The organism is Rhodococcus sp. G6(2025), from assembly GCF_058628105.1.
This window is the reverse complement of the sequence record NZ_CP179750.1, coordinates 6,325,805-6,383,475: the sequence shown is the minus strand read 5'-3', so window position 1 is coordinate 6,383,475 and position 57,671 is coordinate 6,325,805. Positions and strand designations below refer to the sequence as shown.

53 protein-coding genes (2 of these 53 running past the window's edge) are annotated in these 57,671 nt (G+C 67.4%); 20 read left to right on the top strand and 33 right to left on the bottom strand.

The genetic code is table 11. The annotated features are described in order from the left end of the window. From ACLIVD_RS29620 to ACLIVD_RS29595, 6 genes are all read right to left on the bottom strand, one after another. Positions 1-1,935, bottom strand: partial view of an AAA family ATPase gene (locus ACLIVD_RS29620; protein WP_283336518.1) — the 5' portion only. It extends 249 nt beyond the left edge of the window; only the first 1,935 of its 2,184 coding nucleotides appear in the window; it begins with the start codon at positions 1,933-1,935; its stop codon lies off the left edge, out of view. Between the two features lie 27 nt (positions 1,936-1,962). Next, the gene (gene pssA / locus ACLIVD_RS29615; protein ID WP_005251763.1) at positions 1,963-2,826 is read right to left on the bottom strand and encodes a CDP-diacylglycerol--serine O-phosphatidyltransferase; all 864 of its coding nucleotides are present in this window, start codon (positions 2,824-2,826) and stop codon (positions 1,963-1,965) included. After that, entirely contained in the window at positions 2,823-3,536 is a 714-nt protein-coding gene (locus tag ACLIVD_RS29610; protein WP_005251765.1) for a phosphatidylserine decarboxylase, read from the bottom strand. The genes pssA and ACLIVD_RS29610 overlap by 4 nt, the downstream gene beginning before the upstream one ends. 62 nt (positions 3,537-3,598) lie before the next feature. After that, positions 3,599-4,636, bottom strand: a complete 1,038-nt coding sequence (locus tag ACLIVD_RS29605) for a DNA polymerase III subunit beta family protein (RefSeq protein ID WP_283336520.1) — start codon at positions 4,634-4,636, stop codon at positions 3,599-3,601. Then, positions 4,611-5,135 (bottom strand): hypothetical protein, encoded by a 525-nt coding sequence (locus ACLIVD_RS29600; RefSeq protein WP_283336521.1) that lies wholly within the window; start codon positions 5,133-5,135, stop codon positions 4,611-4,613. The genes ACLIVD_RS29605 and ACLIVD_RS29600 overlap by 26 nt, the downstream gene beginning before the upstream one ends. A gap of 34 nt (positions 5,136-5,169) precedes the next feature. Then, positions 5,170-5,625, bottom strand: a complete 456-nt coding sequence (locus ACLIVD_RS29595) for an SRPBCC family protein (RefSeq protein WP_283336522.1) — start codon at positions 5,623-5,625, stop codon at positions 5,170-5,172. 476 nt (positions 5,626-6,101) lie between these two features. Between ACLIVD_RS29595 and hutH the strand changes: the two genes are divergently transcribed. After that, entirely contained in the window at positions 6,102-7,649 is a 1,548-nt protein-coding gene (gene hutH, locus ACLIVD_RS29590; RefSeq protein WP_283336523.1) for a histidine ammonia-lyase, read from the top strand. A gap of 71 nt (positions 7,650-7,720) precedes the next feature. After that, the gene (locus tag ACLIVD_RS29585) at positions 7,721-8,584 is read left to right on the top strand and encodes an alpha/beta fold hydrolase (RefSeq protein ID WP_283336524.1); all 864 of its coding nucleotides are present in this window, start codon (positions 7,721-7,723) and stop codon (positions 8,582-8,584) included. 7 nt (positions 8,585-8,591) lie between these two features. Here the strand turns inward: ACLIVD_RS29585 and ACLIVD_RS29580 are convergent, their stop codons facing one another. Beyond that, entirely contained in the window at positions 8,592-9,848 is a 1,257-nt protein-coding gene (locus ACLIVD_RS29580; protein ID WP_491931072.1) for an NAD(P)/FAD-dependent oxidoreductase, read from the bottom strand. 85 nt (positions 9,849-9,933) lie between these two features. Then, positions 9,934-11,097 carry a helix-turn-helix domain-containing protein gene (locus ACLIVD_RS29575; protein WP_280779828.1) on the bottom strand — a complete coding sequence of 388 codons (1,164 nt, stop codon included), beginning with the start codon at positions 11,095-11,097 and terminating at the stop codon, positions 9,934-9,936. Positions 11,098-11,245: 148 nt separating this feature from the next. Between ACLIVD_RS29575 and ACLIVD_RS29570 the strand changes: the two genes are divergently transcribed. The 5 genes from ACLIVD_RS29570 to groL all read left to right on the top strand — a co-directional run bounded on the left by ACLIVD_RS29570 (position 11,246) and on the right by groL (position 16,482). Beyond that, positions 11,246-12,247 carry a zinc-binding alcohol dehydrogenase family protein gene (locus ACLIVD_RS29570; RefSeq protein WP_317568362.1) on the top strand — a complete coding sequence of 334 codons (1,002 nt, stop codon included), beginning with the start codon at positions 11,246-11,248 and terminating at the stop codon, positions 12,245-12,247. A gap of 12 nt (positions 12,248-12,259) precedes the next feature. Further along, positions 12,260-13,153, top strand: a complete 894-nt coding sequence (locus ACLIVD_RS29565) for a universal stress protein (protein ID WP_317568345.1) — start codon at positions 12,260-12,262, stop codon at positions 13,151-13,153. Between the two features lie 59 nt (positions 13,154-13,212). Next, positions 13,213-13,992: an HAD-IIA family hydrolase gene (locus ACLIVD_RS29560; RefSeq protein WP_317568346.1), complete on the top strand. Its 780-nt coding sequence runs from the start codon at positions 13,213-13,215 to the stop codon at positions 13,990-13,992. An 80-nt stretch (positions 13,993-14,072) separates the two neighbouring features. Further along, complete coding sequence (locus ACLIVD_RS29555; RefSeq protein WP_283336529.1) at positions 14,073-14,627, top strand: DUF6764 family protein; 555 nt, start codon at positions 14,073-14,075, stop codon at positions 14,625-14,627. A gap of 229 nt (positions 14,628-14,856) precedes the next feature. Beyond that, positions 14,857-16,482 carry a chaperonin GroEL gene (groL, locus tag ACLIVD_RS29550; protein ID WP_005251801.1) on the top strand — a complete coding sequence of 542 codons (1,626 nt, stop codon included), beginning with the start codon at positions 14,857-14,859 and terminating at the stop codon, positions 16,480-16,482. Positions 16,483-16,699: 217 nt separating this feature from the next. Here groL and ACLIVD_RS29545 read toward each other — a convergent pair whose 3' ends face one another. Next, positions 16,700-16,906, bottom strand: a complete 207-nt coding sequence (locus ACLIVD_RS29545; protein ID WP_005251806.1) for a PspC domain-containing protein — start codon at positions 16,904-16,906, stop codon at positions 16,700-16,702. A gap of 778 nt (positions 16,907-17,684) precedes the next feature. Between ACLIVD_RS29545 and ACLIVD_RS29540 the strand changes: the two genes are divergently transcribed. Together ACLIVD_RS29540 and ACLIVD_RS29535 are read left to right on the top strand one after the other, a co-directional pair. After that, the gene (locus ACLIVD_RS29540) at positions 17,685-18,728 is read left to right on the top strand and encodes an alpha/beta hydrolase (protein ID WP_283336530.1); all 1,044 of its coding nucleotides are present in this window, start codon (positions 17,685-17,687) and stop codon (positions 18,726-18,728) included. A 73-nt stretch (positions 18,729-18,801) separates the two neighbouring features. Further along, a complete protein-coding gene (locus ACLIVD_RS29535) occupies positions 18,802-19,635 on the top strand; it encodes an alpha/beta hydrolase family protein (RefSeq protein WP_241962240.1) in 834 nt (277 codons plus the stop codon). Positions 19,636-19,674: 39 nt separating this feature from the next. Here the strand turns inward: ACLIVD_RS29535 and ACLIVD_RS29530 are convergent, their stop codons facing one another. Beyond that, complete coding sequence (locus ACLIVD_RS29530; protein ID WP_491932932.1) at positions 19,675-21,753, bottom strand: prolyl oligopeptidase family serine peptidase; 2,079 nt, start codon at positions 21,751-21,753, stop codon at positions 19,675-19,677. A 67-nt stretch (positions 21,754-21,820) separates the two neighbouring features. Between ACLIVD_RS29530 and lpdA the strand changes: the two genes are divergently transcribed. Next, on the top strand, positions 21,821-23,221 hold the full coding sequence (lpdA, locus tag ACLIVD_RS29525; protein ID WP_005251816.1) for a dihydrolipoyl dehydrogenase: 1,401 nt from the start codon (positions 21,821-21,823) through the stop codon (positions 23,219-23,221). 112 nt (positions 23,222-23,333) lie between these two features. After that, positions 23,334-23,783: a DUF5709 domain-containing protein gene (locus tag ACLIVD_RS29520; protein WP_016882725.1), complete on the top strand. Its 450-nt coding sequence runs from the start codon at positions 23,334-23,336 to the stop codon at positions 23,781-23,783. Here the strand turns inward: ACLIVD_RS29520 and ACLIVD_RS29515 are convergent. After that, on the bottom strand, positions 23,776-24,186 hold the full coding sequence (locus ACLIVD_RS29515) for a winged helix-turn-helix transcriptional regulator (RefSeq protein ID WP_280779834.1): 411 nt from the start codon (positions 24,184-24,186) through the stop codon (positions 23,776-23,778). The two genes, ACLIVD_RS29520 and ACLIVD_RS29515, sit on opposite strands and share 8 nt — an antisense overlap. A gap of 123 nt (positions 24,187-24,309) precedes the next feature. On the opposite strand from ACLIVD_RS29515, the gene ACLIVD_RS29510 reads away from it, so the two are divergent. Next, the gene (locus ACLIVD_RS29510; RefSeq protein WP_477954912.1) at positions 24,310-25,167 is read left to right on the top strand and encodes an SDR family oxidoreductase; all 858 of its coding nucleotides are present in this window, start codon (positions 24,310-24,312) and stop codon (positions 25,165-25,167) included. Here ACLIVD_RS29510 and atzF read toward each other — a convergent pair. The 14 genes from atzF to ACLIVD_RS29440 form a co-directional block, all read right to left on the bottom strand. Further along, a complete protein-coding gene (atzF, locus tag ACLIVD_RS29505; protein WP_283330977.1) occupies positions 25,164-26,909 on the bottom strand; it encodes an allophanate hydrolase in 1,746 nt (581 codons plus the stop codon). The genes ACLIVD_RS29510 and atzF overlap by 4 nt on opposite strands. Next, positions 26,909-30,559, bottom strand: coding sequence for an urea carboxylase (uca, locus tag ACLIVD_RS29500; protein WP_283330978.1), 3,651 nt, complete (start codon positions 30,557-30,559; stop codon positions 26,909-26,911). The genes atzF and uca overlap by 1 nt, the downstream gene beginning before the upstream one ends. 92 nt (positions 30,560-30,651) lie before the next feature. Next, a complete protein-coding gene (locus tag ACLIVD_RS29495) occupies positions 30,652-32,091 on the bottom strand; it encodes a short-chain fatty acid transporter (protein WP_317570178.1) in 1,440 nt (479 codons plus the stop codon). A 33-nt stretch (positions 32,092-32,124) separates the two neighbouring features. Beyond that, positions 32,125-32,658 (bottom strand): carboxymuconolactone decarboxylase family protein, encoded by a 534-nt coding sequence (locus ACLIVD_RS29490; RefSeq protein WP_283330980.1) that lies wholly within the window; start codon positions 32,656-32,658, stop codon positions 32,125-32,127. Continuing rightward, positions 32,655-33,491 carry an SDR family NAD(P)-dependent oxidoreductase gene (locus ACLIVD_RS29485; RefSeq protein WP_283330981.1) on the bottom strand — a complete coding sequence of 279 codons (837 nt, stop codon included), beginning with the start codon at positions 33,489-33,491 and terminating at the stop codon, positions 32,655-32,657. The genes ACLIVD_RS29490 and ACLIVD_RS29485 overlap by 4 nt, the downstream gene beginning before the upstream one ends. Positions 33,492-33,590: 99 nt before the next feature. Next, on the bottom strand, positions 33,591-34,289 hold the full coding sequence (locus tag ACLIVD_RS29480; RefSeq protein WP_011594949.1) for a GntR family transcriptional regulator: 699 nt from the start codon (positions 34,287-34,289) through the stop codon (positions 33,591-33,593). Then, complete coding sequence (urtE, locus tag ACLIVD_RS29475) at positions 34,289-35,002, bottom strand: urea ABC transporter ATP-binding subunit UrtE (RefSeq protein WP_491931071.1); 714 nt, start codon at positions 35,000-35,002, stop codon at positions 34,289-34,291. Before urtE ends, ACLIVD_RS29480 begins: the two co-directional genes overlap by 1 nt. Next, positions 34,989-35,834, bottom strand: coding sequence for an urea ABC transporter ATP-binding protein UrtD (gene urtD / locus ACLIVD_RS29470; protein ID WP_005261083.1), 846 nt, complete (start codon positions 35,832-35,834; stop codon positions 34,989-34,991). Before urtD ends, urtE begins: the two co-directional genes overlap by 14 nt. Continuing rightward, on the bottom strand, positions 35,831-36,949 hold the full coding sequence (urtC, locus tag ACLIVD_RS29465) for an urea ABC transporter permease subunit UrtC (RefSeq protein ID WP_491931070.1): 1,119 nt from the start codon (positions 36,947-36,949) through the stop codon (positions 35,831-35,833). The genes urtD and urtC overlap by 4 nt, the downstream gene beginning before the upstream one ends. Further along, positions 36,946-37,830, bottom strand: coding sequence for an urea ABC transporter permease subunit UrtB (urtB, locus tag ACLIVD_RS29460; RefSeq protein WP_005251836.1), 885 nt, complete (start codon positions 37,828-37,830; stop codon positions 36,946-36,948). The genes urtC and urtB overlap by 4 nt, the downstream gene beginning before the upstream one ends. Positions 37,831-37,874: 44 nt before the next feature. Further along, entirely contained in the window at positions 37,875-39,128 is a 1,254-nt protein-coding gene (gene urtA / locus ACLIVD_RS29455) for an urea ABC transporter substrate-binding protein (protein WP_280779843.1), read from the bottom strand. 262 nt (positions 39,129-39,390) lie between these two features. Then, positions 39,391-40,803 (bottom strand): acetate metabolism transcriptional regulator RamB, encoded by a 1,413-nt coding sequence (gene ramB / locus ACLIVD_RS29450; protein ID WP_007301354.1) that lies wholly within the window; start codon positions 40,801-40,803, stop codon positions 39,391-39,393. A 138-nt stretch (positions 40,804-40,941) separates the two neighbouring features. Further along, complete coding sequence (gene fmdA, locus ACLIVD_RS29445; protein ID WP_317570175.1) at positions 40,942-42,201, bottom strand: formamidase; 1,260 nt, start codon at positions 42,199-42,201, stop codon at positions 40,942-40,944. A 21-nt stretch (positions 42,202-42,222) separates the two neighbouring features. After that, positions 42,223-42,582 carry an FmdB family zinc ribbon protein gene (locus ACLIVD_RS29440; RefSeq protein WP_491931069.1) on the bottom strand — a complete coding sequence of 120 codons (360 nt, stop codon included), beginning with the start codon at positions 42,580-42,582 and terminating at the stop codon, positions 42,223-42,225. Between the two features lie 332 nt (positions 42,583-42,914). On the opposite strand from ACLIVD_RS29440, the gene aceA reads away from it, so the two are divergent. The 3 genes from aceA (at position 42,915) to metE (ending at position 47,638) form a co-directional block, all read left to right on the top strand. Next, the gene (gene aceA, locus ACLIVD_RS29435; RefSeq protein WP_283330984.1) at positions 42,915-44,204 is read left to right on the top strand and encodes an isocitrate lyase; all 1,290 of its coding nucleotides are present in this window, start codon (positions 42,915-42,917) and stop codon (positions 44,202-44,204) included. A gap of 119 nt (positions 44,205-44,323) precedes the next feature. After that, positions 44,324-45,220 (top strand): 3-hydroxybutyryl-CoA dehydrogenase, encoded by an 897-nt coding sequence (locus tag ACLIVD_RS29430; protein WP_005261077.1) that lies wholly within the window; start codon positions 44,324-44,326, stop codon positions 45,218-45,220. Between the two features lie 123 nt (positions 45,221-45,343). Then, positions 45,344-47,638 (top strand): 5-methyltetrahydropteroyltriglutamate--homocysteine S-methyltransferase, encoded by a 2,295-nt coding sequence (gene metE / locus ACLIVD_RS29425; protein ID WP_491931068.1) that lies wholly within the window; start codon positions 45,344-45,346, stop codon positions 47,636-47,638. 177 nt (positions 47,639-47,815) lie between these two features. Here the strand turns inward: metE and ACLIVD_RS29420 are convergent, their stop codons facing one another. Together ACLIVD_RS29420 and ACLIVD_RS29415 are read right to left on the bottom strand one after the other, a co-directional pair. Next, positions 47,816-48,613 (bottom strand): RNA polymerase sigma factor SigF, encoded by a 798-nt coding sequence (locus ACLIVD_RS29420; protein ID WP_005251853.1) that lies wholly within the window; start codon positions 48,611-48,613, stop codon positions 47,816-47,818. Then, the gene (locus ACLIVD_RS29415; RefSeq protein ID WP_280779845.1) at positions 48,610-49,044 is read right to left on the bottom strand and encodes an ATP-binding protein; all 435 of its coding nucleotides are present in this window, start codon (positions 49,042-49,044) and stop codon (positions 48,610-48,612) included. Before ACLIVD_RS29415 ends, ACLIVD_RS29420 begins: the two co-directional genes overlap by 4 nt. A gap of 221 nt (positions 49,045-49,265) precedes the next feature. On the opposite strand from ACLIVD_RS29415, the gene ACLIVD_RS29410 reads away from it, so the two are divergent. Together ACLIVD_RS29410 and ACLIVD_RS29405 are read left to right on the top strand one after the other, a co-directional pair. Next, positions 49,266-50,030, top strand: coding sequence for a GAF and ANTAR domain-containing protein (locus tag ACLIVD_RS29410; protein WP_491931067.1), 765 nt, complete (start codon positions 49,266-49,268; stop codon positions 50,028-50,030). A gap of 358 nt (positions 50,031-50,388) precedes the next feature. Continuing rightward, complete coding sequence (locus tag ACLIVD_RS29405) at positions 50,389-50,697, top strand: STAS domain-containing protein (protein WP_005251861.1); 309 nt, start codon at positions 50,389-50,391, stop codon at positions 50,695-50,697. A 22-nt stretch (positions 50,698-50,719) separates the two neighbouring features. On the opposite strand, the gene ACLIVD_RS29400 is transcribed toward ACLIVD_RS29405, so the two are convergent. The 3 genes from ACLIVD_RS29400 to ACLIVD_RS29390 form a co-directional block, all read right to left on the bottom strand. Next, positions 50,720-51,934, bottom strand: coding sequence for a glycosyltransferase (locus tag ACLIVD_RS29400; RefSeq protein WP_411194622.1), 1,215 nt, complete (start codon positions 51,932-51,934; stop codon positions 50,720-50,722). 174 nt (positions 51,935-52,108) lie between these two features. Then, positions 52,109-52,264, bottom strand: coding sequence for a DUF6131 family protein (locus ACLIVD_RS29395; RefSeq protein WP_005251863.1), 156 nt, complete (start codon positions 52,262-52,264; stop codon positions 52,109-52,111). 16 nt (positions 52,265-52,280) lie between these two features. Then, positions 52,281-52,838, bottom strand: coding sequence for a DUF2231 domain-containing protein (locus ACLIVD_RS29390; RefSeq protein WP_280779848.1), 558 nt, complete (start codon positions 52,836-52,838; stop codon positions 52,281-52,283). Between the two features lie 96 nt (positions 52,839-52,934). Here ACLIVD_RS29390 and ACLIVD_RS29385 point away from each other — a divergent pair, with 96 nt between their 5' ends. After that, positions 52,935-53,165 (top strand): hypothetical protein, encoded by a 231-nt coding sequence (locus ACLIVD_RS29385; RefSeq protein ID WP_016882734.1) that lies wholly within the window; start codon positions 52,935-52,937, stop codon positions 53,163-53,165. 21 nt (positions 53,166-53,186) lie between these two features. Here the strand turns inward: ACLIVD_RS29385 and ACLIVD_RS29380 are convergent, their stop codons facing one another. Beyond that, positions 53,187-54,047, bottom strand: a complete 861-nt coding sequence (locus ACLIVD_RS29380; protein ID WP_491931066.1) for a polyphosphate kinase 2 family protein — start codon at positions 54,045-54,047, stop codon at positions 53,187-53,189. 35 nt (positions 54,048-54,082) lie between these two features. Between ACLIVD_RS29380 and ACLIVD_RS29375 the strand changes: the two genes are divergently transcribed. Beyond that, positions 54,083-55,558 carry a flavin-containing monooxygenase gene (locus ACLIVD_RS29375; protein ID WP_317570167.1) on the top strand — a complete coding sequence of 492 codons (1,476 nt, stop codon included), beginning with the start codon at positions 54,083-54,085 and terminating at the stop codon, positions 55,556-55,558. Here ACLIVD_RS29375 and ACLIVD_RS29370 read toward each other — a convergent pair. Continuing rightward, entirely contained in the window at positions 55,545-55,853 is a 309-nt protein-coding gene (locus ACLIVD_RS29370; protein WP_283330990.1) for a DUF4873 domain-containing protein, read from the bottom strand. The two genes, ACLIVD_RS29375 and ACLIVD_RS29370, sit on opposite strands and share 14 nt — an antisense overlap. A gap of 48 nt (positions 55,854-55,901) precedes the next feature. Next, a complete protein-coding gene (locus ACLIVD_RS29365) occupies positions 55,902-56,642 on the bottom strand; it encodes a TetR/AcrR family transcriptional regulator (RefSeq protein ID WP_283330991.1) in 741 nt (246 codons plus the stop codon). 145 nt (positions 56,643-56,787) lie between these two features. On the opposite strand from ACLIVD_RS29365, the gene ACLIVD_RS29360 reads away from it, so the two are divergent. Continuing rightward, on the top strand, positions 56,788-57,671 hold the 5' portion of the coding sequence (locus tag ACLIVD_RS29360; protein ID WP_491931065.1) for a DUF445 domain-containing protein. The gene runs 388 nt beyond the window's last position; only the first 884 of its 1,272 coding nucleotides appear in the window; the start codon lies at positions 56,788-56,790; its stop codon lies off the right edge, out of view.

Here is a 57,671-nt window from a genome sequence, read left to right as displayed (position 1 = left end):
CCGCAGGATCGCGCGGCGGGCCTCGCCGTCCGGCGGCGGCACGAAAACCAGCCGCTCCAGGCGGCCGGGGCGCAGCAACGCCGGGTCGATGAGGTCGGGACGGTTGGTGGCGCCGACGACCACCACGTCGCGCAGCGGTTCGACGCCGTCGAGTTCGGTGAGCAGGGCGGCCACCACCCGATCGGACACCCCGGAGTCGGAGCTCTGGCCGCGCCGCGGCGCGAGGGCGTCCACCTCGTCGAGGAAGATCAGTGACGGGGCCGAATCCCGCGCCCGCTGGAACAGTTCGCGGACGGCCTTCTCGGACGCGCCCACCCACTTGTCCATCAGCTCGGCGCCCTTGACGGCGTGCACACTCAGATGCCCCGAACTTGCCAGCGCCCGAACGAGATAGGTCTTGCCGCAACCGGGCGGACCGTACAGCAGCACTCCGCGCGGGGGATCGACGCCGAGGCGGGCGAACGAATCCGGATGCTGCAACGGCCACAGGACCGCCTCGGTCAGCGCCTGCTTGGTCTCCACCATGTCCCCGACGTCGTCGAGGGTGAGGGTGCCGATCGCGAGTTCCTCGCTGCCCGACCGCGACAGCGGGCGGATGACGTCGAGCGCGCCGAGCAGGTCGTCCTGTGTGAGTGCGGGGTCGACGGGTTTCCTGGTGGCGCGTGAGGCGGCCCGCAGGGCCGCTTCCCGGCACAGCGCGGCGAGGTCGGCGACGACGAACCCCGGTGTGCGGGCCGCGATCGCGTCGAGGGCGATGCCGTCGGTGGGGACCTTCCGCAGAAGCAGTTCCAGCAGCGCCCGGCGGGTGGAGCCGTCGGGCAGGGTCAGGGTGAGTTCGCGGTCGCACAGGTCCTGCCCGCGCAACCTGGTGTCGACCGACTCGGGGTGCGCCGACGTCGCGACGAACGCGACCCCGACGGTGTCGACTGCGCGGCGGAGTTGTTCGACGATCAGCGCGGACACCGGCTCCGGGGTGGCGGGCAGCAGGGCATCGATGTCGGTGATCAGCAGGACGCCGCCGCTGCGGATCGCGTCGACCGCCGCGGTGACCCGCTGCAACCGTGAGTCGGCTTCCAGCGCGCCGGCACTCGGCCCGTCGAGTTCGACGAGTCGCCGGGAGGCGAGCACCGCGCGGGCGAGCGTCGCCTTCCCGACACCGGCGGGCCCGGTCACCAGGACGCCCAGATGGGGTGAGGCCCCGAGCTTGCGGAGCAGTTCGGGTTCGTCGAGTGCCAGTCCGAGCCACTCGGTGAGTTTGGCTGCCTGGGTGTGGGCACCCACCAGGTCCTCGACTGGAACCGGGGGAACCTCCTCGGCGGGCCGGACGGGCGGCGCGGGCAGCCGGGTCGGGGCCGTGGACACCGTTGCGCGCACACCCTCGCCCCACCCGACCGCGGTGTTGGGCTGCACGCTCACCGGACCACCGGCCGGGTCGACCCCGGTGACGGTGAGCAACTCGGACGTCCAGGCGACACCGAACGTCCGGGACAGTGCCTGCGTCGCGGGGGCGGTGCTGGTGCCGGGGCCCAGATCGCGGGGGAGCAGCGACACCGTGTCGCCGACCGTGAGGACCTTGCCGAGCAGGGCGTGACGCAGGGTGACGTCGGAGACGGAGTTGACGGCCAGATTCGACCCGCTGACCGTCACGGTCTTCCCGCCGTACACCGTCACCGGTGTCACGACAACCGTGCTGTTCTCGGTCAGCCCGGCGTTGGACAGCGTCACGTCGTCGAGGAGTGCAGTCCCGGTGGGGGTTCCGGTCGGCGCGCGACCTGCCACCGCGGCGGTGCGGCGCGCGCCGACGAGGGCGATCGCGTCCCACTCGCGGAGGCCGAGCGCGGCCAGGGCTTCCGGATGCAGCCGGACCACGCCGCGCCGGGTGTCGGCGGCCGAGGTGTTCAGTCGGACTGTGAGCGCAAGTTCCGGTGAGGTCACGCCGTCGAGCCTACGTGCGGGAGCGAACTATCGGGCCCGGGGACGGCGCAGTCCGAGCCGTGCGGCGGATCGCCTGCCACGGGCGTCGGGCTGACGCCGGATGGCCCGCCGCTCGGACGGCTTGATGTCCCACGTCTCGGGTCGCGCGGCTACCCACCGCTTGGAGTGGACCGCGAACGGAATGTGCCCGAGGTACACCGCGACGAGCGCGATCAGCAGGATGTACGGGTAGGTGACCAGAGCCGCCGCTGCGAGCGCCACGAGGACGAGCAGACCGGCCGCCATGTGCGGGGGCACCGACACCGTCTTCAGTGCGAGCGTGGGGATCCGGCTGACGATCAGCGCCGCGGAGATCACGGTCCACGCCACGACGACGGGATACGACGACCACCAGCCGTCGCCCCACTGCGCCGCGGCAGCCAGCGGGGTCAGCGCGACCAGGGCACCCGCGGGCGCCGGGACACCCGTGAAGTACTCGTTGGCGTAACCCGGCATGTCGTCCTCGTCGAGGAGCGTGTTGAACCGGGCCAGCCGCAGCACGATGCTCACCGCGTAGATCAGGGCGATGATCCAGCCGAAACTCTGGCCGTCCAGCAGCGTGACGTAGAGGACCAGGGCCGGGGCGACGCCGAACGAGATGGAATCGGCGAGCGAATCCAGTTCGGCACCCATCTTGCTGGTGGCGTCGAGCATGCGCGCGATCCGGCCGTCGAGCGAGTCGAGGACCGCGGCCGCACCGATCATGGCCAACGCCGTTCCCAGGTCGCCGTCGAGCGCGAACTTGACGGCGGACAGCCCCGCACACAGCGCGAGGATCGTGACCACGCTCGGCAGGAGCCGGACCGCCTGCTGGGGTCGACCCCTCCGCTGCTGCTTCGCGTTGGCGATCACGGCAGTTGAGCGATGACGGTCTCGGCACCGATCGTCCGCTGTCCTCGCTCGGCGAGCAACGTGGTGCCCGCCGGGAAGTACGTGTCGACGCGGGAGCCGAACCGGATCAGGCCGTACGTGTCACCGATCGGGAGGGTGTCGCCGACCTTGGCGTCGCAGACGATCCGGCGAGCGAGCAGACCGGCGATCTGCACGACGGCGACGTCGTGGCCCTCCGGGGTGTGCAGCAGCATGCTGTTGCGTTCGTTGACCTCGCTGGCGTCGGCGAGGTCGGCGGAGAGGAACTGACCCGGCCGGTGGACGACCTTCGTGACCTCACCGCCGACAGGACTGCGCTGGACGTGCACGTCGAGCACGGACAGGAAGATGCTGACCCGGGGGAGCGGCTCGGTGCCCATGTCGAGTTCGGACGGCGGGACCGCGGAGTCGACGAGCGCGACCTCGCCGTCGGCGGGTGCGACCACGACGCCGACACGGTTCGGCGGAACACGGTGCGGATGCCGGAAGAACGCGGCGCACGCTGCGGCGGAGGTCAGCGCTCCACGCCGGACCCACTTGCGCTTGCGGCCGAGGACGGCCACACCGAGTGGCGCGAGGACGAAGGGCAGCCCGGCCGGGTGCAGGGGCGGAACTGCTCCGCGGACGAGGTCGACGATGTGCCCGACGCTCGTGGATTGCGGGGTTCCGGGGGGTGTGGGCTTGCGTGCCACGGGCTCCTCTAACTGTGTCGGACGGACGTGCTGCCTGCGCGCCATCGCGCCGCACCCACAGATTACGTGAGCACTACCGGCTGCAACGGCATCAGGAGAGAGTACGCACTCGCGGGGTCCGATGTGTGAACGGATCGTGGCCGGATGGCGAGCGGGGTGATGGGTCCACCCACCTGGAACGTCAACTGCTCACCCGGCAGCGCGTCGACGGCTTCGAGGAGAAAACCGGTGTTCACCTGCACCTGGAAGCGCACGGGCTGCTCCGTCCCCTGCCTGCTGACGACGATCTCGCCCGACTCGAGAACGCCGAGATCCACTCGGTCGCCGGCGTCGGCGAGGAGTGCACGCAGGTCCGCCGAGGAGAAGGTGTGTTCGATTCCGCGGTCGAGGGGCGACAGACTGCGATGGTCGGGAAACGCACCGTCGACGAGGCGGGTGCCGAGCTGTTCGGCGCCGCAGCGGAGGGTGATGCTGTCGGCGCCGAGGACGACGGTCACCGTGTCGTGGCGACCCAGCAGCCCGGCCGCGTCGTCCAGGAACGTGCACGGGACGACGGCGGAGATCGGTGCGTCCGGCGGTTCGAGGAGGGGCACCGTTCCCACCGCCAGCCGGTAGCGGTCGGTGGTGACGAGCCGCAGCACGTTGTGGTCCGTTTCCAGGAGGCAGCCGCGCAACACCGGGAACGCCGAGTCCGGGTCGGCGGCGAACCGCACCGAGCCGAACGCGGTGAGGAGGTCGGTGGTGCGGAGGACGACTGTGCACTCCCGCGCCGCTCGCGCGTCGAGCAGGCGGTGAATCCTTGCCAGTTCGCGCCGGGCGTCGTCGAGCCCCTTCTCGAGCCGGCCGAGATGTCGGTCGAGGAGCCCGTGGGCATCCGTCCCGCTCAGCACGGCCGCCATGTCCTTCACCGGCACACCCACCCGGCGCATCGCGGCGACGAGGACCGCTGCGCCCACGTGCCGGTCGGCATACCAGCGGTAACCCGTGCGCGGGTCGACCACGTGTGGGGTGAGCACACCCGCCTTGTCGTAGAACCGCAGCGCGCTGACCGACAGACCGGACGCCCGGGCGAGTTCACCGATGCTGAGCACGGTGCTCACTCTGCCCTTGCGGTCCGACAGCCTCGGCGTCGAGTTCTGCGCGGAGCCGCTCGACGGCCCCGCGGATCATCCGGCCATATCCGTTGTCGGTGAGGTGTTCGCAGCTCTGCGTGGCCCGATCGAGATGGTCGCGTGCCTCGGACGACTGGCCGAGCGCGTGATGAGCGGCCGCGACGTTGAGGTGCAGCGACGGGTAGAACCCCGCGACCCGGAGCGAGGAGTGATGCTGCCGGGCTCGGTCGTCGGTCAGCGAGTCGGCGGCGGTGAGGGCTCGCAGATCCCAGCGCAGTTCCTCGGCGGGGTCGGTCTGGACGTCCGCCATGTAGTGGGCCAGCGTGGCGACGTGCAGCGGGTCCGGTGTGTCGTCGCCGGGACCGGCGAGGGCGTCCCACACCTCCTCGAAGATGCGTCGGGCGCCCTCCCGGTCACCCGCTACTGCCAGTTCCTGTCCCTGCGCGATCCTCGCCATGACGGCGTCCGGTGTGTCCATGCGGACCACGCTGGGGCCTCGACCAGGTCGAGGGTCAACCGGACTACGTGCGTTCGGCGGCCGACTTGATGCGGGCGAGAGTGGTGTTCATGCCGTTCACGAGGTCGACCTCGAAGTCCTCGTTGCCGCCGAGAACGGTCTTGACCAGGAACTGTGACACCTTCGACGTCCCGGTCGGGGCTTCACGGCGCTCGGTGACCTTGGTTCCGCCTGCCGTCGGCTCGAGTTCGTACGACCAGATGGTGCGGTTCTCGAGGATCCGGAACGCGATGGTCTTGTTCGGCTGGAACTTCACGACCTTCGACGTGGTCGGCCACACGAGGAAGCCCTTGCGGTTGATGTTGACGGTTTTGGTGCCCTCTTCGACGACGCCGCCGAGGACGCGCATCGTGCGGCACTGGGGGCTCCATTCGCCCATCCGATTCAGATCCGACACGACGGCCCACACGTCTTGCGGGGTCGCGTCGATGTCGATGCTTGCTTCGAGGGTGTTTGCCATCGGCTGTCTCCAGTCAGGGAAGGTGGTACGTAAGGTAACAATTACTTTGACGTCATGGTAGGCGCTCGTGCCGGAGAGGTGTGCGGTAGGTCACTGAATTCTCGTCCCGACCGCAGTTTTCCAGCACTTCCGCGCGCCTCATCGAAACCGTGTAACCAAAGGGGCACGATGGGCGATGAGTCAAGAGCGCGACGAAATGTCGCCGGTGCAATGGCGCAAATGGAAAGTTGTCGAGTCGGTGTTCGGAAGTGATCGGTAGTGAATGTTCATTCGATCCTGCGGTGGGACCGCAGCCCTCTCCCTCTACTCGAATCAGCCCGATTGCAAGGACGTCCGTCCTCGTGGCCGAGTGAAAAACTCGAACGTCTGATGACGCCACGCGAAATCGAGGAAGCTCTCCGCGGCCGGTTGTAGACGCCGTCGTCGCTCCCGCAATCCCGTCACTCTCCGCCCGGCCCCGGGGGAGACTGGGGGTTGTGGGAGCCGAAGAGTCTGTCGTGGTCGGAACCGGAGCGGTCTCCGCCGAAGAAGTGATCCGGGTGGCGCGTCTCGGCGCGCCGGTGCGGATCTCGCGGGACGCGATGTCGGCCATGGCGGAAACCCGGAAGCGCATCGAGGCGCTGGCCGAGGACCCGAAGCCCGTGTACGGGATCTCGACGGGTTTCGGGGCCCTCGCCACCCGGCACATCCCCTCTGCGCTCCGGACGCAGCTGCAGCGCAGTCTGGTGCGCTCGCATGCCGCCGGAAACGGCCCCGAGGTGGAACGCGAGGTCGTGCGTGCGCTGATGCTGCTGCGGTTGTCGACCCTGGCCACCGGCAGGACCGGCGCGCGGCCGGAAGTCGCGCAGGTTTACGCGTCGCTCCTGTCGGCCGGCATCACGCCGGTAGTCCACGAATACGGGAGCCTCGGGTGCTCGGGTGATCTGGCGCCGCTGGCCCATGTCGCGCTCGCGGTGATCGGTGAGGGCACGGTGCGGGATGCGGACGGGGCGCAGATGCAGGCGCGAGAGGCGATGTCCGCCGCCGGTATCGCACCGGTGATCCTCGAGGAGAAGGAGGGGCTGGCCTTGATCAACGGCACGGACGGCATGCTCGGCATGCTGCTGCTGGCGTGCGCGGACCTCCACGGGCTCCTCCGACTGGCCGACGTCACCGCGGCGATGAGCGTGGAGGCGCTGCTGGGCACCGACCGGGTGTTCGCCCCGGACCTGCAGGCGCTGCGGCCGCACCCCGGTCAGGCCCGCGCTGCTGCGAACATGGTTCGGTTGCTCGCCGGCTCGGAGATCGTCAAGAGTCACGCCAATCCCAGCTGCACCGTGGTGCAGGACGCCTATTCGTTGCGGTGCGCCCCGCAGGTCGCCGGGGCGGCGCGGGACACGCTCGCGCACGCCGAGCGGGTGGCGTCCTGGGAACTGGCGAGCGCAATCGACAATCCGGTGGTCACGTTGGACGGGCGGGTGGAGTCGAACGGCAATTTCCACGGGGCGCCGGTCGGGTACGTGCTGGACTTCCTGGCGATCGTCGTCGCGGATGTGGCGAGCATGAGTGAGCGCCGCACCGACCGCTTCCTCGACGTGGCCCGCAATCACGGGCTGCCCCCGTTTTTGGCCGACGATCCCGGGGTGGACAGCGGCCACATGATCGCCCAGTACACCCAGGCGGCGATCGTCTCGGAGCTGAAGCGGCTGGCGGCGCCGGCGAGTGTGGACTCGATTCCGTCGTCGGCGATGCAGGAGGATCACGTGTCGATGGGTTGGTCGGCGGCCCGGAAGCTGCGCCGGGCGATCGACGGACTGACCCGGGTGCTCGCGATCGAGGCGTTGACGGCCGCTCGTGCGCTCGACCTGCGTGCCCCGCTGGCGCCGTCGCCGGCGACGGGTGCGGTGCGGGACACGATCCGCGAGCACGTCGCCGGACCGGGGGCCGATCGTCACCTCGCGCCGGAGATCGAGGCCGCGGTCATCCTCGCCTCGTCCGGCGCGCTGGTCGCGAGCGCGGAGTCGGTGGTGGGAAAGCTGGACTGACCGGGGCGCTCGACGGCCGCGTTGATGTCTCGAGGCTTGCGAACTACCGTGGAATGCAGGAGATGGTCCTCATGACTCTCGCGGAGTTCGACACACGCAGGAAGACCGTCGACACGGACCGTGGTCCGGTCAGCTACCTCGATTCCGGCACCGGCCGTGTGGCGTTCTTCATCCACGGCGTCGGGACCTCCGGCTACCTCTGGCGCAACGTGATCCGTCAGCTCGAGGGCGAAAGACGGTGCGTCGCCCTCGACCTTCCGCTGCACGGTCATACCCCCGCCGCGCCCGATCAGGACTTCACGCTGGGCGCGCTCGCCGACGTCGTCGCGGCCACGTGCGACGCCCTCGGGCTGCTCGAGGTCGACGTGGTTGCCAACGACACCGGCGGAGCGGTCGCGCAGATCTTCGCGGCCCGGCACCCCGACAGGTTGTCGTCGCTGACGTTGACGAACTGCGAGACCCATGACAACGTGCCGCCGAAGGCATTCCTTCCCGCCGTGCTGCTCGCCCGGGCGGGACTGCTCGCCCGGATTGCGCGACCGCTGGCGAGGAATGTGTCGAGGGCTCGTAAGTTGTTGTACGGCAGTGGGTATCAGAACGTGCGATCACTGCCGGAGGAAGTCGTGGCGTCGTACGTCCAGCCGCTGCTCGGCACCCACGACCGAGCGTTGCTCTTCCAGCGCTGGATCGGGTCCCTCCATCCACGCGACCTACTCGCGGTCGAGCCGGACCTCGCGGCACTCGAGGTCCCCACACTCGTCGTGTGGGGCACCGGAGACATGTTCTTCCGGACGAAGTGGGCCTACTGGCTGCGCGACCTCATCCCGGGAGCACGGGAAGTCGTGGAGATCCGGGGTGGCAAGTTGTTCTTCCCCGACGAACGTGCGCGCGAGCTGGTCGTCGAACTGCGCAGATTCTGGGCAGCCCGTTCGTGAGCCGCGCTCAGCGCAGCGGGTCGAAATGCCGCATGACGCCGGGAACCTCGCCGCCGGTCATGGAGTCGGCCATCATGCGCCCGGTGAGCGGGCCCAGGGCGATGCCCCACATTCCGTGACCGCCCGCCACGTGCACGCGGGGGGAGCGGGTGGCGCCGACGAGCGGAAGTCCGTCGGTGGTGCAGGGCCGGGATCCGACCCACTCCTCCTGACGCGATTCCCAGTCGATGCCGGTGAACATGGGAGTCGCGGCCTCGATGATCGCCCGGACCCGACGCGGGTCGAGAGGCGCGTCGGGACTGCGGAATTCCATCATCCCGGCGACACGGAAACGGTCGTGCAGCGGGGTGCACGCCACTCGCTGCGTGGGGAAGTAGATCGGGTTCTTCGGCATCTGCTCGGGCTGGACGCTGAAGCTGTAGCCGCGGCCGGCCTGCACCAGGGCGCGGACACCGAACGGGCGGGCGAGAGCATTGAGGCGTGCGCCGCTGGCGATGACGACGGCATCGGCGGCGACCGCGTCGCCGGTGGCCGAGGCCAGGCTGACCCCGGACTGTCCCCGATCCTGCACAGCGGCCACGTCGAAACCGGACCTGATGTCGCCGCCACGGGCCCGGACGGCGTCGGCGAGTGAGTGCACGAAGCGCGGCGGGTCGATGAAGCGCTGGTTGCGCAGCCTCAGACCGGAGTGCACGCCATTGCCGAGACTCGGCTCGAGAGAGTGGATCTCGTCCCTGTCGACGCGGTCGTACTCGACCTCGCCGCCCGCGGCCTCGACGTGACGGAACTCGTCGACGAGCGCTTCGCGGTCCTCGTCCGACTTGAACGCGGTGAGGAACGGGTCGGCGAGATGCGTGTGCTCCCGCACGCCGCCGTCCGCGAGTTCGTCGTAGGAGCTCAGGGAGATCCGGTTGACCTCGGCGTACACCTTCATCGCGTCCTCCCACCGGGAGGGCGTGCAGTGCCGGGCGAAGCCGACGAGGAAACGCACCAGGCGCAGATCGGTCGTGAAGGGAACGTAGACCGGCGACGACGGATTCAGCATTGCGCGCAGACCGTACTTCAACACGGCGGGCTCGGGCAGCGGCAGCGTCAATGCCGGTGCGAGCCAACCCGCGTTGCCCCAGGACGCGTCCGACGCGACACTCTCACGATCGACGACCGTGACGCGCACGCCGCGCTCCTGGAGGAACCACGCCGTGGACAATCCGACGACGCCTGCTCCGACGATCGCGACGTGGTCAGGGCGCTGCACTGTGCTCATGACTCCATCATGGGTCGGCGACGGCGCCGGGGGAGTAGCCGTTCGGCCAGTCCCCGACAGTGCCCCCTGTGCAATCGGCCAGGGGTCACATGCCCCGCAGTCCCGTCAGCTTCAGATGCAACATCAGGATGAGCCGGGTGTCCGCGTCGGACAGGTCCACGTCGCACGAATCGACGCAGCGTCGCAGCCGGTTCCTCAGCGTGTTGGGGTGCACGTGCAGCGCGGCGGCCGCATCGGCGACGTCGCCGCCGTAGGCGAGGAAGGCGCGGGCCGTAGCCACGAGATCGGTCCCGTGCTGCTCGTCGTGCCGGGTGAGCGCGGCGAGTGGGGTGAGCTCGCCGAGGCCGTCGAAGATGTCTGCCACACGCAACGCCAGCACGGACGCGAGACTGTCCCGCATCGTCCCGACGACACCGCCGGACCGGGCGTGCTGCAGGACGGTGAGAACCCGGTCGGCGTCCCCTCGCGACAGGTGAGCCTGGCTGGCCGTGGTCACTTCGCGTCCGACGGCGACCACGAACGCCGCCCCGCTGCGGGCGCGACCGAGGAAATTCTCGGCGAGGCGCCGGACGTCCTTCTCCGACGCGGCGATGACCACATAGATGACGTCGTCGAGCTGGGCGGCGACCGAATCGACCGCCAACGTGTCGAGGTACAGGCCGAGGGAAGCGAGCAAACCGGATGGCAGCGAGCGCCCGATCGCGACCGGGGCGGCCGCCGCGACGGTCAGCCTTCCCTCCAGCCGGAGGTCGTCGGCGGCGCGGAAGGCGGGCTCGCCGCCGTTGATCAGCGCACGCACCCGATCCACCTGCATCCGGCGCGTCACGTCCACCCGCTCGCGCTCCGCCGCGATGTGTTCGGCGACAACCGGCACCGCGGACCGCAGGATCGATTCCTGTTCCGGAGTGGGGGCGGACGTCATCGCCGCCCAAATGGACCCGACCGACCGTCCCGCGTCCCGCACCGCGATCACCGCGCGGGGAGTCATGTTCGGCATCCGCATGTCCACGTAGAAGACGTCGGTGTCGCGATGCAGGCGCTCGAAGACACCGGCGTCCGCGAGGAGTTGCCGGTACTTCCCGGGCACCTGCCGTCCCAGAATGGTCTCGATGCGGGCTTGGTCCACGGCCTGCTCGCCGCTCGAATAGGCCAGAACCGTCGAGTTCTCGTCCTCGATCGTGATCGGCGCACCGATCAGCTCGGCCAGCGACCCCGCCACCGTGAACAGGTCTTCACCGCGCAGGTCCATGTCTGGGAGCCTAGTTGCCGGGAACGGTCCGGCCCGGTCTTCGCCGCGACACCGTGTCCTCGAGACACGGGCCTCCGGGTCCTGGCGGTGGCCACCCCACACGGGCATTGTGGGGGGTATGGCGGCGGCGCAGGGCGGAACCGGAACGATGGCCGCGTGGCGCGTGGTCGCGCCGGGCCCCGTCGCGGGCCACCCGCTGGAACTCGGACGCGAGACCGTTCCCGGGCCGGGACCGGGCGAACTTCTCGTGAAGGTGCTGGCGTGCGGAGTGTGCCGCACCGACCTGCACGTGACCGAAGGGGATCTGCCCGTGCACCGGCCCCGGGTGATTCCCGGCCACGAGGTGGTGGGGGAGGTTGCCGCACTGGGTGATTCGGTGTCGGGTTCCTTCGCTGTCGGCGACCGGGTGGGAATCGCCTGGCTGCGTCACACCTGCGGACGTTGCGCGGCCTGCCTGCGCGGCGCGGAGAACCTGTGCAGGCAGTCGCAGTACACGGGTTGGGATGCGGACGGCGGATACGCCGAATTCGGAACGGTCCCGGCCGACTACGCGCTGCACCTGCCGGAGGGCTACTCGGACACCGAACTCGCACCCCTGCTGTGCGCCGGGATCATCGGCTACCGCGCACTCGAACGTGCCGCGGTCCCCGACGGCGGCGCACTGGGCCTCTACGGGTTCGGCGGCAGCGCGCACCTCACCGCCCAGGTCGCGTCGATCCGCGGCGCCCGCGTGCACGTCATGACGCGTGGGGCGGAGGCCCGTGCGCTGGCGCAGCGACTCGGGGCGACGTCCGTGCAGGGTGTGCGCGACGTGCCGCCCGAACCCCTCGACTCCGCGATTCTGTTCGCGCCGGTCGGCGATCTGGTGCCCGTCGCGATGGAGGCGCTCGCCGACGGCGGCACCCTCGCCGTCGCGGGGATCCACCTCACCGACATTCCCGCGCTCGAGTACCAGAGGCATCTGTTCCGGGAACGGCAGATCCGCAGCGTCACCGCCAATACCCGTTCGGATTCCGTCGAATTCCTGCGCATCGCAGCGGAACACCGGCTGAGTATCGACATCCACCCGTACCCACTCGACCGCGCCGACCGGGCCCTGCGCGACCTGGCCGGCGGAAAGTTCAGCGGTGCAGCAGTTCTCGAGCCGTAGAGGGAGAGAGATATGAGCGAACATGCAGGGGCGCCCGTGGTCGTCGGTATCGATGGTTCACGCGCCGCGCTCGACGCGGCGCGCTGGGCCGCGGGCACGGCGGTCCGGCTCGACGCCCCACTCCTGCTCGCCCACACCTACCCGGACGAGGCCACGTTCTACAACGGCACCGCGATGATGATCGACGCCCAGTTCATCCAGGAACTGCGCGAGGACGGCAACTCGATGCTCGACGCCACCACCGCCGCCGTCCTGCAGGACCACCCCGGACTCGCCGTCGAGCGCGACGTCCGATCCGGGACGGCGGCGTCCCACCTGATCGAGTTGTCGAGGGCGGCGCGGATAGTGGCGCTCGGCGCGCAGGGCGCCGGCGCGGTCACCGACTACCTCCTCGGGTCCACGGTGCTCCGGACGGTCAACCACGCGCACAGCCCGGTCGCGGTCGTCCGGGGAGCGTCCACGACGGCCTCACCGGACACCCGCCCGATCGTCGTCGGCGTCGACGGCAGCCAGGTCAGCGAGAAGGCCGTCGAGGAGGCTTTCGCGCTCGCGTCCGCGTTCGGCGTCGGTCTGGACGTGGTGCACGCGTGGAGTGGCGAGAAGCAGCACGGCCTCGCCCATGCGTCGAAGTACGTGGACTGGACCGCCTACGAGGAAGGGGAGAAGGCCATCGTGTCCGAATGCCTCGCCGGCATCCGGGACGAGTACCCGGACGTGCCGGTGAACGAGGTGACGACACAGGGGGTGTCCGCCGACGTCCTCCTGCGGCACGCGACGACGGCGCAACTGCTGGTGGTCGGAAGCCACGGCCGGGGCAAAGTGATGGGTGCCCTGCTCGGATCCGTCAGCCAGAATCTGGTGCACCACGCACCCTGCCCCGTCCTCGTCTGCCGGGCTCGGCAGTGACACCGTCCGAGCCGGGCTCGGCAGTGACACCGTCCGAGCCGCGCGGATAGGCTCCTGTCATGGCTGGGGTCGAGGGTGTCCTGCTCGATATCGACGGGGTGCTGGTTACTTCGTGGCATCCGATCGACGGTGCCGTCGCCGCGGTGCGGGAGGTGCGCGAGCGCGGACTCGCGTGCGCCTACCTCACCAACACGACGTCCCGGACGTGCGACGAGATCGCCGACGCCCTGCGGTCGGCGGGCATCGAGGCCGACTCCGGAGAGATCGTCACGGCGGCCCGGCTCACCGCCGAATACGTCCGGTCGACCTACCCTGGGTCGCGGGCCTGGGTCCTCAACAGCGGCGACATCACAGCCGATCTGTCCGGGATCGAACTGGACGACGAGGACCCCGAGGTGGTGATCCTCGGTGGCGCCGGGCCGGAATTCACCCACGACGCTCTGAGCCGCGTGGTCGGGCTGATGCTCGACGGCGTCCCCGTCGTCGCGATGCACCGGGGCACCACATGGGCCACCCATGACGGGCTGCGCATCGACACGGGCACCTACCTCCCCGGCATGGAGGAGGTCGCGGGAACCAACGTCGTCTCGGTGGGCAAGCCGTCGCTCGCGGCGTTCCTCACCGCCACCGATCTGATGGGCACGGAACCGGACGTGACGGTCATGGTCGGTGACGACCTGACGAATGACGTCCTGGCCGCACAGCGGGTGGGACTGACCGGCGTGCTGGTGCGGACGGGCAAGTTCCGCCAGTCGATTCTGGACCTCGCCCCGCAGCGACCGGACCACGTCGTCGACTCGGTCGCGCAGCTGCCGAAGCTCCTCGACGAACTCGCCTGACCGCGGTCCGGGACTAACCGGCCGTGAGCGGGTACTCTCGCGGCGAATCCTCCAATTCGTCGTTCCCAGAAGGAGCTTCCATGCTCGCTGTCTCCACGCCCGTCACCTCGACCGCCTCGGCATCTCGTACTCGTATCTCGTCTCTGTTCGGCCGACGGCTGGCACGTGTGGGAGCGGCGATGGCCGTGGGTCTGGGCGTCGCGGCGGGAATCTCGGTGGCTGGTGCAGGCGTCGCCGGTGCCGCCCCCGTCAACTGTGTCTCCCCGCCGTCGGCCAACGACGTCCAGGTGTCGGACACCGCGAGTTGCGGCGCCAAGGCGTCCGAGGCCGGCGTCGCCCACGCGATGGCCGCGGACAGCGGCACCGCGGTGAGTGTCGCCAACGGACGCAGCGGCGCCACCACGTACGCCAATGGATACGGAACGTCGCTCGGTGCGTCGACCGGCTCGGGTCAGGCCTACGCGCTCGCGCTCGGCGGCGGCATCGCTCGCTCCGGTGCGGCCGACGGCACCACCACCGTCGCGATCGCCGGCTGGGGTTCGGGCGCGACTGCCGACGCGAACGGCGTCGACTGCGTCGGTGCCCTGTCCCTCGCGTTCAACGTGAACACCGGCCAGGTCTGCGCGATGCGCTGATCGCCCGGGCTCACCGGTTCCGTCCCGACCTTGCACTCACCCTGTTCGAGTGCTAAAAATGCACTTGGCACTCACGACGCGTGAGTGCCAGGTCGGGACGGTGAGACCGGGAACCAAAGACACCCCTGGTCGTCCGTCGCGGGCACCGAACTCGGCCGAAGGCGTAAATGAGGCGACCCGACTAGCGGTCGCCTTGTGTGTCACCCCCAATCCGGAGGATCACTTCGCAATGGCCAAGATCATCGCGTTCGACGAAGAGGCCCGTCGCGGCCTCGAGCGGGGACTCAACGCCCTCGCCGACGCAGTCAAGGTGACGTTGGGCCCCAAGGGTCGCAACGTCGTGCTCGAGAAGAAGTGGGGCGCCCCCACGATCACCAACGATGGTGTTTCCATCGCCAAGGAGATCGAGCTCGAGGACCCCTACGAGAAGATCGGTGCCGAGCTGGTCAAGGAGGTCGCCAAGAAGACTGACGACGTCGCCGGCGACGGAACCACCACCGCTACCGTTCTCGCCCAGGCTCTCGTCCGTGAGGGTCTCCGCAATGTCGCTGCCGGCGCCAACCCGCTGGGTCTGAAGCGCGGCATCGAGAAGGCCGTCGAGGCCGTCACCGTGCGTCTGCTCGAGACCGCCAAGGAGATCGACACCAAGGAGCAGATCGCTGCTACCGCTGGTATCTCCGCAGGCGACCCGTCCATCGGCGAGCTCATCGCCGAGGCCATGGACAAGGTCGGCAAGGAAGGCGTCATCACGGTCGAGGAGTCCAACACCTTCGGCCTGCAGCTCGAGCTCACCGAGGGTATGCGCTTCGACAAGGGCTACATCTCGGCGTACTTCGCCACCGACCCGGAGCGTCAGGAAGCCGTCCTCGAGGACGCGTACATCCTGCTCGTGAGCTCCAAGATCTCCACGGTCAAGGACCTGCTGCCGCTGCTGGAGAAGGTCATCCAGTCCGGCAAGCCGTTGGTCATCATCGCCGAGGACGTCGAGGGCGAAGCCCTGTCCACCCTGGTGGTCAACAAGATCCGTGGCACCTTCAAGTCCGTGGCCGTCAAGGCTCCCGGCTTCGGTGACCGTCGCAAGGCTCAGCTCGCCGACATCGCCATCCTCACCGGTGGCGAGGTCATCAGCGAAGAGGTCGGCCTCTCCCTGGAGACCGCTGGACTCGAGCTGCTCGGCCAGGCACGCAAGGTCGTCATCACCAAGGACGAGACCACCATCGTCGAAGGCGCGGGAGACCCCGAGGCCATCGCCGGTCGCGTGTCGCAGATCCGCGCCGAGATCGAGAACAGCGACTCCGACTACGACCGCGAGAAGCTGCAGGAGCGCCTGGCCAAGCTGGCCGGTGGCGTTGCAGTCATCAAGGCCGGCGCTGCCACCGAGGTGGAGCTCAAGGAGCGCAAGCACCGCATCGAAGATGCCGTGCGTAACGCCAAGGCTGCCGTCGAAGAGGGCATCGTCGCCGGTGGTGGCGTGGCTCTGCTGCAGTCGGCTCCCGCGCTCGACGACCTGAAGCTCGAAGGTGACGAGGCCACCGGTGCGAACATCGTTCGCGTCGCCCTCGAAGCACCGCTGAAGCAGATCGCCTTCAACGCGGGCCTCGAGCCCGGCGTCGTTGCCGAGAAGGTTCGCAACCTGCCCGCAGGTCACGGCCTCAACGCCTCGACCAACGAGTACGGCGACCTGCTCGAAGCCGGCATCAACGACCCGGTCAAGGTCACCCGCTCCGCGCTGCAGAACGCAGCGTCCATCGCGGCTCTGTTCCTGACGACCGAGGCCGTCGTCGCCGACAAGCCGGAGAAGGCCGGAGCGCCCGTGGGCGACCCGACCGGCGGCATGGGCGGTATGGACTTCTAAAGGCGGTTACGCCTCCCGTGAGTGGTTGAGGAGTCCTCGGACTCGCCCGCCACTCACGGGCACGAAGTGCTCAAAGAGCCCGGGACACCATCTGGTGTCCCGGGCTCTTTCTTGTCGGTGACCCGCCCCTTCCCGTGTGCGCGTCGGTATATCTCATGTCGGCTGTGGCCGTGGATTCGTTCCACGGCCACAGTGCTTTCGGCTGCTGCCGCCTGTGTCAGTGTCCGGCCGGCATCAGCATCCATGCGGCGAGGTAGACGAGGGCCGCGGTGCCGCCGGTGACCAGCGTGGCGACCACGGTGAGCAGTCGGACGAGGTTGACGTCCACCGAGAAGTATTCGGCGATGCCGCCGCAGACGCCTGCGAGCATCTTCTGGTTGTCGGAACGGGTGAACTGGCGGGGAGTGTTGCTGTCGAATGTCATGCGTCCATTCTGTTCGGCGGCATCTGCCGGCACATCGGGATGTTCCCCGATCTCGACCCTGGTCTTCGACCCTGAGTGCCCGCTCCATACCGCCGGAGGCCGCACGTCGGTTCGGCGTCTCCCGTGGCGCGCCGCGCCGAAAAACTCGATATCCCACACTTTGTGTCAATTCGATGTGACAATAGAAACTTTTGCCATCGAATTGCTGATTCGAGACAAATCGATGCGCTCACCGGGGCAAAGAAGGGATGTTCGAATTCGTTCACGCCTCGTTACTCCGCGGGGGAATTCAAGTGCGGCGACAAGAAAAAGTCCGGAAACAATGCAGTGAGGTATGTTCCGTCGCTATTCGATTACGAGAACGTGGATTCGGAGATCGTATCCATCGCATATCCCCAGCTAGATAGGCATGTTCTGCAGATAATTGAGAAGTAGCCAGTACTGATTTGCGGGTTCGTCGTTAAGTCAACGATCGCAAATGTTTACCACTTTGTGCTTATTCGAGGAGAAAACTCGGGTACAAATGACGGAGCCCCTGATCGCGGGGGGAAGTTCGAAATCCACTGCGTCGAAAAGGAGTAATACTATGTCCGACAGCTTTCTGACTCTGCTCGAAGCGCTCACCACACTGATCGACTTCATCGGGTCCGTCGCGGAATAGGGACACCCCCGTTTCGACCCCACTTCTCGACGAGAGCTGGAGCCCACATGACATCATGTGGGCTCCAGCTCTCGCCTCTTCGGAGTCGGGCAGGTGACGTCGCAGCGAAGGAGAACGATGGTCAACCGCACTGCAGCGGGTAGGTACGGGGTGCGGCTTGCGCTCGCGGTCGCCCTGACGGCGGCGATTCCGTGCCTCGGAGTCCAGGCGTCCGCTTCCGCCGATCCGACCGGAGACGCCACCGTCGCGGACAATGGTTCCCACCTGGTGAGCACCGACGAGATCGACGACCGGCAGTTGACCATGCAGGTGTACTCGGCCTCCATGGACCGGGAGATTCCGCTGCGGGTCATCACCCCCGCGGACACGAGCGAGCCGAGGCCCACGCTGTACCTGCTCAACGGGGCGGGCGGCGGCGAGGACTCCGCCACGTGGCAGGCCAGGACCGATGTCGTCGATTTCTTCGCTGACAAGAACGTCAACGTGGTCACGCCCATGGAGGGCGCGTTCAGTTACTACACGGACTGGGAGCAGACCGACCCGGAACTGGGCAACAACAAGTGGACGACGTTCCTCACGCAGGAACTTCCGCCGATCGTCGACTCCGCGCTCGGCACCAACGGCGTCAACTCGATCGCCGGTATCTCGATGGCGGGTAGTTCGGTGCTGAGCCTGGCACAGTCGGCTCCGGACCTGTACGAGAGCGTCGGCGCCTACAGCGGCTGCGCGATGACCAGCACGGACCCCGGCCGCACGTACGTACAGCTGGTCGTCGAGGGCCGCGGCGGCGGCGACACCTCCAACATGTGGGGGCCGGAAGACGGCCCCGGCTGGACGGCCAACGACCCGTACGTCAACGCGGAGAAGCTGCGCGGACTCGACATCTACGTCAGCAACGGATCCGGACTGCCCGGGCCCGGCGACCAGCTGAACGGACCCGGGATCAACGGCGACGTCGGAACGCTCGCCAACCAGATCCTCCTCGGCGGCGCCATCGAGGCGGCCACCAACCAGTGCACCCACGCCCTCGCGGACAAGCTGAACGAACTGCAGATTCCCGCAACGTTCGACTTCCGGCCCGTCGGCACGCATTCGTGGTCCTACTGGGAAGAAGACCTGCACAAGTCGTGGCCGATGCTCGCTGCGTCGATCGGCCTGTAAACACCGGTCTCGGATGAGACTCGACCCCCGCAGATCCCGGATCTGCGGGGGTCGAGCCGTCTAGTCTGACGAAGTGGAGACAGTACCGATCCAGATGCCCGACGGAACCACCACTCCGGTTCGCCTGTTTCCCGGCCCGGACGAGGCCCCCGTCATCGTGGTGTTTCCCGGCCTGGGAATTCCCGCCGGCTACTACGAACCCTTCGCCGAGGAGCTCGTGTCCCGAGGGTTCAACGCGGCGATCGGCGAGCTTCGCGGGCAGGGCGACAGTCGTCCCCGTCCGAGCAGCGCCAGCACGTACGGCTACCACGAACTGGTGGCCCTCGACTTCCCCGCGATCTTCGAGGTGGTGCGGGAGCGTTTTCCCGCCGCGACGCCCTTCCTGCTGGGACATAGCATGGGGGGTCAGCTCGGTGTGATGTACGCGGCCCGGATCCGCGGCCGGCTCGGTGGGATCGTGCTCGTCGCGTCCGGGTCGCCGTATCACCGGGGATTCCCCGGGATACACGCCCCGCGGATGCTGGTGGGCGCCGCGGCGATGTCGATGACGGCCAATCTGGCGGGGTTCTGGCCCGGCGACAAACTCGACATCGGCGGGTTCGGGCGGCAGTCGAAGGCGCTGATCACCGACTGGTCGCGATTCGCCCGCACCGGCAGGATCGAACCCGACGGCGCCGACATCGACTACGAGGAACGCATCGCCCGGCTGAAATTGCCGGTGCTGTCCGTGACCGTCGAAGGAGACGATCTGGCGCCGGAGTCCTCGGCGAAAAACCTCCTCGCGAAGCTCCCGAACGCCGATGTCACGCTGTGGCACCAGCCGAAGCCGCTGGGCCACAACGGCTGGATCCGCGACCCGGCCGGCACCGTCGACCGGATCGTCGAGTGGATCCACGACCACACCTGATCCGTGAGTACTTATTAACCGCCCGCGGTTAATAAGTACTCACGGGCGGGTGAGCTGCTCCCACAGGAACGTGAACGTGAGCGCCGATTTGAATGCGGCCTGTGCGTTGTCCGCGGCCCCGCCGTGCCCGCCCTCGATGTTCTCGTAATACCAGACCTCGTGGCCCTGCTCCTGGAGCAGTGCCGTCATCTTGCGGGCGTGGCCGGGGTGGACGCGGTCGTCGCGGGTGGACGTGGTGACGAGGATCGGCGGGTAGTCCGCGGTCGCGTCGGTGTTCTGATACGGCGAGTACTCGCTGATGAACTTCCAGTCGTCCGGGTTGTCCGGATCGCCGTACTCGGCCATCCACGACGCCCCGGCGAGCAGCAGGTGGTACCGCTTCATGTCGAGGAGCGGAACCTGGCACACGATCGCCCCGAACAGTTCCGGGTAGCGGGTGAGCATGACACCCATGAGGAGCCCGCCGTTGCTGCCGCCCTGGATCCCGAGCTGCTTCGACGTCGTGATGCCCCGGGCCACCAGGTCGCGAGCGACCGCGGCGAAGTCCTCGAACGCCTTGTGGCGACCCTCCCGCACCGCCTGGGTGTGCCACGACGGGCCGTACTCGCCGCCGCCGCGGATGTTCGCCACCACGTACGCGCCACCGCGTTCGAGCCACGCGAACCCGACCGAACCGCTGTAGCCCGGGACCATCGAATTCTCGAAGCCGCCGTATCCGTACAGCATGGTGGGGCAGGGTCCGGTGACGTCGTCACGGCGCACTACGAAGTAGGGGATCTCGGTTCCGTCGTCGGACACCGCGAAGTGCTGCGCCACCGACATGCCGTCCGCGTCGAAGAACGACGGCGCCTGCTTGACGGGTTCGAGCGGTCCGCCGACCGTGCCGTACAGCAGTGTCGCCGGTGTCGTGAATCCGCTGGAGTTGACGAAGAAGCTGTCGCTGTTGCGGGGGTCGGTGCTGATGATCCCGCTCGCCGTGAGTTCCGGTACGCCGTCGAGAGGCTTCTCCTCCCACCCGGTGTCGTTCGGTGTGAGCACCGACAGCTTGGTCTGCACGTCCGACAGTCGCACGAGGAGGAGGTGGTTCCGGGTCCACGTTCCCTGCTCGAGGGACGTGTGCTCGTCCGGGGTGAACAGTGGCGTCAGCTCGCGTGACCCGGCGAGGAAGTCGGCGTAGTTCGCGGCGAGCAGCGACCCGGCCGGGTAGACGGTGCCGTCCACGTCCCAGTCGGTGCGCGGACGGATGGTCAGCCAGTCGCGGTACACGGACGAGCCCGCGTCGTCGGGTGTGTCGATCCGGACCTTCGAGCCGTCCGGGAGCAGCTGGTAGCGCTCGGAATTGTAGAAGTCCATGGACCGGCCGACGAAGTGCCGCTCGTATCCGGGTGTGTCGTCGTACGAGGCGCCGACGGACACGTCGGTGGTCTCGCCCTCGAAGACGGTGACCGCCTCGGTGAGCGGGGTGCCGCGATGCCAGCGCTTCGCGATTCTCGGGTAGCCGGAATCGGTCATCGAGCCTTCGCCGAAGTCGGTCCCGACGTACACGGTGTCCGTGTCGATCCAGCTGATGCTGGTCTTCGCCTCGGGGACGTCGAATGCGTGGTCGCCGCCGACGAACTCGCGCTTCTCGATGTCGAATTCGCGCACCACGGACGCGTCGGCGCCACCACGCGAGAACGACAGCAGGGCACGCGACTGCTCGGGTCGCAGCACGCTGGCCCCGGCCCATACCCAGTTCTCGCCCTCCCGTTCGGCGAGGGCGTCGACGTCGAGCAGGACGTCCCACTCGGGGTTCTCCGTGCGGTACTGCTCGAGCGTGGTGCGCCGCCAGATGCCGCGCTTGTGGTCGCCGTCGCGCCAGAAGTTGTACAGGTACTCGCCGCGCATGCCGGCGTAGGGGATCCGGTCGTCCGTGTCGAGCACGTCCAGGATCCGGCTCTCGAGCGCGGAGAACTCGGCGGTCTCGGTGTACTCGGCGAGAGTGCGGGCGTTGCGCTCCCGCACCCAGTCGAGTGACCGGTCCGCGGTGACATCTTCGAGCCAGAGGAAGGGATCCGTCATGGCGCCATTCTTGCAGGCGGTGTCATGCCTGGTCGCGGCGGCAAAGGTGTGACAGATGAGGCTACTCGTGGGTAATACGACCGCGTGGAGACAGCGATTCCGGACGGGACTACCCTGAACAACCGTGACCTCACACTATGACGTCGTTGTCCTCGGAGCCGGTCCCGGTGGGTACGTCGCTGCTATCCGCGCGGCACAGCTGGGATTGAGCACCGCCATCATCGAGCAGAAGTACTGGGGCGGTGTGTGCCTGAACGTCGGCTGCATCCCCTCCAAGGCACTTCTCCGCAATGCCGAACTTGCGCATCTCTTCACAAAAGAGGCCAAGACGTTCGGCATCTCGGGAGAGGCGTCCTTCGATTTCGGCGCCGCCTACGACCGCAGCCGCAAGGTCGCGGACGGGCGTGTCAAGGGCGTTCACTTCTTGATGAAGAAGAACAAGATCACCGAGTACGACGGCAAGGGGTCGTTCACCGACGCCAACACCCTCTCGGTCGAGCTGTCCAAGGGCGGGACGGAGACGGTGACGTTCGACAACGCCATCATCGCCACCGGTTCCACCACCAAGCTGCTGCCGGGCACCTCGCTCAGCGAGAACGTGGTCACCTACGAGGAGCAGATCCTCACCCGCGATCTCCCGGAGTCGATCCTCATCGTCGGTGCCGGCGCGATCGGCATGGAGTTCGGGTACGTCCTGAAGAACTACGGAGTGGACGTCACGATCGTCGAGTTCCTCGACCGTGCGCTGCCCAACGAGGACGCGGACGTCTCCAAGGAGATCGAGAAGCAGTACAAGAAGCTCGGCGTCACGATCAAGACCGGTGCCGCCGTCCAGAGCATCGACGACGACGGCAGCAAGGTCACCGTCTCGATCAAGAACAACAAGTCCGGCGACATCGAGACCGTCGTGGTCGACAAGGTGATGCAGTCGGTCGGATTCGCGCCCCGCGTCGAGGGCTTCGGCCTCGAGAAGACCGGCGTGCAGCTCGATCGTGGTGCGATCGGCATCACCGACACGATGCAGACGTCGGTGCCGCACATCTACGCCATCGGTGACGTCACGATGAAGCTGCAGCTGGCGCATGTCGCCGAGGCGCAGGGCGTCGTGGCCGCCGAGACGATCGCCGGCGTCGAGACGCTGCCGATCGAGGACTACCGGATGATGCCGCGGGCCACGTTCTGCCAGCCGCAGGTCGCGAGCTTCGGTCTGACCGAGCAGCAGGCCAAGGACGAGGGGTACGACGTGAAGGTCGCGACGTTCCCGTTCACCGCCAACGGCAAGGCGCACGGCCTCGGTGACCCGACCGGTTTCGTCAAGCTGATCGCCGACAAGAAGTACGGCGAACTGCTCGGCGGACACCTCATCGGCCCCGACGTCTCCGAGCTGCTGCCCGAGCTGACCCTCGCGCAGAAGTGGGACCTCACGGTCAACGAGCTGGCCCGCAACGTGCACACGCACCCGACGCTCAGCGAAGCCCTGCAGGAGGCCATCCACGGTCTCGCCGGGCACATGATCAACTTCTGACCCGAACACCGAGAGGGCCCGCACAGTCTCTGTGCGGGCCCTTCTCGTTTCTCACCGGGTTGCTTCCGCGATCCGATGGCGAAGTGTCCGTTCCGGTGGCATCGTGGGGAAGATGACCATGCCGGACAGCACGCCAGAAGGATCCGAGGGCGAGTACAGCCTGGACGAAGAGGACCAGTTGCAGCCGGAAGACACGTTGGTCGACCGAGGTGTGGACGACGTTCTCGACGAGGGCTATTCGCCTCCGGAGAGGCCGCTCGGGCTCGACGCGTACGGGACGACGGCCGCCGAGCAGCGCGAGGGTGAGACCCTCGATCAGCGGCTCGCGGAGGAGGAGCCGGACCCGGCTCTGGAAGACGACGACAACGCGGAGATCCTCGACGACAACGAGGTCGGGCGGCTGCGGTCGGGCCGGCTCGTCGCGGAGGACGAGGGTGTGGGCGAGGACGAGGAGAAGGACCTCGTGGCGTCCGACATCGGCATCGACGGGGGAGCGGCGTCGGCCGAAGAGGCCGCGGTCCACATCGTCGACGAGGAAACCGAACTCGACGAACTCAGCTGACGCCGCGTCCGGCGTCGTACTTCTCCTGTGCTGCCTGAACGTCGGGGACGCGCGATTCGACCAGTTCGATCAGGCCGATGAGGCGTGAACCGACCTCGGCGCCGAGCGGTGTCAGGCTGTATTCGACTTTGGGTGGAATGGCCTCGAGCACCTCGCGAACGACGAGGCCGTCTCGTTCGAGGGCCTGCAACGTCTGCGACAGCATGCGCTCGCTGACGCCGTCGACGCGTCGGCGGAGTGCGCTGAATCGGTAGTTCCCCTCGGTCAGCGCCGCGAGTGCGAGCACCCCCCAGCGACCGGTGATGGTCTGCAGGGTCTCGCGCGACGCGCAGTTGCGTGCAAAGACGTCGGCCTCGAGGGTGGGGTCCTCGGCTTCCTGTGCTGGCTGTGCGAGCTCGGACATGCGTCCAGCCTACCCCACATGAAGGAAGTGCTTACCGAAACATTTGCACTTACGAAAAATTAGTGCATGATGGAAAGTGAGCTTGAAAAGTCAACTCGCCCCCTCATGCGCTAGGAGTTCGTCATGACCATCGCCGTCACAGGAGCAACCGGACACCTCGGTCGACTCGTCGTCGAGGCACTGCTCGACAAGGGCACCCCCGCGGGCGACATCGTCGCCGTCGTCCGCACCCCGGCCAAGGCCGCGGACCTCGCCGACAAGGGCGTGGAGATCAGGCAGGCGGAGTACGGTGATCGCGCCGCACTCGAGTCGGCCTTCGCCGGCGTCGACAAGCTGCTGCTCGTCTCCGGCAGCGAGGTCGGTCAGCGGGTTGCCCAGCACACCAACGTCATCGACGCCGCGAAGACCGCCGGGGTCGGATTCGTCGCGTACACCAGCGTCCTCGACGCGCAGAACAGCCCGATCGGATTGGCCGTCGAACACCGCGCCACGGAGGACCGGCTGACGCAGTCCGGAATCGACTTCGCGCTGCTCCGCAACGGCTGGTACTGGGAGAACTACCTCGGCAGCATTCCCGCCGCGGCCGAGACCGGTGCGCTGTTCGGCAGTGCCGGAACGGGTGTCGTCGCCGCTGCCGCCCGCAAGGACTACGCCGAGGCCGCCGCCGCGGTCCTCCTCGCCGACGGGCAGGCAGGCAAGGTGTACGAGCTCGGTGGCGACGAGCGCCTGACGTACAGCGAACTGGCGGAGGTCATCTCCTCCGTCCTCGGAAAGTCGGTGTCGTACAAGGATCTTCCGCAGGCCGAGTACGCCGCGGTGCTCGAGGGGGCCGGACTGCCCGCACCGATCGCGAGCATGCTCGCCGACTCCGATGCGGGAGTCGCGGTCGGCGCCCTCGACACCGGGAGCGGCGACCTGCAGAAGCTGATCGGGCGCAACTCGACTCGCGCCGCCGCCGTCCTTGCCGTGAGTACTTATTAACCGCCCGTGGTTAATAAGTACTCACGGGTGTAGGCAACCCAACTGCCGAACTCGGTGATATCCGTGGCCCCGTCGACCGCGTCGTGGGTGCAGCTGAAGCCGACCACGGCGCGGCCGTCGGACAATTCGACGCTCGTCAGCGCCATCGGGGCGGGCAGTGCGGCGAGGAAGGCGCCCAGCCCGGCGGGCGACACCCGGAACAGTTCCCCGGCGATCGCCGCTCCCGCGCCGGGGCCGCGACGGACGAGGCCGGGCTTGGGCGGTGTCGTGGCGAGCGCGGTGAGCCGGTAGGCGTCCGTGGTGGTGATGGTGTCCACGAACCGTGCGCCGATGTCCTCGAGCTGGAAATGCAGGGGCTGTCCGCGCAGGTGGGCTCCGAACACGGCGAGTTCGACACCGTCCGCGACGAGGGTGGGCGCCGGTGCACCGACGAGACGGGCCGCGAGGTCCACGGCCACCTGGTCGGCGAACGCAGGCACCACGAACATGACACCGAACGGGTCGCCGGTGGCGGTCGGGGCGCCCGGGACCGCGACGGCGGCCATATCGAGCAGGTTGCAGAAGTTCGTGTAGGTGCCCATCCGCCGGTTGATGTCGATCGGATCGGCTTGTACGGCAGCGATGGTCGGGTGTTCGGTGGTGGTGGGCAGCAGGAGGCCGTCGAAACCGGCCAGCAGTTCCCGCGTCTGCGCCTTGACGCGGGTGAGCGTGTCGAGGTCGGCGGCGAACTCGTGGCCCGCCGGCTTCCTCGCCGACTCGACGATGGCTGTGACCACCGGATCGGCACCCGCCGGTGCGGTGTCGAGGAATTTCCCGACAGCGGTGTACCGCTCGGCGACGACGGCGCCGTCGTACAGCAGGCGGGCGGCGTCGAGGAGCGGGGAGATGTCGATCGCCTCGACGGAGAAACCTCGGTCCGCCAACGACCCCACCGTGGCGACGAATGCCGCACGGTACTCCGGTGTCAGCAGGTCGAGATTCTGTTCCGCGGGAATCGCGACCCTCGGCTGCGCGGGCGCCGCCAGGCGGACGTCGGACGGCCACGCGCGGCTTCGCGGGTCCGCGCTCGCCGGGCCCGACATGATGCGGGCGGCGGTCACGGCCGTGTCGAGTTCGGTGGCGAAGACGGTGACGCAGTCGTAGTCGACGCAGGCGGGAACGACGCCGTCGGCGGGGATGACGCCGAGTGTCGCCTTGATGCCGACGAGACCGTTGAACGCGGCCGGGACCCGCCCGGAACCTGCCGTGTCGGTGCCGATTCCGATGTCGGCGATGCCGAGGGCGACGGCGACGGCGGAACCGGAGCTGGATCCGCCCGACACCCGTTCGGGGTCCCACGAGCACCGGACGGCGCCGTACGGACTGCGTGTCCCGACCAGCCCGGTCGCGAACTGGTCGAGGTTCGTCTTTCCCAGCACCACAGCGCCCTGCTCGACGAGGCGGCGCACAGCGCTCGCGGTGACGTCGGGGAGGTAGGCGAACTCGGGGCACGCTGCCGACGTCGGCAGTCCCGCGACGTCGATGTTGTCCTTGACTGCCACAACCTTCCCGGCCAGGGGGAGGTTTTCGCCGGCGTCGAGACGGGCCTGCACGGCAAGGGCATCGGCGTGCACGTCCTCGGCGGGCCGGAGGGTGATCCACACTTCCGGACGGTCCACCTCGGCGATCCGCCGGAAGGCATCCTCGACACGGGCGATGGGGGAGAGGGTGGTCTGTCCGCGGTTCACGGCATCGACAGTCATCAGTTTTCTGCTCCAATCACGACGAGAGGGGTGCCCGGTTCGACGATCGCGCCCGGTGACACGAGGACTTCGAGGACTGTTCCGGACGTGGTGAACGCAACCGGCATCTCGAGTTTCATCGCCTCGAGTACCACGGCGTTCTGGCCCGGTTCGATGCGTTGCCCGGCTTCGACTTCGACACGCCACACGCTGCCGACCATGGGAGCCTCGACGACGACAGCCCCGGGCGGAACGTCGACCCGTGCCGACGGTTCGGGTGCGGGCGCCTGCTCGACGCGGTCGAATTCGCCCGACGCGCGCCACGCGGACTTCTCCGCCTCGAACGCCGCGGACTGCCGGGAGTCGAACTCGGCGATGGATTCGGCGTTGTCCCGCAGGAACTTCAGGTGGTCGGCGAACGCGAACGTGCCGTCGGAGATCTCGGCGTCGAACCGCCCCGCGACGGCCTGCTCGCGGTATTCGCGCAGCTGCTCCGGGGTGACGGGTTCCCACACGATGCGGTCGAAGAACCGGAACATCCACGGTGTGCCCTCGTCGAAGGGGCGGTGCTGCCGGTAGCCGGACCAGATCGGGACGGTGCGCCCGATCAACTGGTAACCGCCGGGCGACTCCATGCCGTAGACGCACAGGTACTTGCCGCCGATCCCGACCGCGTCGGACGGCGTCCACGTGCGCGCCGGGTTGTATTTGGTGGTGACCAGGCGGTGCCGCGGGTCGAGGGGCACGGCCAGTGGTGCGCCGAGGTAGACGTCGCCGAGCCCCAGCACCAGGTATTCGGCGTCGAACACGGCGTCGCGCACGTCGTCGACGCTGTCCAAACCGTTGATGCGCCGGATGAACTCGGTGTTCGACGGCAGCCACGGCGCCTCGTCGCGGACACCGTTGCGGTACCGGTCGATGGCCTCGGCGATGGACGGGTCGTCGAACGACAGCGGCAACCGGACCGTGCGACTCGGCACCACCAGATCGTGTGTCGCGGGCAGCAGTTCCTCGATGTCCTGGAGGATGTCCAGCAACCGACCGGCGGGAAGTTCGTCGGCGTCGAAATGCAGGTGCAGGGAGCGCACACCTGGAGTGATGTCGATGATGCCCGGGACCCGACGCCGGATCAGCGCTTCCGACAGCGCGTGGACGCGCATGCGGAGTCCGAGGTCGAGTTCCCGGTCGCCGTACTCGACGAGGATGTTGTCGTCGCCGCCGCGCAGGTACACGACCTCCGGTCGGTCCAGCACGGGCGCGATGCGGCGCAGGACCCCGCCGTCGCTGTTCGCCGAGCGGGTTGCGGTGGGCGGAAGATCCAGTCTGCGAGACGAATCCGAGGCCCGCAGCACGTGCGCACCGTCGTCGGAGACGGCGACGAATCGCAGTTCGTCGCCGGGCCTGATCTGCCCGAGCTTCCACCGGTGCGCCTTCACCACGGTGAGGGGGCACGCGAAGCCGCCGAGGCTCGGTCCGTCGGGGCCGAGCAGGATCGGGGTGTCGCCGGAGACGTTGAGCGCTCCGATGCTGTACGGGTTGTCGTGCAGGTTCGACGGGTGCAGCCCGGCGTCGCCGCCGTCGGTCCTCGACCAGACCGGCTTGGGGCCGTCGAGTCGGAGGCCGGTCCGGTTCGCGTGGGTCTGGACCTTCCAGGTCGTGTCGTAGAACTGCGCCATGTCGGAGTCGGTGAAGTAGGCGGGCGCCGGCTGCGGTCCCTCGGTGACGGCGAGATGCCACACGTGCGTGAACTCGGGACGCGAGTCCTCCGGGACGGGATGCGGTGCGCCGAGACCCGTGGTGTTCTCGAACAGCGAGTCGTCGAAGAGTCCCAGCACGTCACCGGTGGTGACGGCCTTGCCGGTGATGCCGCCGAACCCGCCGAGCGTGAACGTGGACGCGCTGCCGTGGTACAGCGGAGCGTCGATGCCGCCCCGGAACGCGACGTACGTGCGCAGGCCGGTGTCCGCCGGAGTGCCGACGTCGAGGACCGAGCCGGCCGGCGCTTCCACCGGTTCCCACAAGGGGATCGGTTCGCCGTCGAGAGTGACCGGGGTGTCGGCACCGCCCACACAGATCACGGTGGCGTCCGAGAACACGAGGCGCGGCCCCTGCAGGGTGCATTCGAGACCCGGCGCGCCGACCGGATTGCCGACCGCGGTGTTGACCAACTGGAACGACAGGTCGTCCATCGGTCCCGACGGCGGAATACCGACCTCCCACAGTCCGATTCGGCCGGGGTGATCCTGCACGGTGGTCATCGTCCCGGCGCGGAGCACGTCGACGCGTCGGCCGGTCGGCCGCAGATCGGCCAGCGACTGCGTGGTGTGCTCGCCGCCCAGCACCGTGTCGGCGACGCAGATCCGCCGCAGCTGGGGCAGGTTCGTCTGGACCCCGTAAATGTGCGTGTCGGCGAGTGCCTCCGCGAGGGCGGCGAACGCCGCCGTGCGCCGGTGCCCGCGGGTGATCACCTTCGCCAGCATCGGGTCGTAGTAGGCACTCACCTCGGTGCCCGTCTCGACCCACGTCTCGACCCGCGTGTGAGCCGGGAACTCGACCCCGGTGAGTCGTCCGGCGCTGGGACGGTAATCGTGGCCAGGGTCCTCGGCGTAGATGCGGGCCTCGACGGCGGTTCCCCTGATCTCGGGTCCGGAGTCGGGCAGCCCATCGAGCATGGAACCGTCCCCGCGGGCGAGCCTCAGCATCCACTCGACGAGGTCCACCCCGGTGACTTCCTCGGTCACCGGGTGTTCGACCTGCAGTCGCGTGTTCATCTCGAGGAACGACGCCTCACCGCGGTCCACGTCGTAGACGAACTCGACGGTTCCCGCGGACCGGTAGTTCACCGACGACGCGAGACTGCGGGACGAGCTGAGCAGTTGTTCCACCACGTCGTCGGAGAGTCCGGGCGCCGGGGCCTCCTCGACCACCTTCTGGTTGCGGCGCTGTAGCGAGCAGTCGCGGGTGCCGAGGCTCAGCGTGCGGCCGAGTCCGTCGCCGAACACCTGCACCTCGATGTGGCGGGCGCGGGCGACGAAGCGTTCGAGGAACACCCCGGACGAGGAGAAGTTGGCCTGGGCGAGGCGCTGGACGCGGTCGTAGGCCTCGCGGAGTTCGGCGGCGTCGAAGCACGCCTGCATCCCGATGCCGCCGCCGCCACCGACGGCTTTGATCATCACCGGATAGCCGACGTCGGAGGCCGCGGACAGGGCGGCGTCGACGGAGTCGAGGAGCCCGCTGCCCGCGACGAGCGGGACGCCGACGGCGCGGGCGGCCTCGCGCGCCGTGTGCTTGTTCCCGAACGTGCGGAGCTGTTCGGGGGTGGGGCCGACGAACGCGATCCCGGCGGATTCGACCGCCGCGGCGAACGTGTCGTTCTCCGAGAGGAAGCCGTATCCGGGATGAATCGCGCCCGCGCCTGTCGCCAGCGCGGCTTCGACGACGGCGTCAGCCCGCAGATACGACTCGGGGGCGGGAGCCGGGCCCAGCCGGACGGCGACGTCGGCCATCTCGACGTGCGCGGCCGCCGAATCGGCGTCCGAGTACACCGCGACCGTCTTCAGTCCGAGGATGTGCGCGGATCGCATGATGCGGCAGGCGATTTCGCCCCGGTTCGCGACGAGCAGAGTGTCGAAGGAGTACTCGATCGGCGGCGTATTCATCCCTGTGGACATGGTTGTATACGCTAAGGACGGGGTGTTTCGCCGAGATTTCTCGAGGTAAAGCGTGGGTTAGTAAGACCTCTCACGGCCCGCGCGGTTCGGGGTCACGGCGAGGAGGGCTGCACCGGGGGTACGAACTCGAATGTCGTTCCGAGCAGCCACACCAGGAGCAGGACCACCGGCAGGTGGAACATGAACTGCAGGAACGTGAATCCCACCAGGTCGCGCGCCTTGAGTCCCAGCACCGCGAGGAGGGGCAGCATGAAGAACGGGTTGATCAGGTTCGGCAGGGCCTCGGCGACGTTGTACACCTGGACCGTCCAGCCCAGGTTCATCCCGACGTCGGTGGCCGACTGCATGACGTAGGGCGCCTCGACCAGCCATTTTCCGCCTCCGGACGGCACGAAGAGGCCCAGCACGACCGTGTAGAGGGCGATGACGACGGTGAAGCCGCCGCCGCTGCCGATGTTCGTGAAGAAATCGGCCAAGTGCTCGGAGATGGTGAGGCCGTTTCTGCCCTCGGCCTTCGTCAGGATCGCGGCCATCGCGGCGTACAGCGGGAACTGGACCAGGATGCCTGCGGTGGCGGGGACGGCCAGCGCGACGGCTTGCAGGAACTTACGCGGCGTCCCGTGCAGCACCAGCCCCAGCATGAGGAAGACCAGCAGGTAGGCGTTCAGGCTGCTGACGACGGTGAGCACGGGTTTGGTCACCAGCTGGGAGATCAGCCACCCCAGCGTCATCAGACCGGCCAGCGCCGGCAGGATCCGGCTGTATTCGAGCCACTCTCCCGGTCGCGATCGGGGTGCCACCTCCTTCGGCCGGTCGTCGAGGTCGACGTCCAGATCCTCGGCGGTGGTGACGGCCGCACCCCTCGGCGCGGAGAAGTGGGCGATGACCACGGTCAGGGCGATGATGATGACGCACATCAGCAGCGACTGCCAGGTGAAGATCGTGGTCCCGAAGTCGAGGACGCCGGTGATCTCCAGCAGCGCGGGCGGCAGGGACGCGGCGGTGGCCTGGAGCTGCGCGGCGGACGAGGACATGCCGAGCGCCCACACGGCGCCCAGACCCATGAAGGCCGCCGCGCCGAGCGCGCGGTAATCCACTCTCAGGTCGGATCGGCGGGCGATCGCCCGGGCGAGCAGCCCGCCGAACACCAGACTGAGCCCCCAGTTCAGGAAGGAGACCGACATGGACAGCAATGCGACGAAACTGACTGCGGTGCGCCCCGACTGAGGCACCATGGCCAGACGATCGATCAGCCGGGCGACCGGCGGGGACGTGGCGACGACGTATCCGGTCAGCACCACCATCGCCATCTGCAGGGTGAACGCCGTCAGATCCCAGAAACCGTCACCGAACGCGTCCACGACCGTCTGCGGAGACGAACCGTTGGCCAATGCGGCCACCGAGACGACGAAGACGCCGACGAGCGCGAAGACGTAGGCGTCCGGAAACCATTTTTCCGTCCAGCCGGCCAGCGACTGCGCGACCCGCGCCAGTCCCTTCTCGGAACGGACTTCTTCGGTAGCGGATGTCATGCGGCCGTTCCTCTTCTCTACGCGATGTGGAACCTACGAATAGTCGCGTTCGATCCTCAGAGTCCCGATGGTGGTGGCCAGGGCGTCGTACTGGGTCACCAGAAAGCAGAATTCGATCATCCGGCGGTCGTCGAAGTGGGTGCTCAGCGCCGACCACGCGGCATCGTCCAGGTTGTCGGTGGTGACGAGTTGGTCGACGGCGGTGAGAATGGCGCGGCGGCGCGCGTCCCAGCCGTCCGCGGCGGGACCTTCCAGCACCTGTTCGAGGAGCGCCGGGGTGACGCCCGCCCGGCGTCCGAGGCGCACGTGGTGATCCATCTCGTAGCCGCACTTCCGCAGGTGCGCCACGCGAAGGATGATCAATTCGGTCTCGTACCGGGAGATCTGCCCGCCCGGCATCAGCTTGCCGGAGTACTGCAGCCACGCACGGAAGAGGCCCCTCGTGCGGCCCACCGTGCTGAACAGATGAGCGTCCGGCACACCGGCGACACGGGAGATGATTCGCCACAACACCCAGTTGACGGGGCCGAGTTCCTTCAGACGTCCGGGTGGAATGCGTGCGGTCACGCCGCCCCCTCTCCTTCTGCTCGTCCCCTCGTGGGAACGGCTGCGTGCGCGCGTAGTTCGATCGAACGGGTCATCTCCGTGGCCCGAAGTGCGAGCATACGCACAGAATCCGTTCCGGGTACCCGGGACGGTGCGTATATCCGATTCTTCCGTCCCGCGATTGCCCGCTCGAGTGCGTCGACCGCCACCGTGATCGAGGAGGTCCGGGTCAGTGCGCTGCCGCGGGGTGGGGGAACCGCGACGCCGTCGAAATCGATCAGGGTGCGGTCCGTGTCGATCTCGCCGAGCCGGGCGATGCCGACCCGGGTCCCCAGCGATTTCATCTCGTCCCGCAGGGCCTCGCCGAGTTCCTCGGCACCGCCTCTCGTGGCGCCGTGGACACCACGCAGGGGGCTGAACGTCGTCGACGACGCCACGACGAGCGCGTACCCGTTGCGGTGCCCGATGTACGGTCCCGCGGCCCGCAGCGTGTGGTACGTCCCCATCACGTTCACCTCGATGGCATACCGCATCACCTCCGGATCACCCTCGACGATGTGCGCCGGGGGCGTCACGCCCGCGTTGGCGACGACGACATCGAGGCCGCCGAGCCGGTCGGTGAGGTAGTCGAACGAGTCCTCGACGGCTCGCCGGTCGCGGGTGTCGCAGCGACGCCACGGCGCCCGGCCGCACGTGGTGGCCGTCTGTTCGAGGAGTTCGGGTTCGAGGCCGAGCAGCCCGACACGGGCGCCCCGCTCGTGAAGTCGTCTGGCGAGTCCGGCGCCGATACCCCGGGCTGCGCCGGTGATCAGGACGCGGCGTCCGACCAGATTCTCTTCGAGAGTGCGTGACATGAAGCGAGTTCCCAACCTGTGTTACCGAGCGGTAGCAAGACGCTAGCACCCGCTCGGTTCATTGGTGGGAAAAATGTCCAACCGAGTTGGACAACTGTCTCAATCGCGGATCGCCCACGCCATGCGTGCGAGGGAAAGTGCCTGCTCAGCACGCTCGATGACCACCTCACGCGACTCGCTGATGTGCGCGAGCAGCGTGTCGTACGCGGAATCCAGCTTGCCGTCGAGGGCGAGCTCGGCCACCGAGATGTGTTCATCGACGGTCGCGCTCATGCGGTCGGGGGTGAGGTAGTCGAACATCCGGACCGGCCGCACCTTCGCGTTCACGTTGACGAGCGCATCGGACAGCGCCCGGTTGCCCGCCGACCGCAGCAGAACGGTGTGGAACTGCTCGTCGAGCGCCACGAACCCGGCGTCCGGCTCGGGGTTCTCCTTCCGCAACGCGTACCACCGGTCGAGCTCGGGTCCGAGAACGTCCGGGTCGTGCGACAGCGACTCGTCGGCGCGGACCCGGGCGATTCCCTGGAGCTCGAGCGTGATGCGCAGTTCGTACAGTCCGGCCAGCTCGTCGATGCGGGGGCGGTACGGAAACAACCCGCCCACGTCGCGCTGGACGAGTCCGTCGGCGAGGAGCCGGGCCAGGGCCTCCCGCACCGGCGTCCGCGACACCCCGTAGGTGTCGGCGAGACGCTCCTCGCCGAGACGCTGTCCCGGTGGGATCCGGCCGCTCATCAGGTCGGTGCGCAGCGACAGATACACGTGATCGCTGAGGGAGCCGGCCGGTTCTCGGCGTGCCATCAGATCGCCATCGCCGCGCGGACGTCGGAGACCGCGGTACGGACGTCGGAACCGGGTGCGGCGCCACCGGCGCCGGAGGACGTGACCCGCCCCGACTCGAGGACGTAGTAGCTCTCGGCGGATTCGAGAGCGAACCCGATGTGCTGTTCCACCAACAGGACTCCGAGTCCGCCGCGGCGGGTGAGTTCCATGATGGTGCGCTCGATCTCGGCCACGACGGACGGCTGAATGCCTTCCGTCGGTTCGTCGAGGATCAGCATCTTCGGTTCCGTGATCAGGGCCCGCGCGATGGCAAGTTGCTGACGCTGCCCACCGGAGAGGAGACCGGCACGCCGGTCGAGCAGGCCGCGTAGAGCCGGGAACAGATCCAGCACCTCGCCGACGAGTTCCTTTCCGCGCTTGCGGCCGTCGGCCACCACCTGAAGGTTCTCCGCGGTGGTCAGCTGACCGAACGACTGCTGGCCCTGCGGCACGTAGGCGAGGCCGCGCGCCACCCGGGCGCTCGGCCGCGACGCCGTGACGTCCTCGCCGTCGAACAGCACCCGCCCGGAATCGACCTTGATCAGTCCGACCGCCGCCCGCAGAAGCGTCGTCTTGCCCGCTCCGTTGTGTCCCATCACCGCGGCCACACCGTCCGACGGGACCGTCAGCGAGACTCCGTGGATCACTTCGGTTCGGCCGTACCCGGCCCGGATGTTCTCAAGCTCGAGCATCGCTGTCCTCCTTCGAAACCTCGGGCTGCAGTTCGGGGGCGGCACCGGCCGCGGCGGTCCCGAGGTACACCTCCTGCACCCGTGGATCGGCCTGCACCTGCTCCACGGTTCCCTCGCTCAGCACCTTCCCGGCGTGCAGCACGGTCACCGACGTCGCGAACGCGCGCATGAAGTCCATGTCGTGCTCGACCACCACGACGGTCCGCTCACCGCCGATTCGGCGCAGCAGGTTTCCCGTCTCGTCGCGTTCCTCGTGGCTCATGCCGGCCACCGGCTCGTCCAGCAGCAGGACGGAACAGTTCTGCACCAGCAGCATTCCGATCTCCAGCCACTGCTTCTGTCCGTGCGCGAGGATTCCGGCCGGGGTGTCGCGCAGCTTGCCGAGACCCGTGACGTCGAGCGCCTCCTCGATGGCAGGGAGCACCGTCTTGCGTCGGCGCAGCAGTGTGAGCGCCGACCGGCCCGCGCCCGCCGCGATGTCGAGGTTCTGGAGAACCGTCAGCTCCTCGAACACGCTCGCGGTCTGGAACGTGCGGCCCACACCGAGCCGGGCGATGCGGTGCACCTTCTTGCCGATCAACTCGACACCGGACTTCGTGACCGATCCCGTCGCGGGGACGAGCCCGGTGATGGCATCGACGAGAGTGGTCTTGCCGGCGCCGTTGGGACCGATGAGGAACCGCAGGTCGCCCTGCATCAGGGTGAGGTCGACGCCGTCGACCGCCTTGAAGCCGTCGAAGCTGACCCGAAGGTCCCGGACCTCGAGGTACTCGCTGGACATTCCGGCGTTGCCGCCGAGCACCGGCTCCTTGGCCGTGGCAGGAATCGTCATCGGGCCATCTCCATTCGTTCCGTCGGCTCGGTCTCGTCTTCCGGTCCGGGCGGGGCAGGTTCGTCGGAGGAGGCCTTCTTCTTCCGCTTCAGCAGCGCGAACAGCCCCGCGACACCGGCCGGGAAGAAGCCGACGACCACGATGAACAGCAGACCCTGCGCGTACGTCCAGCCGGACGGGAACGACTCCGAGAACGCGCTCTGCGCCCACGCCACCCCGATGGCGCCGAGGACCGGGCCGAGGAGCGTGGAACGTCCGCCGATGGCCACCCCGATCAGGAACGCGATCGACGGGACGATCCCGACATCGGCGGGGGAGATGATGCCGACGATCGGAACGAACAGCGCGCCGGCGAGGCCCGCGAAGAACGCGGCCGTCACGTAGGCGACGAGTTTGATGTTCGCCGGGTCGTACCCGAGGAAGCGGACGCGCTCCTCCTGATCCCGGACGGCGACGAGCAGTTCGCCGTAACGGCTGTTCATCAGCTGCCGGGTGATCGCGACCACGGCCAGCAGCACGCCGGCGGCGATGAAGAACAGCATCTGCCTGTTGGCCGGATCGTTCAGGTTGAAACCGAAGAACGTGCGGAACCGGTTGAGGCCGTTGCTTCCTCCGGTGCTCTGCTGGCCGACCAGCAGGATGGCGAATGCGGCGGCGAGCGCCTGGCTGAGGATCGCGAAGTAGGCGCCCTTGACGCGGCGCTTGAACACCCCGAGCCCGAGGACGAACGCCACCAGCGCCGGGATCAGCAGGATTCCCAGGATCGTCACGATCGGCGACGTGAACGGCACCCAGTAGCCCGGCAGCTCCCGGATGCCCGCGATCTGCATGAAGTCGGGCACCGTGTCTCCGCGGAGTTCGGCGTCGGCGATCTTCAGATGCATCGCCATCATGTAGGCACCCAGCCCGAAGAAGACACCCTGGCCGAGGGTGAGCATGCCGCCGCGGCCCCACGCCAGGCCGATACCGACCGCGACGATCGCGAAGCACAGGAACTTGCCGAGCAGACTCAGCCGGAAGTCGCTGAGAACCGCGGGGGCGACGACGAACAGAAGCAGCGCGGCCAGTGCGAATCCCGCCCACGCGCGGTAGCGGCCACTCGTCAGGATGCTCATACGAGACTCCTCGTCTTGACGGCGAACAGGCCCTGCGGCCGAACCTGGAGGAACACCACGATGACCACGAACACGATGACCTTGGCGATCGACGCCGTGGTCGAGTACTCGACGAACGAATTGAGGATGCCGAGTGCGAACGCGGCGATCACCGCGCCCTTCATCTGACCCAGGCCGCCGACCACGACCACCAGGAACGCGTCGATGAGGTAGCTCTGCCCGATGGTCGGACTCGTCGAGCCGATCAGGGTGAGCGCCACACCGGCGACACCCGCCAGACCGGAACCGATGAAGAACGTCGTCACATCGGTTCGGCGACTGGAGATCCCGCTCGTCTCCGCGAGGTCGCGGTTCTGCACGACGGCGCGGATGCGGCGTCCCATCGGGGACTTCTGCATCGCCAGCGACAGCGCGACGACGGCCACGACGGCCAGCACCAGGATGAACAGGCGCGTCTTCGGCACCACCGCGCCCAGGATCTCCACACCACCGGAGAGCCACTCCGGTGCGGCGACGTTGACGGCGGGCGCACCGAAGACGTCCCGTGCCAGCTGCTGCAGGATCAACCCCACACCGAACGTCACCAGCAGCGTGTCCAGCGGCCGGTGGTACATCCGCTTGACGAGGGTGACCTCGAGGAGGACACCCATCGCGCCACCGACCACGAAGCCGACGAGCAGAGAGATGAACAGGGAACCGGTGGCGCTCGATACCACCTGCTGCACCACATACGCCGTGTACGAGCCGGCCATGATGAATTCGCCGTGGGCCATGTTGATGACGCCCATCTGGCCGAACGTCAACGACAGCCCCAGCGCCGCGAGCAACAGAATCGATCCGATACTCAATCCGGTGAACAGCTGTCCGATCACTACATCCATCGATGTATGTCCTCTCTCTTCCCTCGTGCTCGTCGGACCGTGTTCTAGCTACCCAGCGACTCGGCCCACGGGTAGGACTTCAGGTACGGGTCCGGCTGGATCGGTGTGCCCGAATCCCAGACCGTGTAGATCAGGCCGTCGTTCCGGATCTCACCGATGCGCGCGGTCTTGGTGATGTGGTGGTTGGACCCGTCGATGGTGACCAGTCCCTCCGGGGCGGCGAACGTGACGCCGTCCGCGTTGTCCTGGATGTCCTTGGTGGCGAAGGAGTTCGCCTTCTCGACGGTGTTCTTCCACAGGTACACGGACGTGTAGGCGGCTTCCATCGGGTCGGACGTCGGCTTGTTCGCGCCGTACCGGGCCTTATACGCGTCGACGAACTTCTTGTTCTCCGGCGTGTCGATGGTCTGGTAGTAGTTCCAGGCGGTCAGCTGGCCCTCGATGTTCTGGACGCCGATACCGCCGACCTCCTCCTCGGCGATCGACACGGAAACGACGGGCATGTCGGCGGGCTTCAGGCCGACGTTCGCGTACTCGCGGAAGAACGCGACATTGGAGTCGCCGTTGAGTGTGTTGAAGACGGCGTCCGCATCGGCGGAGCGGACCTTGTTGACGATGGTCGAGAAGTCGGTGGAGCCGAGCGGGGTGTAGTCCTCACCCTTGATCTCGATGCCGTTGGCCTCCGCGTACGCCTTGATGATGCGGTTGGCGGTCTGCGGGAACACGTAGTCACTGCCCACCAGGTACAGCGACTTGACGCCCTTCTCCTTCAGGTAGTCGAGTGCGGGCACGATCTGCTGGTTGGTGGTGGCCCCGGTGTAGAAGATGTTCTTCGAATCCTCGAGGCCCTCGTACTGCACGGGGTAGTAGAGCAGCGAGTTGTTGTCCTCGAACACGGGCAGCATCGCCTTGCGGCTCGACGACGTCCAACCGCCGAACACGGCTGCGACGCAGTCACTGCTGATCAGCTTCTCCGCCTTCTCGGCGAACACGGTGGGCTCCGAGGCCCCGTCCTCCGCGACGATCTGGATCTTCTTGCCGAGCACGCCGCCCGAGTTGTTGATCTCGTCGACCGCGAGCGCGATCGAATCCCGGACGGTCACCTCGCTGATGGCCATCGTGCCCGACAGCGAGTTCAGCGACCCGACCTTGATCGTGTCTCCGGAGGTGTCCACACAGGACGCCGCGGTGGACTCGCCGACCGTGTCGGACGCCTTGCTGCCACAACCGGTCAGCACGAGCCCGATGGCGGCGAGCGCGGTCGGTGCAGCGAGGGCGCGCTTGGAGAAGGTGCGCATGTACGGGCCTTTCCGTCGGAGGATTTGGGGACCTCCGCAACCCGGGACATGTATCCGCCCCACGTATACAGAGGTGTATTCGTGGGGCGAACATTAAGCGGCCGTTGTTGCGCCTGAATGTCTGTCGGTGACGTGTTCGTGACGCGAATTACGGTTACGTGAACAACCGCTCACAGCGCTCCCGGCGGGGCCGGAGGCTGCTGCCGCTGCGGCCAATGTGACACCGGTTCAGTCGGATTGAACCGATGTGACACAAGGCGAGTCAGCGGATCAGGTACGGGGAGACCGAACTCTGGTGCTCACTGATGTCGAGTTGCTTGCCGAGCGGCGGGAACGCGCGCTGCGGGCAGTTGACGCGCTCGCACACCCGGCAACCGGCGCCGATCGGGGTGCCCGGGTTGGAATCGTCGAGGTCGAGACCGTCGCCGTAGACGAGCCGGTGGGCGTGCCGGATCTCGCAGCCGAGCCCGATCGCGAAGATCTTGGCCGGCTGGCCGTAGCGCTGGGCGCGACGTTCGACGGTCCGGGCGATCCACAGATACCGGCGGCCGTCCGGCATCTGCGCGATCTGGTTCATGATCTTGCCGGGGTACGCGAACGTCTCGTACACGTTCCACAGCGGGCACGTGCCACCGCTGGTGGAGAAGTGGAACCCGGTGGCGGACTGCCGCTTCGACATGTTCCCGGCCCGGTCGACGCGGACGAACATGAACGGAACGCCGCGCAACTTCGGACGCTGCAGCGTCGAGAGGCGGTGGCAGATCGTCTCGTAGCTCACCGAGTAGAACGCGGACAACCGCTCGATGTCGTACCGGAAGTCCTCGGCCACGTCGTGGAACTGGCCGTACGGCAGCACCGTGGCCGCAGCGAAGTAGTTGGCCAGCCCGAGCCGGGCGAGCGCCACGGACTCGTCGCTCGTGAAGCCGCCCTCGGCCACCAGCTTGTCGAGCAGGTCGCCGTATTCGAGGAACGCCAGCTCGGTCGCGAACTTGAACACCTGCTGGCCGCCCGACAGGTGCGGCGAGATCTCCAGCAGCCGGGATTCGGGGTCGTACCGGTGCAGGACGTTCTCGCCCAGGTCGATGCGCTTGACGATCTGCACGTCGTGCACGGTCTGCAACCTGCGGGCGATCTCACCGCCGACGTCGCCGCGGTGGAATCGCATGCGCGCGGTCAGTTCCTCCGCCGCCGTGTCCAGTTCGTGCAGATAGTTCTGCCGCTGATAGAAGTAGTCGCGGACCTCTTCGTGCGGCATCGTGATCGAGCCGCTACCACTGCCGTCGCTGTAGCGGTCCTCAGTGGCGAGAGCCAGCTGCGCGGTGGTGTTACGGAAGCGGCGGTGCATGTTGACCATCGCCTTCGCCAGGCCCGGATGCGACGCCACCATCTCCGCGATCTCCTGGGCGTCCGCGTCGATGCCCATCTCCTGGTCCAGCGCCACCTCGCGCATCTCCGCGATCAGGCGAGTGTCGTCCTGGGATGAGAAGAACGTGGTGTCGACGCCGAACACCTCGCTGATCCGCAGCAGCACCGGCACCGTCAGCGGCCGCACGTCGTGCTCGATCTGATTGAGGTAGCTGGCGGAGATCTCCAGCGTCTTCGCCAGCGCCGCCTGGCTCAGTCCACGCTCGGTTCGGAGCTGACGCAACCGGGTGCCGACGAAGGTCTTGGACATACGGCAATGGTACCGGCGCAGGTCAGATGTGCGAACGGAACCTTCGCAAGATTTACTCGCGCGGGTCGGGACACGGTGACGCGGGGCGAATGTACCTCTGGGCGCACTGGAGGCGCTGAAAGGTACATTCGCCCGCGCTCAGGCCTCGTTCTCCGAGCGCGGCGCGCCGACACCCGGGTCGATCTGGAACGGACCCGACGCGGACGGTGCGACGGGGAAGTCGAACATCGCCGTCGGCAGGTACACCGTCGAGCAGGAGTTCGGGATGTCCACCACCCCCGACAGCCGGCCCTCGATCGGTGCGGCGCCGAGGAGGAGGTAGGCCTGCTCGGGGCTGTACCCGAACTTGGTGAGGTAGTCGATCGCGTGGAGACAGGCCCGCTGATACGACAGGTGCGAGTCGAGGTACTTCTGTTCCCCGTCGAGGGTGACGGACGTTCCGGAGAACGCGAGCCACTCCGAGTACTGCGGGTCGGTGTTGCCGGGCATGAAGATCGCGTTCTCGGACACGCCGTACGTGTCCATGCCGCCCTTGATGATGTCGACGCGCAGGTCGATGAAGCCACCCATCTCGATGGCGCCGCAGAACGTGATCTCGCCGTCGCCCTGGGAGAAGTGCAGATCGCCGACGGACAGGTTCGCGCCGTCGACGAACACCGGGTAGAAGACGCGGCTGCCCTTGGTGAGGTTCTTGATGTCCTGGTTGCCGCCGTTCTCGCGTGGGGGCGCGGTGCGGGCGGCCTCGCCGGCGACGCGGTCGAAGTCGGCGCCCGACAGGGACCCGAGGACGGCGTCCTGCGGTTCGGGCGGCAGGGCGAGTGGGGGAACCCGGCCCGGGTCGGTGGCGATGAGCGCGCCCTCCCTCGCGTTCCACTTCGACAGGAGGGCGGCCGACGGCGCGGTGCCCATCAGTCCGGGGTGGACGATGCCGGTGAACGAGACGTGCGGGACGTGCCGCGACGTGGCGGTCTGACCGGAAAAATCCCAGACGGCCTTGTAGGCGTCGGGGAACTGCTCGGTGAGGAATCCGCCGCCGTTGTGGCGGGAGAAGATCCCGGTGTACCCCCAGCCCTGGCCTGCCAGCGGGCCGGAATCCTCCTGGGGGATGGGTCCGACGTCCAGGATGTCGACGATCAGCAGGTCGCCGGGCTTCGCGCCCTCCACGGCGAACGGCCCGGACAATGTGTGGACCGTGGTGAGGGGAGCGTTCAGGATGTCGTCGGCTGAGTCGTCGTTGTGGATGGCGCCGTCGAACCATTCGCGGCAGTGGACGCGGAAGGAGTCGCCCGGTTTCACCGTGACCGCGGCCGGGATGTCCGGGTGCCAGCGGTTGTGGCCGACGATCGCCTGATCGGTGAACTTTTTCGAGGAATCGAGCGGAAACAGCAGTTCGGGCATGTGCGCTCCTTCGGTGGCCGGTCAGGGACGAGGAAGTCGGCGGTGCAGCGGATTGCTCGTGACGGGTGAACGCCCTGCCGTGGTCTGGGGCGGCGGACCGGTGACGACGTCCGGTTCGTGAGCCGACCTCTTCGTGCTGTCGAGGAGGTTCATCGCGGACGACGATCCGTGTCCGAGTCGCGGTGAGGACACGCGCCGGACGGCGTCGCGGTCGCACCGCGGGCAGCGTGTGGTGCCGGGTACGTCGGCCATCGGGAACGACTGCTCGAACGGGCCGCAGTCGGCGGCACATCGGAATTCGTACAGCGGCATCGTGGTGCCCTTCGCCGGAGGAGACCATTCGAGGTCACGGTAACCGACCCGATTGGTGATTGCAGTCACAACGGGCGGGTCGACGGCTGTGCCGCGGTGGGAAGGCGAGGGTCGCACGGGCGGAAATATCTGTGTACGGCGAGTTGCGTGCATTTGGTTCACCACCTGCGGCTTTTTGCTACTGGCGAGTATCTTTCCTCTCCGATCGGGCAGGTGTGGCGCCGAACTTTCTTAACAGTCTTTGCAAGGTGTTGTGAAAAGCTAGCCAAGATTGGCATTAGCAACAGGTAGACGGCACTTTTTGCTTGTGTCATTCTCGGTAAGTACATACGAAGGGCCTGGCAAGGATGTGAAGCAGTACATCCGTACCGGACCAGCAGATCGAAGAGAGTGGAGTCTTGATGTCGACCACCGGCACCCCGAAGACCGCAGCTGAAATCCAGCAGGATTGGGACACCAACCCGCGCTGGAAGGGAGTAACCCGCAACTACACGGCGGAGCAGGTCGCCAAGCTCCAGGGCACCGTTGTCGAGGAAGCCACCCTCGCCCGCCGTGGTTCCGAGATCCTCTGGGACCTCGTGAACAACGAGGACTACATCAACTCGCTGGGTGCCCTCACGGGTAACCAGGCCGTGCAGCAGGTCCGCGCGGGCCTCAAGGCCATCTACCTGTCCGGCTGGCAGGTCGCCGGCGACGCGAACCTCTCGGGTCACACCTACCCGGACCAGAGTCTCTACCCGGCCAACTCGGTGCCGCAGGTCGTGCGCCGCATCAACAACGCGCTGCTGCGCGCCGACGAGATCGCCAAGGTCGAGGGCGACACCTCCGTCGACAACTGGCTCGCCCCGATCGTCGCCGACGGCGAGGCCGGCTTCGGTGGCGCTCTGAACGTCTACGAGCTGCAGAAGGCCATGATCGCGTCCGGCGTCGCCGGTTCGCACTGGGAAGACCAGCTCGCGTCGGAGAAGAAGTGCGGCCACCTCGGTGGCAAGGTCCTCATCCCCACGCAGCAGCACATCCGCACCCTGACCTCGGCGCGACTCGCGGCCGACGTGGCCGACGTTCCGACGGTCGTCATCGCGCGCACCGACGCCGAGGCCGCCACCCTGATCACCTCCGATGTCGACGAGCGCGACCGCGAGTTCCTCGACGGCACTCGCACCGCCGAGGGCTTCTACGGTGTGAAGAACGGCATCGAGCCCTGCATCGCTCGCGCCAAGGCCTACGCGCCGTACTCCGACCTCATCTGGATGGAGACCGGCGTGCCGGACCTCGAGGTCGCCAAGAAGTTCGCCGAGTCCGTTCGCAGCGAGTTCCCGGACCAGCTGCTCGCCTACAACTGCTCGCCGTCCTTCAACTGGAAGGCGCACCTTGACGACGCGACCATCGCGAAGTTCCAGAAGGAGCTCGGCGCGATGGGCTTCAAGTTCCAGTTCATCACCCTCGCCGGCTTCCACTCGCTCAACTACGGCATGTTCGACCTGGCCCACGGCTACGCCCGCGAGGGCATGACCGCCTTCGTCGACCTGCAGGAGCGCGAGTTCAAGGCCGCCGAGGAGCGTGGCTTCACCGCCATCAAGCACCAGCGTGAGGTCGGCGCCGGCTACTTCGACCGTATCGCCACCACGGTCGACCCCAACACCTCGACGGCTGCTCTGAAGGGCTCCACCGAAGAGGGTCAGTTCCACTGAGCCTTGTCCTCCAAGGCTTCGACCGATCACGGTTTCACCTGATCAACCCGACCCCGGGGAGGGGCCTGTAACAGGGCCCCTCCCCGGGCGACGACTCCACTAGACGAAAAGGAGCTGACGTGACCAGCGAAAAGATTCAGCGCGTCGGCGTGATCGGCGCCGGGATCATGGGTGCCGGAATCGCTGAGGTGTGTGCTCGCGCGCACGTCGACGTTCTGGTGTTCGAGCAAACCCGCGAGCTTGCGGCAGCGGGGCGTTCGCGCATCCTCCGTTCGCTCGACCGCGGAGTGAGCAGCGGCAAGATCACCGAGCGGGAACGTGAGCAGGCCGCCTGGCGGCTGCGGTTCACCTCCGATCTCGGTGATTTCGCGGACCGGCAGCTCGTCGTGGAGGCCGTCGTCGAGGACGAGAAGGTGAAGAGCGAGATCTTCACCGAACTCGACCAGGTCGTGACGGATCCGAACGCCGTACTGGCGTCCAACACGTCGTCGATCCCGATCATGAAGCTGGGCATCGCCACGAAGTCCCCGGAACGGGTCATCGGGATGCACTTCTTCAACCCCGTTCCGGTGCTTCCCCTCGTCGAGCTGGTGACCACGCTCAAGACGAGCAAATCGGTGTCCGAGCGGGCCGAGGCCTTCGCCAGCGATGTGCTGGGCAAGCAGGTCGTCCGTTCCGCGGACCGTTCCGGATTCGTCGTCAACGCCCTACTGGTGCCGTACCTGCTCTCCGCGATCCGCATGGTGGAGTCCGGGTTCGCGACCAAGGAAGACATCGACAAGGCAACGGTTCTCGGCCTCGCGCACCCGATGGGTCCGCTCGCGCTGACCGACCTGGTGGGCCTGGACACGGTCAAGTCCATCGCCGACTCCATGTACGAAGAGTTCAAGGAGCCCCTGTACTCGGCGCCGCCGCTGCTGCTTCGCATGGTCGAGGCCGGGTTGGTCGGCAAGAAGTCCGGTGCGGGCTTCTACGAGTACGGCGACAACGGTCGTGCCAGCAAGAAGGCCAGCTAGTAGGTAGGTAGGCGACTACACCTGTGCGCCTTTCACGACCACTGGCGGTTGTGAGAGGCGCACAGGTGCATCGAGCCCAGAGGCATTCTCAGCCACTGGACTGAGCCCAGAAAGGTCGACCGCATGTCCAGCACCGCAGCATACGGATCCAGCATCCTGGGGTATCCCCGCATCGGACCTCGCCGCGAACTCAAGCGTGCCCTCGAGTCCTACTGGCACGGCACGAGCACGAAGGAAGAACTCGTCGCCGTCGCCCGGGACCTTCAGGAGGAGACGTGGAGTGAGCTCGCCGCGACCGGTCTGACCCAGGTCCCGGGCAACACGTTCTCCTACTACGACCACGTACTCGACAACGCGCTGCTGTTCGGTGCCGTGCCCGAGCGGTTCAAGCCGCTCGAGAGGCAGCTCGATCCGCTGGACTTCTACTTCACGCTGGCGCGTGGCCGGCCGGACTTCCCGCCCCTCGAGCTGGTGCGGTTCTTCGGCACCAACTACCACTACCGTCAGCCCGAACTGGACGAGAACACCGAGTTCTCGCTGCGGTCCGAGACCGTGATGGACGAGTTCGAGCGGGCGAAGGCGCGCGGGATCGAACTGCGTCCGGTCGTGCTGGGGCCCGTGTCGCTGCTGCTGCTGTCGAAGGTCGGTCCGACGTCGAAGCGGCACGGTTTCTCGACCCTCGACCTGCTGGACAAGGTGCTGCCGGAGTACGAGAGGCTGTTCGAGCAGCTCGCGAAGGCCGGCGCCACATGCGTCCAGCTGGACGAGCCGTCGTTCACCGAGGACCGCGCACCGGAAGAACTGGCCGCGCTGGCCAAGGCGTACGAGAAGCTGTCGCACGCACCGCTGCGGCCCCGCATCCTCGTCACCGGTCCGTACGGGCATCTCGGGGAGGCGCTCGCCATCCTCGCCTCCACCAAGGTGGAGGCTCTGGGCCTCGATCTCGTCAGTCACCGGCTGAGCGCCGACGAGCTGGCGAAGATCCCGGGCATGAAGCGCAAGCGCATCTACGCCGGTGTGGTCGACGGCCGCAACGTGTGGCGCGTCGACCGGTACAACACGCTGACGTACCTGAACACGCTGAAGGACGTCGTGCCGGATCTCGTGGTCTCGACGTCGACGTCGTTGCTGCACGTTCCGTACGACGTGTTGTCCGAGTACGACATCCCGGGTGATGTCGCAGACCGGCTCGCGTTCGCGAAGCAGAAGGTCGGCGAGGTGGTCTCGCTGGCCAAGGCGCTCACCGAGGGGCCGTCCGACAAGTGGCGCAAGCGTCCCACGTCGGTGCACTTCAAGCTCAAGCACGCGGTGCGGGCACGGGTCAACGCGATCAAGCCGGGCGACCGCTTCCGGGTTCCGTACGAGGAGCGGCGGGTCGCCCAGCAGGAGCGACTGAACCTGCCGCTGGTTCCGGCGACGACGCTGGGCTCGTTCCCGCAGACGGACGCGATCAGGCAGGCGCGGTACGAGCTGGGTGAGGGACGCCTCGAGTGGGAGGAATACTACAAGCGGATCCAGGCCGAGATCGAAAGCACGATCCGGTTGCAGGAAGACATCGGGCTCGACGTCTTCGTGCACGGTGAGCACGAGCGCAACGACATGGTGCAGTACTTCGCGGAGCTTCTCGAGGGGTATGCCTTCACCCACAACGGGTGGGTGCAGGCTTACGGCTCGCGGTGTACACGTCCGCCGATCCTCTACGGGGACGTGTCGCGGCCGAAGCCGATGACCGTCGAGTGGATCTCGTACGCGCAGTCGCTGACGGACAAGCCGGTCAAGGGCATGCTCACGGGTCCGGTGACGATGATCGCGCGGTCGTTCGTCCGCCAGGATCAGCCGCTGTACGAGACGGCCGACCAGTTGGCGCTGGTGATCCGCGACGAGATCGCCGACCTCGAGGCGGCGGGCATCGCGATCATCCAGGTCGACGAGCCGGCGATCCGGGAACTGCTGCCGTTGCGCGAGAACGGCCGCGAGGCGTATCTCGAGTGGGCGGTCGACGCATTTCGTCTCGCGACGGGCGGGGCGAAGCCGGAGACGCAGATCCACACGCATATCACGTACACGAGCCGGGCGTCGGTGGTCGACGCCATCGAACGGCTCGACGCGGACGTGACGGCGATCGTGGCGACGCGCTCCATCACGTGGGTGCTCGGTGCCATCAAGGAGCGGGCGCTGACCCACGGTGTCGGTCCGGGTGTGTACGAGAGCCGGTCGGCCCGGATTCCGGACATCGACGAGTTGGACGAACTGCTCACGGAGGCGAGCGAGTCGGTCTCACTCGAACGGTTGTGGGCCAACCCGGACGGCGGCCTGAAGACGCGTCACTACTGGCAGCTCGAGCCTTCGCTGCGCAATATGGTGGCGGCGGCGAAGCGACTCCGCAGGCGGGCCGAGAAGGAAGAATCCGAGGCCTGATTTCTCCGGCGTGTTCGGGGTCACCGCCTCAGCGGTGGCCCCGAACGGGCTTTCGGTCGCGCAAACATGTCGAGGTGTAGGCCGCCACGAGTGGGGCAGCACGCGACGGCGCCTACGACCGCGTGGTCGGCAGCGACGTGCGGTACCGATTCGTGATCGACACGGCAACGATCTGACCTACGCGTCACCGAGTTGATCTCGCAGTGATGCCAGTGTCTTCGCCAGCAACCGGGACACGTGCATCTGCGAGATACCGACCCGGTCGGCGATCTGGGTCTGTGTCATGTTGCCGAAGAATCGCAGCATGAGGACGGTCCGCTCCCGTTCTGGGAGGGATTGAAGCAGGGGGCGCAGGGTTTCGTGGTTCTCGACGTCGTCCATCGCGGCGTCGTAGTCGCCGAGCGTCTCCACCATGGACAGTTCGCCGGTCCGGTCCGACGACGTGTTGTCGACGGAGACGGTCTGATACGCGTTGCCGGCGAGGAGCCCCTGCGCCACCTCCTCCTGTTCGAGGTCCAGGTGCTCGGCGAGTTCGCTGACAGTGGGAGCGTGGCCGAGACTCTGGGACAGTTCGGCGACGGCCTGGCTCAGCGCGAGGTGCAGTTCCTTCATCCGGCGGGGCACCCGCACGGCCCACCCGGTGTCGCGGAAGTGCCGTCGCACCTCGCCCATGATGGTGGGGACCGCGAACGACACGAAGTCGGATCCCCGCTCCACGTCGAACCGGTCGACCGAGTTGACCAGGCCGAGGCGCGCGACCTGAACCAGATCGTCGTGCGCCTCGCCGCGACCGTCGAAGCGGCGTGCGATGTGCTCGGCGAGCGGGAGACAGCGCGTCACGACGGCGTCGCGCAGTCTGCTGCGCCGGGGATCGTCCTCGTCGAGGGCTGCCATCTGTTCGAAGAGTGCTGTGACGTCCTGATACTCGTCCGGCCAACGGGCCGTGTGCCCCCCACTGTGAGTATGGGACGTCACAGACTCAGGCCGTTCTTCACCTTGGTGAATTCCATGGTGGTCACGAAACCCGCGGTGGCGGAGTCTGGCTCCTGTTTCAGATCGACCGAATCGGTGAGGGCGTTGAGCACGTGCCAGGCGAACGAACGCTCGCCGAGGGAGTCGACCGAGGTGGTGGTGCTCGATACGTCGACTCGCAGGGTGTTGTCGAGATACTGCAGCCGGCACACCAGGAGCGCGTCCGGTGTCGCGCGGACGATCAGCTGGGTGCAGATCTCGTCCATGGCCAGTTTGATGTCGGCGATGGAGTCGAGGTCGAAATCTTCGTGAATGGCAACGGTTGCTGCCAGGGCGCGCAGTACGGAGAGCTGATCGGGCGTTGCTCGCACGCGCAGTTCGACGACGGGATGTGTGTGATCCTGGTCGGGTTCGATTGTCTTGGCGATGGCCATGAGACCTCCGGGTCGGGCGTACCGTGCTGTCGGCGGGCGGTGGGTCGGCCCGCGCTGCTGAGAAGTCAGGGTAGCGATCCGGCGACACCGCAGGTGGAATACCGCAGAACAGGACCGATCAAACCAGTCCGATCAGTACGTTTGCCCGAGTAGTGTTGGCGGCACGATCAGCGTTCCTGAGGCCCTCGGCAGGGTCATGGTGGTCACGGGAGACGAGTGGGATGCCTGACGAGATTCACCTGCACACGTTGACGAATGACGTCGAGACCGCGGATGTCGACGCGGTCACCGTGTCGCTCGACGCTGTGCTCGAGTTGCTCGAACCCGTGGACGAGACCGACGTGGTGCTGCACACGCTGTGTCGTCGGGTGGTCGAGGTGTTCCCGGGTGCTGCGATGGCCGGGATCACCGTTCTCCGGCCGACGGGTCCCGTCACGGTGGCCGCGACGTCGGACGAGCTCGCGGCGCTCGAGGAGTTGCAGTACCGCTTCGGTGAGGGGCCTGCGCTCGACGCCGTGCGCTCCCGCGAGACCGTGCGGGCCGACCGTGCCGCGGCGTACGAGAGGTGGCCGGCGTACGCCGCGAGTTCCGAGCCGGCAGGCGTCCACAGCTATCTGTCCGTACCCCTGCCCGTCGCGGAGCAGTCCGCCGCGCTGAATCTGTACGGACTGTTGCCGCACGCCTTCCATCGCATGGACGAGTCGGTGCTGGAGCTGTACGTCGAGGCGGCTGCGGTCGCGGTGCGCAATGCCCGGCGGTACGGCGAGGCGAGAAATCTGATCGAGCAACTCCGTATCGCCCTCCGGTCCCGCGCTGTCATCGATCAGGCGAAGGGAATCGTGATGGCGTTGCGGGGTCTCGACGCCGAGACCGCGTTCGACGTCCTCGTCACGCGTTCGCAGCGGGAGAACGTCAAACTGCGCGTGGTCGCAGAACGTGTCGTCGCGGCTGTTTCGGCGCGGACAACCGTGCGTAACGGTTTGTAATCGCTCACCAGGGCAAATGAGAGCTCGAGTATCTGTTATTTCCTTGTGACACACCACAGGCGGGAGTAGTCTCGAACCGAGGTTGAACACACAGCCGATGTCGGGAAGCGCTGCCGTAGCAGACGGTGTCATGTGTCCGAGGTCGGGTCTGTCTGCAGGTGCTCCGCTTCCCCTCTCAATGTTCGAGATGGGGTGAGCCATGTCTGTTGGTCCAGGGGTCCCAGAACCTGAAATGGCGTGTTCGGGCACGGAGTTCGGTACCACGTACAAGCCGAGGGTAACGCTCTCGGCTGTCGGTTCCGCTCCGACACGCTGTGCGAGCGCGGAATTCACTTCCGAGCGAGTCGGGTCCGGGGTGATGTTGGTAGGGGTGCGAGGCGAAATCGACCTGTTCAGTGCACCGGGGTTCCGCGACTACGTGTGCACGCGGATTTCGCCCGAGGGGCAGTTCATCCTCGACATGTCGAAGGTGGATTTCATCGGAACCGCGGGGCTGTCGGTGCTCGACACCGTCCACGCGACGAACGTCCGGGACGGGCGGACATGGGCGATGATCTGCGGCCGGCCGGTATATCGGCTGCTCAGAGCCGCGGGCCAGGAGTCGAGCTACCCCTGCTTCGCTTCCGTGGACAGTGCCCTCGGGGCCTGGCACGGCCGAACGGCCTGACCGTCCGAACCGGCGCCCGACGTCAGTGGGCGCCGGTTCGACTCGTGCGCGGAGGGGCCGACACGCAGCGGCCGTAGGCGCGGAGGGTATCGGTGGCGACCCGGTCCCACGAGTAGCGGGCGCGGGCGCGATCGCAGCCCGCCATGCCGTATCCCGTGCGCAGGGCGTCGTCGTCGAAGATCTGTCGCAGGGCCTCGGCCAGGCGGACCGGGTTGCGCGGTGAGATGAGGCGCCCGGTGATGCCGTCGACCACCGTGTCCCTCATACCACCGACGGCGGACGCCACCACCGGTGTGCCGCAGGCCATCGCCTCCAGCGGAACCATGCCGAACGGCTCGTACCAGGGGGTGCACACGACGGCATCCGCCGAGCGCAGCAGCGAGGGCATGGCGTTCCTCGGCACGCGCCCGACGATCCGTACCCGGTTGCGCACCTTCGTCTCCCGGGCCAGGGTCAGTAATCGCGACGCTTCGGGGTCGTCGGCGACGTCGTCGGCGGCCGGCCCGCCCGCGATGACGAGTTCGGTGTCGGGGAAGTGGGAGAGCGCCTCGATCGCGGTGTCGAACCCCTTGCTCGGCGCCAAGCGGCCGACCATGACGAGGCGATGGCGTTTGCCCTTCTCGTCGGCGCGGCCGTCGGGCGTGAACTCGGCGACGTCGACGCCGGACGGAACCACGGACGTGCGCGAGCGCGGCAGGCCGAGATGGGAGAGTTCGAAGACCTCGTCAGTACACGTCGCCACCACCCGGGTGGCGCCGCGGGCGATCAACTGTTCCAAGTGAATTCGGTTGTGGGTGCTCGACGAATCCGCGCGCTCGAACCGCTGCTCGACCACCCCCAGCGCATGGAACGTCTGGACCACCGGAATGCCCATGGTGCGGGCGGCGAGTTGCGTCGCGATCCCGGACATCCAGTAGTGGGCGTGGACGATGTCCGGCCGTTCGGCTTCCCATTCGGCCTTCAGAACGCTGCCGAACGCCCCCATCAGCGGCAGGATCTCGGCCTCGGACATCCGCCGCGGAGGCCCGACCGGCACGTGCACCACGGTGTATCCGCCGGGGGTCGTGACCCGCGCCGGGGCGTCCTCGCTCTCCGCCCGGGTGTAGACGGTGACGTCGTGACCCTCTCGTGTGAGGGCTGCCGACAGTTCGGCGAGGTGAATGCTCTGCCCCCCGACATCGGCGCCGTCCGAGACGTCGAGAGGACTGGCGTTGGCCGAGACCATCGAAATCCTCAATCGTCTCGAGGTGCCGACGGCTGCCGTTCTCATCGGTTGCCCGCCGCACACGGGAGGTCTGGGTTCGCGATGAATGGCCGTCATGCCACGGGGATTCCCGAACTTCGGGTTTGTAAACCGACCGGCTAGCACTCTGTCACAGGACAGGTGGCACAGGCAGGCCGGTGTTGCGTTCTAATACCAACGCCGCCTACCGCCGACCGCACGACCAGTGGCGCCGAGAATCCACAAGATCGCGCCGATCACCAGGAGGATGATGCCGATGGTCCACAGCCAAGTGAGGCCGGTGAGCCATCCGATCAGGAGCAAGATCAGTCCGAGCACGATCATGACGTTCCTCGATTCTTCATCCCACCGGGGCGAGGCGAGAGTCCGACCCCGGACCCTCCCGCACCCCGTCGACTCCTGCGCCCATTGCGTAGGTCAGATGGCCGCCGAGCGCGCCGCCGACACCGATCGCGAGTAGTCCCGCGGTGCTCGTGACGACAGCGCGTGCGTCCGTTCCGTGTCTGCGGCGAAGGTAGGACGCGAGCATGGCCGTGATGCCGATGGCGTTGGCCTCGGCGTGGATCAGGCCGACGCGGCGCTGACGCGTATCGCGTTCGGCCCAGTCCGCCCAGCCGGTCACCAACGTCGGGGGAGTGGCGAGCAGTCCCAGGCCGATCAGCCTGCGTGCGCCGACGTGATCGCGGAACGCCAGATCGAAGACGGTCGCGCCGACCCACGCACCGATGGGGAGGCTGACGAGAACGGGATGCACGGGGTGCCCGAGCCAGGATCCGCGCAATATCGCACCCGCGCCGGACGAACCGAGCGCCCCCTGGATCCGCTGTTGCAGGAACCGGCTGCCGCCGTCGAGGAACCCGGCGGATTCCGCTTTCCGGAACAGGCTCTCGAGGTTCATGACTCCCGGTTACCCAGGGCGGCGCGAAGAAAACCGGCCTGCCTTGTCGTCGATGCAGGTCGGGCGTAGCGTCGGGACCACGTTCTCGAAGGTGAGGTGAGTGCCGTGAAACTCAATCTCTTCGCTGCTTGGGTCAGCTTCGCTCTCGTGTTGTTGTCGGTGGTCTGTCTCGGCGGATTCCTCGTCGCCGCAGGCTCGGGGCAGGGCGGCTGGGCGGTGATCTCCGGATCTCTGTGCGTCGTCGCGCTGGCCGGAGCGATGGCGCTGTACGGAGGAGCCGTGCGTCACGATCACAGGCTGCACCACGAAACGCCGCACCTCTTCTGACGGCGGCATTTCCGGAAGGTCTCAGGAGTCCGCGAGCCTCCGCTTCTCCGCGTCGATGTCGAAAGTGGCGGGCGGCCAGCCGAGGTCCAGCTTCTCCAGGGCGTCGATCAGCAGCTCGCTGACCGCGATCCGGCTGTACCACTTGCGGTCGCACGGAACCACGTACCACGGCGCGTAATCGGTCGACGTCTCGTCGAGCATCGCCTGATACGCGTCCTGGTACGCGGGCCAGAGCTTGCGCTCGTCGACGTCCGAGGGGTTGTACTTCCAGTACTTGTCCCGGCGTTCCAACCGTTCGCGCAGCCGCGACTTCTGTTCGTCGAGTGAGACGAACATCGCGACCTTCACCAGCGTCGTGCCGCCGGCGACGAGTTCCTTCTCGAAATGGTTGATCTCGTCGTAGCGGCCGCTCCAGATTTCGGCGGGCACGAGATCGTGAACCCGGACCACCAGCACGTCCTCGTAGTGCGACCGGTCGAACACGCCGAGTTGCCCGGCGCGGGGCAGGGCGTTGTCGATCCGCCACAGGAAGTGGTGGCGCTTCTCCTCGGGTGTGGGCACGCCGAACGACGCGTGATCCACGCCCTGCGGATCCACGTGCCCGATGACGTGGCGGACCATCCCGCCTTTACCTGCGGTGTCCATGCCCTGCAGCACGAGGAGCACCGACCGGCCGTCGCCGGATCGCCCGTTGGCGTAGAGCTTCTCCTGGAGGGACGACAGCACCGCACCGCGTTCCTCGAGCAGCGCGACCCCGTCCGACTTGTCGCCGACGAACCCCGGTGTGCTCCCGCAATCGAGTTCGGCGATCCGCTGACCCGGGCGCGATCGCAGGGCCTCGATCGCCGGCGTCTTCCACAATCCGCGTGCCTTGTCTGCCATGTACAAACAGTGCCACAGGAGCGTTACATGGAGTCGTGGGCGGCGAGGTGCACCGGTGTCGTGTTCTGGTGATCGGGACGGGATTTTCCGGTCTGGGCACGGCCATCCAGCTCCGCAAGCGGGGACGCGACGACTTCATCCTGCTGGAGAAGGCGCGGGAGGTCGGCGGCACCTGGCGGGAGAACACGTACCCGGGTTGTGCGTGTGACGTGCCCTCGCACCTGTACTCGTTCTCGTTCGAGCCGAACCCGGACTGGACGCGGATGTGGTCGGGACAGGAGGAGATCTTCGACTATCTGCGTGGCCTGGCCGACAAGTACGACCTGCGGCGCAACATTCATTTCGGCCGCACGATGACGGGCGGGCACTGGGACGCCGAACGGCAACGGTGGCACGTCCACACCGAGTCGGGCGACGAGTACGTCGCCCAGTTCGTCGTGTCCGGGATCGGCGCCCTCCACATCCCGAACGTCCCGGATCTGCCCGGCGCCGACACCTTCGAGGGAACGGAGTTCCACTCGGCGCAGTGGAACCACGACTACGACCTGCGGGGCAAGAAAGTCGCGGTGATCGGCACGGGCGCCAGCGCAGTCCAGTTCGTTCCCGAGATCGTGGGCGACGTAGCCGAGTTGCAGCTGTATCAGCGGACGCCGCCCTGGGTGATACCCGGCCTGAACTTCGGCATTCCGCCGGAGGCGCGGCGCCTGTTGGGCCGGGTCCCGCTGGCCCGTCGAATGGTGCGTGCCGCGGTCTACTGGACTTACGAATCGCTCGCGCTCGGGTTCAACGGGCACTCCCGCCTGATGCGGCCGATCGAGAGCGCGGCGCGGAAGAACCTGAACAGGACCGTCACCGATCCCGAACTTCGCCGGAAGCTGACCCCGTCCTATCGCATCGGTTGCAAGCGGATCCTGGGGTCGGACGTGTACTACCCGGCGTTGATCTCACCGAAGACGGTCGTGATCACCGAGGGCATCGCCGAGGTACGCCCGCACAGTATCGTCGCGGGCGACGGGGCTGAGCGGGCGGTGGACGCGATCATCTACGCCACCGGATTCCACGTCACCGACGGCTTCGACAATGTCGACCTCACCGGGGTCGAGGGCCGGCGCCTCGCCGACGAATGGGAGGAACACGGGATCCGCACCCACCTCGGTATCACCGTCGCGGGTTACCCCAACGCGTTCTTCCTCTTCGGCCCCAACACCGGGCTCGGTCACAATTCGGTGGTCTTCATGATCGAGTCGCAGATTCGTTATGCACTGGAGTTGATGGATCTCGTCGACCGGCGCGGCGCCGATTCCGCGGCCGTCCGGCCCGCGGTGCAGAGCCGCTTCAACACCGACATCCAGCGGAAACTGGCAAAGGGCGTGTGGTCCACCGGCGGGTGCGTGAGCTGGTACCTGGACTCGCACGGCGTCAACCGCACTATCTGGCCGGGTTCGACCGTGCGCTACTGGCGACGGACGCGGTCGGTCGAACCGGCGGACTTCGAGTTCACACCCGGCTGAACGGCGGGGGCGTCACTCCGTCGACGAGATGGCTTCCCCAGAGGTCCATCCCGGTGATCCGGGCGGTGGCCGTGCCATCCGGGCCCGTGATCTGCAGTTCGGTGCCCGCGGACAGGTCGGCATCGGCGCCGAGGACGTCGGTCAGGGTGCGTACGCGGCCGTGCCAGACGTACCGACCGCTGATGGGTTCGAAGTTTCCCGCCAACTGGACCTGCACGGTCACGGCAGGACGGTCGCCGACGACGACGTCGGCGGGGCCGCGGTAGCCCTCTTCTTCTTCCTCGTGTTCGTTCACACAGGCGAGTTTACCTGTAACTGATAGTTACACAAGAAACGTTCGGCGCTAGTCGGCCTCGGCCGCAGGCGGGCGCAGCGGGTGCGGGATCGCATTGAATCGCGCGGGCGAGCCGTTGACGGCGGCGATACCGGTGACGCCACCCCAGGTCATCATCGTCAGGTAGTTGATCAGATCCTCGACCGACATGGACCGGTTGGAGATCCACCAGTGCGTCGCCAGCTGCACACCGCCGACGATTCCGTACGCCCAGGGGACGGCGCCGCCGGAGTCCATCTCCATCTGCCGCAGCCGCTCGCCGAGAACCGTGGAGAGCACCTCCGCGATCATCCGTTCCGAGTCCGCGACCGTTTCGCGGCCCGGGCCGGAGCCGTTCGCCATGATGTACAGGTAGACGTCGGGATCCGACGCCACCGTCTCGACGTACGCCGTGATGGTGGCGCGGGTCAGCTCGAAGTCGTCGAGGTCGCCGCCGATGGCCTCGTAGATCCGCGGGGCGAGTGTGGTCTCCACGTAACGCGCCATGGTCGCGTTCGTCAGATCGCTCTTGTCCGCGAAATAGCGGTACAGCACCGTCTTGGAGACACCGATCTCGGATGCGATCTCGTCCATGCCGATGTCGCGTCCACGCAAGCGAATGGCGGCGATCGTTCCGTCGACGAGTTCTTCTCGGCGCGCGATCTTGTGCTCACGCCAGCGGCGCTTGCGCCCATCGGGCTTTGCCGCCTTGTCCAGCTTCGTCATCGACTCGGTCACCTGCTCAGGATCCTTCACGTCGTCGTTCGCCACTGAGTCTCTTCACATCCGTTTCGTGTCGCGATCTCCTGTCAGCTTAGTGCTCCGGTCTTGTCGCACGGCACAACGCCGTCTGTGCGGGCGCGCGTCCAGCGGCTGGGTTGCCGCCTTCCCGCCGTCCTTGGGCACAATGGCGTCTGTGGATCAACTGAGCCTTTCCGCCTTCGACGACGACGCGAAGCGTCGCGATCTCCGCAAGATGAAGGCTGTCGCGACGGGCTTTCTCGTGTTCGCCACCGTGGTGTACCTCGTGTGCAGGTGGCAGGAATCGCGGGGCGCGGGGGCGTGGGTCGGCTACGTGCGGGCCGCGTCCGAGGCAGGCATGGTCGGTGCGCTGGCCGACTGGTTCGCGGTGACGGCCCTGTTCCGGCATCCGCTCGGATTGCCGATCCCGCACACCGCGATCATCAAGCGCAAGAAGGACCAGCTGGGGGCGAGCCTCGGCAACTTCGTCGGCCAGAACTTCCTCGCCCCCGAGGTGGTGTCCGCCAAGGTGGAGGCCGCGGAGATCCCGCTGCGGCTGGGCAGGTGGATGGCGCAGCCCAAGCACGCCGCGCGTGTCGCTGCCGAGACGGCCACCATCCTGCGCGGCTTCGTCGAGATCCTGCGCGACGAGGACGTGCAGCAGATCATCGACAGCACCCTGGTGCGCAGGCTGGCCGAGCCCCAGTGGGGGCCGCCGATCGGGCGCGTACTCGGCGAACTCCTGCGCGAGAACCGGCAGTTGCCGATCCTGGATCTGCTCGCCGAGCGGGCGCACCAGTGGGCGCTCGGGAGTCAGGAGACCATCGACCGGATCGTCAGCCGCGATTCGCCCGCCTGGTCGCCCAAGTTCGTCGACGCCATGCTCGGCGAGAAGATCCACCGGGAGCTCGTCGAATTCACCTGGAAGGTGCGATCCAACCCGGAGCACGAGGTGCGGCAGGCGGCCAACCGCTTCCTCGTCGACTTCGCCGACGACCTGCAGAACGACCCCGCGACCATGGAGAAGGCCGAGAAGATCAAGGCCGAGATCATGGGGCG

Bases quoted from the DNA above. Each gene is read 5' to 3' on its own strand.
- ACLIVD_RS29595 (WP_283336522.1), bottom strand. From the start codon at position 5,625: ATGGCAAACACCCTCGAAGCAAGCATCGACATCGACGCGACCCCGCAA.
- ACLIVD_RS29585 (WP_283336524.1), top strand. From the start codon at position 7,721: ATGACTCTCGCGGAGTTCGACACACGCAGGAAGACCGTCGACACGGAC.
- ACLIVD_RS29580 (WP_491931072.1), bottom strand. From the start codon at position 9,848: ATGAGCACAGTGCAGCGCCCTGACCACGTCGCGATCGTCGGAGCAGGC.
- ACLIVD_RS29575 (WP_280779828.1), bottom strand. From the start codon at position 11,097: ATGGACCTGCGCGGTGAAGACCTGTTCACGGTGGCGGGGTCGCTGGCC.
- ACLIVD_RS29570 (WP_317568362.1), top strand. From the start codon at position 11,246: ATGGCCGCGTGGCGCGTGGTCGCGCCGGGCCCCGTCGCGGGCCACCCG.
- ACLIVD_RS29565 (WP_317568345.1), top strand. From the start codon at position 12,260: ATGAGCGAACATGCAGGGGCGCCCGTGGTCGTCGGTATCGATGGTTCA.
- ACLIVD_RS29560 (WP_317568346.1), top strand. From the start codon at position 13,213: ATGGCTGGGGTCGAGGGTGTCCTGCTCGATATCGACGGGGTGCTGGTT.
- ACLIVD_RS29555 (WP_283336529.1), top strand. From the start codon at position 14,073: ATGCTCGCTGTCTCCACGCCCGTCACCTCGACCGCCTCGGCATCTCGT.
- groL (WP_005251801.1), top strand. From the start codon at position 14,857: ATGGCCAAGATCATCGCGTTCGACGAAGAGGCCCGTCGCGGCCTCGAG.
- ACLIVD_RS29545 (WP_005251806.1), bottom strand. From the start codon at position 16,906: ATGACATTCGACAGCAACACTCCCCGCCAGTTCACCCGTTCCGACAAC.
- ACLIVD_RS29540 (WP_283336530.1), top strand. From the start codon at position 17,685: ATGGTCAACCGCACTGCAGCGGGTAGGTACGGGGTGCGGCTTGCGCTC.
- ACLIVD_RS29520 (WP_016882725.1), top strand. From the start codon at position 23,334: ATGACCATGCCGGACAGCACGCCAGAAGGATCCGAGGGCGAGTACAGC.
- ACLIVD_RS29515 (WP_280779834.1), bottom strand. From the start codon at position 24,186: ATGTCCGAGCTCGCACAGCCAGCACAGGAAGCCGAGGACCCCACCCTC.
- ACLIVD_RS29510 (WP_477954912.1), top strand. From the start codon at position 24,310: ATGACCATCGCCGTCACAGGAGCAACCGGACACCTCGGTCGACTCGTC.
- atzF (WP_283330977.1), bottom strand. From the start codon at position 26,909: ATGACTGTCGATGCCGTGAACCGCGGACAGACCACCCTCTCCCCCATC.
- uca (WP_283330978.1), bottom strand. From the start codon at position 30,559: ATGTCCACAGGGATGAATACGCCGCCGATCGAGTACTCCTTCGACACT.
- ACLIVD_RS29495 (WP_317570178.1), bottom strand. From the start codon at position 32,091: ATGACATCCGCTACCGAAGAAGTCCGTTCCGAGAAGGGACTGGCGCGG.
- ACLIVD_RS29485 (WP_283330981.1), bottom strand. From the start codon at position 33,491: ATGTCACGCACTCTCGAAGAGAATCTGGTCGGACGCCGCGTCCTGATC.
- ACLIVD_RS29480 (WP_011594949.1), bottom strand. From the start codon at position 34,289: ATGGCACGCCGAGAACCGGCCGGCTCCCTCAGCGATCACGTGTATCTG.
- urtE (WP_491931071.1), bottom strand. From the start codon at position 35,002: ATGCTCGAGCTTGAGAACATCCGGGCCGGGTACGGCCGAACCGAAGTG.
- urtD (WP_005261083.1), bottom strand. From the start codon at position 35,834: ATGACGATTCCTGCCACGGCCAAGGAGCCGGTGCTCGGCGGCAACGCC.
- urtC (WP_491931070.1), bottom strand. From the start codon at position 36,949: ATGAGCATCCTGACGAGTGGCCGCTACCGCGCGTGGGCGGGATTCGCA.
- urtB (WP_005251836.1), bottom strand. From the start codon at position 37,830: ATGGATGTAGTGATCGGACAGCTGTTCACCGGATTGAGTATCGGATCG.
- urtA (WP_280779843.1), bottom strand. From the start codon at position 39,128: ATGCGCACCTTCTCCAAGCGCGCCCTCGCTGCACCGACCGCGCTCGCC.
- ramB (WP_007301354.1), bottom strand. From the start codon at position 40,803: ATGTCCAAGACCTTCGTCGGCACCCGGTTGCGTCAGCTCCGAACCGAG.
- fmdA (WP_317570175.1), bottom strand. From the start codon at position 42,201: ATGCCCGAACTGCTGTTTCCGCTCGATTCCTCGAAAAAGTTCACCGAT.
- aceA (WP_283330984.1), top strand. From the start codon at position 42,915: ATGTCGACCACCGGCACCCCGAAGACCGCAGCTGAAATCCAGCAGGAT.
- metE (WP_491931068.1), top strand. From the start codon at position 45,344: ATGTCCAGCACCGCAGCATACGGATCCAGCATCCTGGGGTATCCCCGC.
- ACLIVD_RS29415 (WP_280779845.1), bottom strand. From the start codon at position 49,044: ATGGCCATCGCCAAGACAATCGAACCCGACCAGGATCACACACATCCC.
- ACLIVD_RS29410 (WP_491931067.1), top strand. From the start codon at position 49,266: ATGCCTGACGAGATTCACCTGCACACGTTGACGAATGACGTCGAGACC.
- ACLIVD_RS29405 (WP_005251861.1), top strand. From the start codon at position 50,389: ATGTTGGTAGGGGTGCGAGGCGAAATCGACCTGTTCAGTGCACCGGGG.
- ACLIVD_RS29395 (WP_005251863.1), bottom strand. From the start codon at position 52,264: ATGATCGTGCTCGGACTGATCTTGCTCCTGATCGGATGGCTCACCGGC.
- ACLIVD_RS29390 (WP_280779848.1), bottom strand. From the start codon at position 52,838: ATGAACCTCGAGAGCCTGTTCCGGAAAGCGGAATCCGCCGGGTTCCTC.
- ACLIVD_RS29380 (WP_491931066.1), bottom strand. From the start codon at position 54,047: ATGGCAGACAAGGCACGCGGATTGTGGAAGACGCCGGCGATCGAGGCC.